The sequence below is a fragment of the Bacillus sp. SN1 genome, assembly GCF_002796895.1.
Lineage (GTDB): Bacteria > Bacillota > Bacilli > Bacillales > Bacillaceae > Bacillus > Bacillus inaquosorum.
Genome location: NZ_PHIE01000001.1, coordinates 1,374,554 through 1,430,097, shown reverse-complemented (window position 1 = coordinate 1,430,097; position 55,544 = coordinate 1,374,554). Strand labels below are relative to the sequence as shown.

Here is a 55,544-nt window from a genome sequence, read left to right as displayed (position 1 = left end):
TATGGGATAACTGTTACATCATTTTTAGGGCTGGCCATACCAAATTTCTGGTTCGGATTAATTCTTATTATGGTTCTTTCCGTAAATCTCGGCTGGTTTCCTACGGGGGGTGTCAGCACTTTAAACGCTGACTTTAGCATTTTTGACAGGCTCCATCATTTAATTCTGCCTGCATTTGTTTTAGCAACTGCTGATATGGCCGGTATTACTCGATATACACGTTCAAGTATGCTCGATGTATTGAAGCAGGATTATATAAGAACAGCCCGGGCAAAGGGATTTAAAGAAAATAAAGTTATTTTCAAACATGGTTTGAGAAATGGACTTCTGCCTGTTATTACAATTTTCGGATTAATGATTCCATCATTTATTGGTGGTGCTGTCGTGGTTGAACAGATTTTTACTTGGCCTGGATTGGGGAAATTATTTATTGATTCGGCATTCTCTAGAGATTATCCGGTTATTATGGCCATGACTGTTATTTCTGCTGTTTTGGTTGTACTGGGAAACTTGATTGCGGATATTTTGTATGCATTAGTTGATCCGCGAATTGAATATTAAAAGGGGGAGGCACATATGGCACATCCAAACACTGCGGCTCCCTCTAATGAGGTAAAGCTAAAAGAAAATATTAGAAAAAAACCAGAAACAATGACTAGGATCTTTTTTGAGAAGTTTTTCAAAAATAAGCTTGCTGTTATTGGTGGTATCATTTTAACAGTTATCATTTTAATGGCGGTCTTTGCCCCTTTTATTGCGCCTTACTCGCCTGAGAGTCAATCTCTTTTAAATAAATTGAAGCCGCCAAGCCCAAAAAATCTAATGGGGACAGATAAGTTTGGGCGCGATATATTTACAAGGGTGTTATATGGGGCTCGTGTGTCTTTATTGGTCGGCTTTGTCTCAGTAGTTGGTGCAATTACTATAGGCACCGTTGTTGGCGCCTTAGCAGGGTACTTTAAAGGAATAGTAGATGCTGTATTGATGAGGGCTGTCGATGTAGTCTTATCTATTCCGGATATTTTTCTGCTTATTACATTGGTGACAATTTTTCAACCGGGAATGGATAAGTTAATTTTAATTTTTTCTCTGACGGGTTGGACTACAACAGCGAGGCTTGTCAGAGGTGAGTTTCTATCTCTTAGGTCAAGAGAATTTGTATTGGCTGCTAAAACAATAGGTACCAAAAATTACAAAATTATTTTTTCGCATATCTTACCGAATTGTATTGGGCCAATAATTGTCTCCGCTACTTTAAAAGTGGGCAGTGTCATTTTAGCTGAATCAACTTTAAGTTACTTGGGCTTCGGAATCCAGCCGCCAATCGCAAGCTGGGGAAATATGCTTCAGGATGCTCAAAACTTTACATTAATGATTCAAGCATGGTGGTACCCATTATTTCCCGGGCTATTTATTTTAATTACCGTTTTGTGCTTCAACTTTGTCGGTGATGGCCTTCGGGATGCACTGGACCCGAAAAATATTAAATAAAATGAAAACAATATTGGTTACAAAATATAACGAAAACAGAAGAAAAGCAGATCTCTTTTTGTCAGAAAATCTACAAAGAGATCTGCTTTTTGTGATTCTTACATAAACCCAGAGATTCCAGATTTCCTCAATCTCTTTGGAATAATTTCTCTGTCCCTTGCCTATACTGTGGACAACAGTTTTTATAAAAGTGAGGGGTTAGAGATGTTATTTCTTCATGATGTGTGGGTCAATTGGTTTGAAGGGGAAGAAAATGGCTACAATGTATGCCACTTTCACGAATGGCGCAAGGAAGATACGGTTGAGCTTTTGGATCAGGTGCCGCTGTTAAGGGTGCCGTCGGTACTGTTTCATTACATAGAAAACGATCTGTCTGAGCTTCCGAAAGGTTTGCTTGAAGACGTACATCAGAAATCGTACATTCGGAAAAATCACGAGCGGACAAAGCTGGAGTATTGTTTTGTCGTAACAGACGGAATTGGCATTTTGGCTGTCGACACGATCGGCTACACGATCCCTGTCAGAAAAAGCCGTCTGATCCCAAGACAGGAGCAGCTCGTTTATGAAATGGTAAAAGATGTGGAGCCTGAAACATATGAATTTGAGCCAAAGAAGCTGGAATCCTCCAAAGAATATCACATTTTATCATTAGCACCAGAGCACGTCAGAGGACTAACAAGAAAAGAGCGGCAAATCAAGCAGCTGATGTTTATGGCGCTTGACCAATTAAAAGGGCTGAAAAACCGCGCTGAAATCGGCTACTGGTACACAGAGTGGAACCCGCATATGTATGAACAAATCAAACGGATGAGCTTTGAAGAGATTTGGGACATGCTGTATAACGAAACAATTGAAGGCTGGTCGGACAAGCATCTGGCTTTTTGCGAAAATCTGATAAAAGGACAGCCTTTTTTCGAAAAGCTATGGGAAATGGAAAACGAATCGAAGGTAAACTGAAAAAAACCGCTCTTTGCATAGAGCGGTTTTTTTGATCAGCGTCTTTTTCGGCCAAGACCCATGGCGTTCTCCATTTTTTTCAGCATTTTGTTCGCTGTCCGGTTTGCCCGTTCCGCGCCTTCATCAAGAATCTGGTCTAATTCATCAGATTCAACCAGTTCATGATAGCGGTCCTGGATCGGTTTTAATGCGTTAACCACGACTTCTGCCAAATCACCTTTAAACTCGCCGTAGCCTTTCCCTTCGTACTTTGCTTCAAGCTCCTCAATTGTCGTATTGCCGAGGATTGAATAAATCGTAAGAAGGTTGGAAACGCCCGGTTTGTTTTCTTTATCAAATTTTACAATGCCTTCAGAATCTGTTACAGCACTTTTGATTTTCTTTTCAAGGAGCTTCGGTTCATCCAGCAATGTAATATAAGCTTTCTGGTTCGGATCGGATTTGCTCATTTTCTTCAGCGGATCATTCAGAGACATGATGCGTGCGCCGACTTTTGGAATTTTCACTTCCGGAATGGTAAAGATGTCGTTATATTTTTTGTTGAAGCGTTCCGCGAGATTCCGCGTCAGCTCAAGGTGCTGCTTTTGATCCTCGCCGACAGGCACAAGATCCGTTCCATACAGCAGAATATCAGCGGCCATCAGTGGCGGGTACGTTAACAGGCCGGAAACGACAGCTTCATTGCCTTTGGATTTATCCTTAAATTGAGTCATCCGTTCAAGCTCGCCGATATATGCGACACACTGCATCATCCATCCGGCCTGCGCATGCGCGGGAACCTCTGACTGAATAAACAATGTTGCTTTTTCTGGATCAAGTCCGACAGCTAAGTAAAGCGCCGCCAGATTGCGGATATTCTTTCTTAGCTGAAGCCGGTCTTGAGGCACGGTAATCGCATGCTGATCCACGATGCAAAAATAGCTGTTATAATCATGCTGCAGTTCGACAAACTGCTTCATTGCACCGATATAGTTGCCGAGCGTAACGGAGCCGCTTGGCTGAATGCCTGAAAAAATCGTTTGTTTCATAAAAAATCAACCTCATTTCTTAAAACATAATAAAAAAGGCTCATTCTTCCCCTGTAAAAAAGGGACGAATGAACCGTGGTACCACCCTGATTATTCCATTAAAATGGAATCACTCTGACGTTTGTAACGGAGTCTGCTCCGGCTGAGCCTACTTTTCGGGTTCGGTCAGCTGCTCCAAAGTCCATTCCACATTGCCCGTTATCTGCTCCCACCACCGCAGACTCTCTTCAAACGGGTGAAATGTGTACTACTCTTTTTCATAGCACGCTTTTCTTTTGATTGCTTCATTATAAATCAATTATAACCAATTGTCATCATGAAAAAACATTCTTTTTTCCAGTAACATTGTAATGATATAAATACCAGGGAAGCTGTAAAACCCCTAAATGATAACTGCTATCAGCGTGAAAATAGCAAGATATTATATGTAAAAAGCAATATGAGCAAAAAACCCGTAAAATAGTTTTTAATCAATTTATGCTTTAAATGGTAGAAGGATATTATGTTCGTGGAAGAAAAACTAACGAAGTTTAAATATTTTAAATTGATAAAATAATATTGCAATAAATTATTTGTTTCATTATAATGAACTTGTTCACTCTATTGTTACAGCTTTTTTACAAAAATAATCAGAAAAGACGGAACAGAATAAAAGTTATGGAAACTCAGGTTCATTTGTCTGATATTTCTGAGGATTTAGCCGTAAGGAGCTGAAAAAATTATTATTAGGGGGTTTGCGAATTGAAAAAACGTTGGTCGATTGTCACGTTGATGCTCATTTTCACACTTGTGCTGAGCGCTTGCGGCTTTGGCGGCAGCGGGTCAAACGGTGAAGGGAAAAAGGACAGCAAAGGAAAGACGACACTTAACATTAATATTAAAACTGAGCCGTTCTCATTACATCCGGGATTGGCAAATGATTCAGTATCAGGCGGTGTCATCCGTCAGACTTTTGAAGGATTGACACGTATCAATGCAGATGGTGAGCCTGAAGAAGGCGCTGCTTCTAAAATTGAAACGAGCAAAGATGGAAAGACATATACATTTACAATTCGTGACGGTGCAAAATGGTCAAACGGCGACCCTGTAACAGCACAAGACTTTGAATATGCTTGGAAATGGGCGCTTGATCCTAATAACGAATCACAATACGCTTACCAGCTCTACTACATAAAAGGTGCTGAAGCGGCAAATACCGGCAAAGGCAGCCTTGATGATGTGGCAGTAAAAGCTGTAAATGACAAAACGCTAAAGGTTGAATTAAATAACCCGACTCCATATTTCACTGAATTAACTGCGTTCTACACGTATATGCCGATCAACAAGAAAATTGCAGAGAAAAATAAGAAGTGGAACACAAATGCCGGAGATGATTATGTATCAAACGGACCGTTCAAAATGACGGCATGGAAACACAGCGGATCTATCAAACTTGAAAAAAATGACCAGTATTGGGATAAAGACAAAGTCAAACTGAAGAACATTAATATGGTTATGATCAACAATAACAATACTGAACTGAAAAAATTCCAAGCAGGAGAACTTGATTGGGCCGGTATGCCGCTCGGACAGCTTCCTACAGAATCTCTGCCTACCTTGAAAAAAGACGGTTCTTTACATGTTGAGCCGATTGCAGGTGTCTATTGGTACAAATTCAACACTGAGGCTAAGCCGTTAGACAACGTAAATATCCGTAAAGCTTTAACATATTCGCTTGACCGTCAATCGATTGTTAAAAACGTTACACAGGGAGAGCAAATCCCGGCAATGGCTGCGGTGCCGCCGACAATGAAGGGATTTGAAGATAACAAAGAAGGCTACTTCAAAGACAACGATATCAAAACGGCAAAAGAATACCTTGAAAAAGGCCTGAAAGAAATGGGCTTGAGCAAGGCATCTGACCTGCCGAAAATCAAATTGTCTTATAACACGGATGAAGCACATGCGAAAATCGCTCAAGCTGTACAAGAAATGTGGAAGAAAAATTTAGGCGTGAATGTTGAGCTTGATAACTCAGAATGGAATGTATATATTGATAAACTCCACAGCCAAGACTATCAAATTGGCCGTATGGGCTGGCTCGGCGACTTCAATGATCCTATTAACTTCCTTGAATTGTTCCGTGACAAGGACGGAGGAAATAACGATACTGGCTGGGAAAATCCAGAATTCAAAAAGCTTCTGAACCAGTCACAAACTGAAACAGATAAAACAAAACGTGCAGAGCTGCTGAAAAAAGCAGAAGATATTTTCATTGATGAAATGCCAGTTGCCCCAATCTATTTCTATACAGATACTTGGGTACAGGATGAAAACTTAAATGGTGTTATCATGCCAGGTACTGGTGAGGTTTATTTCAGAAACGCATATTTTAAATAAGGCTTCGTCTGAAAATAAAAGACCTCAAGGTATATGGGGAGAAAAACCCCATATACCTTTCTTACTGATGGAGTATAAAAATGTAAAAACCATGGAGGTGTTCCCCCTTGCTAAAATATATCGGAAGACGCTTAGTCTATATGATTATCACACTATTTGTGATTGTAACTGTGACATTCTTCTTAATGCAGGCAGCACCGGGCGGGCCATTTTCAGGTGAGAAAAAGCTTCCGCCTGAAATTGAAGCAAACTTAAATGCGCATTATGGCTTGGACAAGCCGCTGTTTGTACAATATGTCAGTTATTTGAAATCAGTTGCAATGTGGGATTTCGGACCGTCATTTAAATATAAAGGTCAGAGTGTTAACGACCTGATCAGTTCAGGTTTCCCCGTTTCATTCACTCTTGGAGCAGAAGCTATTCTCCTCGCTTTAGCGTTAGGTGTATTGTTTGGGGTCATTGCAGCCCTTTACCATAATAAGTGGCAGGATTATACCGTCGCGATTTTAACGATATTTGGTATTTCAGTTCCGAGCTTTATCATGGCGGCTGTTCTGCAATATGTGTTTTCCATGAAGCTTGGGCTGTTTCCGGTCGCGGGGTGGGAGTCCTGGGCATACACCTTTTTGCCTTCAATCGCACTTGCTTCCATGCCGATGGCGTTCATTGCCAGACTTTCCCGTTCAAGCATGATCGAAGTGTTGAACAGTGATTATATCCGTACAGCGAAAGCGAAAGGGCTGTCTCGCCCAGCGGTTACAGTGCGGCACGCCATTCGAAACGCGCTTTTGCCAGTTGTTACATACATGGGCCCGATGGCCGCGCAGGTCTTAACGGGGAGCTTCATTATAGAAACCATTTTTGGGATCCCAGGGCTTGGTGCACACTTCGTAAACAGTATTACAAACCGTGATTATACAGTCATTATGGGTGTAACGGTGTTCTTTAGTGTCATCCTGCTATTGTGTGTATTAATTGTAGACGTGTTATACGGCATTATTGATCCAAGAATCAAGCTTTCCAAAGCAAAGAAAGGAGCCTAGGCCATGCAGAACATTCCAAAAAACATGTTTGAACCAGCCGCAGCGAATGCCGGCGATGCAGAAAAAATAAGTAAAAAGAGTCTTTCCCTCTGGAAAGATGCGATGCTTCGCTTCCGCAGCAATAAGCTTGCAATGGTCGGGCTTATCATTATCGTGCTCATTATCCTTATGGCGATTTTTGCGCCGATGTTCTCAAGGTATGATTATTCAACTACTAATCTCTTAAATGCGGATAAGCCGCCTTCAAAAGATCATTGGTTCGGCACAGATGATCTTGGACGGGACATTTTCGTCCGTACATGGGTAGGAGCTCGAATCTCAATCTTTATCGGTGTTGCAGCCGCTGTTCTTGATTTGCTGATCGGCGTCATTTGGGGAAGTATTTCAGGATTCCGCGGAGGCAGAACCGATGAAATTATGATGCGTATCGCTGATATCCTTTGGGCAGTTCCTTCATTATTAATGGTTATCTTACTGATGGTTGTTCTTCCGAAAGGGCTATTTACAATTATTATTGCTATGACGATTACGGGCTGGATTAATATGGCCAGAATTGTACGCGGACAAGTGTTGCAGCTGAAGAATCAGGAGTATGTGCTTGCTTCACAGACACTTGGTGCAAAAACATCCCGTCTTCTGTTTAAACATATCGTGCCAAACGCAATGGGTTCTATTTTGGTCACGATGACATTGACAGTTCCTACTGCGATTTTCACAGAAGCCTTTTTAAGCTATTTGGGACTTGGTGTTCCGGCTCCGCTGGCAAGCTGGGGAACGATGGCTTCTGACGGACTGCCTGCATTGACCTATTATCCGTGGCGTTTATTCTTCCCTGCCGGTTTCATCTGCATTACGATGTTTGGCTTTAACGTGGTCGGCGACGGATTAAGAGACGCATTGGATCCTAAGTTACGTAAATAAGGGAGTGATACGGGTGACACGCCTATTAGAAGTAAAAGATTTAGCGATATCATTTAAAACATATGGCGGAGAGGTTCAGGCGATCCGCGGAGTGAATTTCCATCTGAATAAAGGAGAGACGCTGGCCATCGTCGGAGAATCAGGTTCCGGAAAAAGTGTGACCTCTCAAGCGATCATGAAGCTGATTCCAATGCCTCCGGGTTATTTTAAGCGCGGTGAGATCTTGTTTGACGGCAAGGATCTGGTGCCGCTATCTGAAAAAGAGATGCAAAATGTCCGGGGGAAAGAGATCGGGATGATATTCCAGGATCCGATGACCTCTTTAAATCCGACGATGAAGGTCGGTAAACAAATTACGGAAGTGCTTTTTAAACACGAGAAGATCTCAAAAGAAGCGGCGAAAAAACGCGCCGTTGAGCTGCTGGATTTAGTCGGAATCCCGATGCCGGAAAAACGGGTCAATCAATTTCCGCATGAGTTTTCGGGCGGGATGAGACAGCGAGTTGTCATTGCCATGGCGCTTGCGGCGAATCCGAAGCTACTGATCGCCGATGAGCCGACGACTGCTCTTGATGTAACGATCCAAGCACAAATTCTGGAATTGATGAAGGATTTACAAAAGAAAATTGACACGTCAATCATCTTTATCACACACGATCTTGGTGTTGTGGCTAACGTTGCTGACCGGGTCGCTGTCATGTACGCGGGACAAATTGTAGAAACCGGTACGGTAGACGAAATCTTCTACGATCCGAGACATCCGTATACTTGGGGGCTGCTTGCATCCATGCCGACACTGGAAAGTTCGGGAGAGGAAGAGCTGACTGCAATTCCGGGCACGCCGCCTGATTTGACAAACCCGCCAAAAGGAGATGCTTTTGCCCTGCGGAGCTCTTACGCGATGAAAATCGATTTTGAACAGGAGCCGCCAATGTTTAAGGTATCCGATACTCATTATGTCAAATCGTGGCTGCTTCATCCTGACGCGCCAAAGGTAGAGCCGCCTGAAGCGGTAAAAGCGAAAATGCGGAAACTGGCAAATACGTATGAAAAACCTGTCTTAGTGAGAGAAGGTGAATGAATTGACTGAGAAACTATTAGAAATCAAACATTTAAAACAGCACTTTGTCACGCCGAGAGGAACGGTTAAGGCTGTAGACGATTTGTCATTTGATATCTATAAAGGTGAAACATTAGGGCTGGTTGGTGAATCTGGCTGCGGTAAATCGACAACAGGCCGAAGCATTATTAGGCTGTACGAAGCAACCGATGGTGAGGTGCTGTTCAACGGCGAAAATGTGCATGGGAAAAAATCACGGAAAAAGCTGCTGGAATTCAACCGCAAAATGCAGATGATTTTCCAAGACCCGTATGCATCTTTGAATCCGAGAATGACAGTTGCTGATATTATTGCTGAAGGCCTTGATATTCATAAGCTGGCGAAAACGAAAAAAGAGCGGATGCAGCGTGTCCACGAGCTCTTGGAAACAGTCGGTTTAAACAAGGAACACGCAAACCGCTATCCGCATGAATTTTCCGGCGGCCAGCGTCAAAGAATCGGGATTGCCAGAGCTCTTGCCGTTGATCCGGAATTCATTATTGCGGATGAACCGATTTCGGCTTTGGATGTATCCATCCAGGCGCAGGTCGTGAATTTAATGAAAGAACTGCAAAAAGAAAAAGGGCTCACTTACCTGTTTATTGCCCACGATTTATCGATGGTCAAATACATCAGCGACCGCATCGGAGTCATGTATTTCGGGAAACTGGTTGAGCTTGCGCCTGCAGATGAGCTTTATGAAAACCCGCTTCACCCATATACAAAGTCATTGCTTTCAGCGATCCCGCTTCCTGATCCGGACTATGAGAGAAATCGTGTCCGCCAGAAATACGATCCGTCCGTCCATCAATTAAAAGATGGTGAAACGATGGAATTCCGTGAAGTGAAACCGGGACATTTTGTAATGTGTACGGAAGCAGAATTTAAAGCTTACTCATGATTCATCAATCCTTCAAGATAAATGTCTTGAAGGATTTTTTTGCGCCTACATAGAAAGTGAGAATGATAACATTTACAAGTAGAGGAAAAAGCGGAGGCGAAATACGATTCAATTTCTGCATAACAAAAATGTTTTTGCACTGCTGCTGTCTCAATCTCTTCAATCTTTAGCAGGAGTCCTTGTCACAATCGTTTTAATGGTCCGGGTCTATCAAATGACAGACTCTGTCTTTTTGGCGGGTCTTGTTTTATCGTTCATGTCGTTTGCGAGTATAGCGGCAAGCTTTTGCATCTCTCCGGTGCTTCGCAATCTTGGTTTTAAAAAGGTGCTTGCGTTCGCAAATCTGCTGAGGGCGGTCTTTACAATACTAATGGCATACAGCGTCAGTCATCACGGACAGGTTTTCTTTTGGATAACGCTGCTGTTTGTCTTCTGTTTTTCCTTTGCGGGCGCCTTTTTTCAGCCGGTAAGATTCGCGCTGCTGCCGATTATTGTTCCAAAAGAGCAATATGTGAAAGCGAACGGTGTGATCTCCCTCTCGAATCAATTGTTTTTAACAGCAGGCTGGGGCCTAGGCGGCCTTCTGACGTATGCCGTACCGTTTGAACTCGTTGTAGATGCAGCCATTTGCCTGTTTGTTCTTTCGGGGGTTTCCATCAGTTTGCTCCATATAAATGAAGAAGAGACTGATGGAAAAGCTGAAACAGCATCTGCCAGGAGTATATGGAAGGATTTAATGATCATCCCGGTTGTAAGAGACATTACTGTAATGGACATGATAGAAGCTTTGGCGGGTTCAGTTTGGTCGTCTGCTATTCTTCTCGCATTCACTGCGGCTGTTTTGCATGAAACAGAGGTGTGGTGGGGAATGTTTAACGCTTCTTATTTTATAGGTGCAATTGCCGGCAGTGTGATTGCCATTCGTTTTTCTGCTTTTTTTGAGCAGAACATGGGCTATGCGATTATGTTCAGCTCGCTTGTGATGTCGGCGCTGACCCTTTTGTTTTCATTTTCTCCAATTCCGTTTTTATGCGCTCTGGCTTGTGCTGCAATGGGGCCTTTTTATCAGGTGCGTGATATTTGCCAGGAAACCGTGCTGCAGGAGGCCATTCCGGAACAGAAGCGTATCGGGATCATGGCTGCCAAAAATGCGATTTTGACTCCTTGGTCTGGCATCACCTACTCCATCATGGGGCTCGTGGCTGATGCGGCTGGTGCGAAAATGGCTTTTATCACGGCTGGAGTATTGTATGGCATGACGTTTCTTATTGCACTGGCACAGCCCCGCTTGCTTCATTACAAGCGGGAAAGCCGCGCTCAATGAGAGCTTTTTGCATACGCTTCAAAATGAACGAAGCATCTGGCTCCGGTTTTTGCTGAAAAAAAATGAAACCATGGCGGAAGTTCGTACGTCTTTATAGATGTAAAGCTGTTTAAACAAGAAGAAATGGGGTATATCTAAAAGTATGAAGACAATGAACTCATAAGGAGCAAATCAATGAACTGGTACGAAAAGCTTAGCGAGTACTTTCCAATTGAAGAAATGAAATCAAAAGCGCATATGGAAGCTCTTCTGAAAGAGCGGAGCGATATTTATCATAAAGACGAAGGCAAACATCATATACTAATGTTTGCGGAATTCGATTCTTTTATCTTTGTTGATTATCTGTATGTGTCTAAGGATGCAAGAGGGCAGGGGCTTGGCGGCAAATTGATCGCAAAGCTCAAAAAGAAAAATAAGCCGATCTTGCTCGAGGTGGAGCCTGTGGATGAAGATGATGCTGATACAGAAAAACGCCTGAGGTTTTATCAAAGAGAGCATTTCAAGCATGCTCAGTCAATTGGGTACCGGCGCCGGTCATTGGCTACGAATGAAGTAAACAAGATGGAGATTCTGTACTGGTCACCGAAAACAGAATCAGAAGAAGAAATTCTTGAAGCCATGAAACAGACATATGAAAACATTCATACTTATAAAGATGAGAAATGGTACGGGGAATCGTACGAAAAAACAGATGAGGTCTTGAAACTCATAGATGAAGAAAAACAAAAAAACATTTTCGATCAGTTAAGCTAATTGAGAATCAGAACATATCATTCAAATTAAAAATTTGCTGGATTGACACATTTTTTTCTTAGGATACTGTTCACACTTACTTTTTTATAGTATAATACCTATAAAGATTCCTTTTTTAGAGTAATTTCAATTTAAGAATAAAATAGATGTTCATCCTACTAATTAGAGGAGTGAAGATGAATGGTTACATTATACACATCACCAAGCTGTACTTCATGCAGAAAAGCGAGAGCGTGGCTCGAGGAGCACGATATTCCATTTGAAGAAAGAAACATTTTCTCTGAACCTTTATCTATTGATGAAATAAAACAAATTCTTCGAATGACTGAGGACGGAACAGATGAAATCATCTCAACCCGTTCAAAAGTATTCCAAAAACTGAATGTGAACGTTGAATCTATGCCGCTGCAAGATTTGTACCACTTGATCAACGAGCACCCAGGTTTGCTTCGCCGTCCGATCATCATCGACGAAAAACGTTTGCAGGTTGGATACAACGAAGACGAAATCAGACGTTTCCTGCCAAGAAAAGTCCGCTCTTTCCAATTAAGAGAAGCACAGCGTTTGGCAAACTAATAGATCGTATCATCAAAAGAAGGCTGAGTCATCAGCCTTCTTTTATTTTTCAACCTGCTGATAATAAATACTCGCAAGGATGACAAACGCGACCGTTAAAATGGGGAGGAGCGTTTCGACTACGCCGTGCTGCGCCATAAAAAAAGACAGCTTTTTGTCCCTGACAATCATTTCTCCGCCGGTATAAGCAAGCAGCCCGCTTCCCGCGTAAATCAGGAGGGGGATTTTCTCAAGTGCAATGTGGATGAGTTTGCTGCCCCAAATAATAACCGGCACCGATACACACAAACCTATGATAACAAGAGAAAACTCACCGTGTGACGCTCCCGCAACCGCTATAACGTTATCCAGCGACATAAAGAGATCTGCAAGCACAATCGTTCGTATCGCTCTCCACAGGGAGGTGCTGCTTTTGATGTGCTGCGTGTCTTTTTTTTCAATCAGCAGCTGATAGCCTAAATACAGCAGGAAAATTCCGCCGGCGCATTGCAAGAAAGGAATGTTCAAAAGATATACGGCTGCGCTTGTTAATCCGATTCTCATGGCAACGGCGATAAATGTTCCGATAATAATGGCTTGCTGTCTTTGCTTGTCCGGCAAATTTCTGCTGGCCATAGCAATGACGATCGCATTATCTCCGCCAAGGATCAGATCGATTCCAACAATGACAAGCAGAGAAATCAGATAGTCATGCTCCATGAATCGGCACCTCGCTTTCGTTCCATCGCTTGTACTACTACTATATGAGACAGGTCGTATTTTATGATATCAGCCGCAGATCTGCCGTTTTTTAGGCAAAGGTGCATTTTTATTTCTTTTGTGACTGTTTTATCATAAAATAGAAATACAAAGGAATTCACACTGGCCTTGCTTCAAGGTTAAGATGTGGACGGAATGGGTAAAGTGTAGTAAAGTACAATTAATCGGGAGCTTAGATGTCCCTTCAACATCTTATATAGAAGGGAAGGTTGGCAAATGGAAATTGAAAGAATTAACGAGCATACAGTAAAATTTTATATGTCTTACGGAGATATTGAAGATCGCGGTTTTGACAGAGAAGAAATTTGGTATAACCGTGAGCGCAGTGAAGAACTGTTCTGGGAAGTCATGGATGAAGTTCATGAGGAAGAGGAATTCGCTGTGGAAGGCCCTCTTTGGATCCAAGTTCAGGCTCTGGACAAAGGATTAGAAATCATCGTCACAAAAGCCCAGCTTTCCAAAGACGGACAAAAGCTCGAACTGCCGATTCCTGAGGATAAAAAGCAAGAACCAGCATCTGAGGATCTTGACGCCTTGCTGGATGATTTCCAGAAAGAAGAGCAAGCCGTCAATCAGGAAGAAAAGGAGCAAAAGCTTCAATTTGTCTTGCGGTTTGGCGATTTTGAGGATGTTATTTCTCTATCTAAATTGAACGTTAACGGAAGCAAAACGACTTTATATTCGTTTGAGAACCGATATTATTTATATGTAGATTTTTGCAATATGACTGATGAAGAGGTTGAAAATCAGCTAAGCATCCTGTTGGAGTACGCAAATGAATCCTCAATCAGCATACACCGTCTTGAAGAGTACGGCAAGCTGATTATTTCAGAGCATGCTCTAGAAACGATAAAAAAACACTTTGCATCATAGCAAAGCCGATTTCTTTCCGGAAATCGGTTTTTTTTATGCGCTGAAATGCCATTTTTGAGAACTGAAATCAACATCATACATCCAGGCGAAAAATACAGCCAACAGGAGTTGATCATCTTTTCCAGAAAGTATACCTCATCTGGAAAGGAGAGATGACAAGTGTTTAGTGCTGTGACTAAAGACGGCCAAATGGTTCACCTTCTAGGCGCTCAGCGAAGCCGGAAATTAAAGCAGAGACGATTCTTCTGTCCGGCGTGCGGGGGAGAGCTTGATGTGAAGCTCGGACTTCAAAAAGCGCCGCATTTCGCCCATAAACAGAACAAGTCCTGCTCGATAGACATAGAACCGGAAAGCGCCTATCACTTAGAAGGAAAAAGACAGCTGTATGTATGGCTGAAAACGCAACAGACATCTCCACTATTAGAACCGTATATCAAGAAAATCAATCAAAGACCCGACATCATGGCAAAGATCAAGAAACACATGCTTGCTGTTGAGTATCAATGTGCCAATCTTGCTCCCGATGTCTTTCAAAAGCGGACAGAGGGCTTCAAACAAGAAGGAATCATCCCGCAGTGGATTGTGGGAAACAGCCGCTTAAAACGAACTGCTCCATCCTTTTATCAGCTTTCTGCTTTCCATTGGCAGTTTATCAATGCGAGCCCATACAGGGAACTGATCTGTTATTGCCCGGAAACGCGTTCTTTCCGCCGGCTCAGCCATATCATCCCGTTTTACACAAACCATTCTTATTCCTCCGTTCAAACGATCCCTATCCATCGGGCAGGTGTAAAAGATCTTTTTTTCACTGAACCGATGCCCTCATTTCAATACTCCGGCTGGACAAAAGCGATTCATCGTTTTCGCCATAAACCCCACCGGTTCATCTCCAAGGAAACAAATCGCCTCAGGCTGCTGTTTTATGAAAAGCGGCAGACGCCTCTTTCTTTTCTTCCGACTGAAGTGTTTGTTCCTGTTATAAAAGGGGCTGTTTTTCATAGTCCGGTTTTTGTGTGGCAGGGGTTTCTATATCTGTTTATTACGGATCTTGGATATAAAGGCGCGCCAATTCGCTTTTCCGCCGTTTTACAGCAGTGCAAACTGCATATTTATAAAAAGAACATTTCGCTCAGATACGAATGCAGCGAAGATTGTCTTTCAGAAGCGGTGAAACAGTACATTGATTTTTTGTGCAAGAAGGGATTTTTAAGGGAGACTCAGAAAGAAATATATGTGCTGAATCAGCCTAAAGAGGGTATACGCTCAATACAGGATCTCATGGAAAGAGACCGCAGCTGTTTTATAGAATGAGTTTGTCTCATTTGGCTCACCCTAAGACAAAGGTGGTGGGCTGGCTGTGAGAGGCACAAAAGGAAAGGTTTTTCGTGTTTTTACTGCCTTTTTGGCATTCGTTCTCTTCATTACTGCATATGATTTGACAAAAGGCAGTGAAAAACCGGAAGATATTCACAACACAAGTTTATTGAGAAACAGCGGTTTTTTCAATTGGCTTGAATCAAAGAAAACGAGGGGGATCACCATGGCTGAGGAAAAAAAAGTAAATCAACTGCCTGACAGAAGTGAGGTAAAGGCAGAAGACACATGGAGACTTGAGGATATTTTTCCTAATGATGAGGCCTGGAATAAAGAATTTCAAGCTGTAAAAGAATTAATTCCTAATTTATCTAAGTATAAAGGAAAGCTGGCAGATTCAGCCGATTATTTGTACGAGGCTCTTACGTATCAAGATAAAGTGATGGAGCGGCTGGGCAGGCTTTACACATATGCGCATATGCGCTCTGACCAAGATACCGGGAACTCCTTTTATCAGGGGCTGAATGACAAGGCGGGAAACCTGTATACACAGGCCGCAAGCGCGACAGCTTATTTGGTTCCTGAAATTTTATCCATAGAAGAAGACAAACTGCAGCAGTTTATTCTTGAAAAAGAAGAACTGAAACTGTACTCCCATGCGATTGAGGAGATTACAAAAGAACGCCCGCACGTGCTGAGTGAGAAGGAAGAGGCACTGCTTGCTGAAGCTTCTGAAGTGCTGGGTTCATCTTCCAATACGTTCAGCGTGTTAAATAATGCCGAAATTACATTCCCTTCCATAAAAGATGAAGAGGGAAATGAAAAACAGATCACTCACGGGAACTTTATTAATTTCTTAGAAAGTGAAAACCGTGAAGTCCGCAAAAATGCCTTTGATGCAGTATATAAAACATACGGTCAATATAAAAACACAATGGCCACTACTCTAAGCGGCACAGTGAAAAAGGACAACTTCTATGCGAGAGTGAAAAAATACAAGTCAGCGCGTGAAGCTGCGCTTTCTAACAACAGTATTCCTGAGGAAGTATACGATAACCTCGTCAAAACGATTAATAAGCATTTGCCGCTTCTGCACCGCTACATCGCGCTGAGAAAGAAAGTGCTTGAACTTGATGAAGTGCATATCTATGATCTGTATACACCGCTTGTAAAGGATGCGGGGATGAAGGTCACGTACGAGGAAGCCAAAGATTACATGCTGAAAGGTCTTGCACCTTTAGGGGAAGAGTACGCCTCCATCTTAAAAGAAGGGCTGGAAAACCGATGGGTCGACGTTTACGAAAATAAAGGCAAACGCAATGGCGCTTATTCATCAGGATCTTACGGCACGAATCCGTATATTTTGATGAACTGGCATGATAACGTCAATAATCTCTTTACGCTCGTGCATGAGTTTGGACATTCCGTACACAGCTACTATACGAGAAAGCACCAGCCATATCCATACGGAAATTACAGCATCTTTGTCGCGGAAGTTGCGTCAACGACTAACGAAGCGCTCCTTGGCGAATACTTGCTGAACAATTTAGAGGATGAAAAACAGCGTTTGTATATTCTCAACCATATGCTTGAAGGCTTCAGAGGAACAGTTTTCAGACAAACGATGTTTGCTGAATTTGAACATCTGATCCATACAAAGGCGCAAGAAGGGGAGCCGCTTACACCTGAGCTTCTGACAAATGTCTATTACGATCTGAATAAAAAGTATTTCGGAGACGGCATGGTCATTGATAAGGAAATCGGCCTTGAATGGTCGCGGATTCCACACTTCTATTACAATTACTATGTGTATCAGTATGCGACAGGGTACAGCGCTGCCCAAGCATTAAGCAGCCAGATTTTGAAAGAAGGAAAGCCGGCGGTTGACCGTTATATTGACTTCCTGAAAGCGGGAAGCTCACAATATCCGATTGATGTCCTGAAAAAAGCGGGCGTTGATATGACGTCTCCAGAGCCGATCGAAGCTGCGTGCAAAATGTTTGAAGAAAAACTGGATGAAATGGAAGAGCTGCTGATAAAAGTCAAGCAGTCTTAAAAAAAGAAAGCCTGTGCAGAAATGATGCACAGGCTTTTTTAAAACCCTTTAAAGGTTTTCCGGTGGTTCAGGCGGTAGAGGGTAAACAAAATAGACAGAAACAGCAGAGGAGAGGTAATATAAAGCGGCAGCATATGCATCATGCCTAATACATTCAAAAAGAAAAAAACGGCAATGCACACAATTGAAATCACAGTATACATCGTGACGGTCCCCCTCGTCCTTTTTCCTTATTAGGATATGAATGAATGTACTTCGTTATGTTTTGTGACAAAAATATGAACATTAAGCATATAGGTTGTCAAAAGTCGACACCTTTTGTTATCATAAGGATGTGAAATTGATCACAAACAAACATTACCCCTTTGTTTGACCGTGAAAAATTTCTCCCATCCCCTTTGTTGTCGTTAAGACATATGAAACCGCGCTTATCCCGGCGCGGTTTCTTTAGTGTTACGAACAGAACGTATGTTTGATATCGGCACAAAAAAACAGCCTCAAGCATTTACACGCCTGCGGCTATTTTTCACATGATTGATATTCATCAGAATAAGTGCTGAGAGACTTCCAAAACATTCCGTGTTTGGCTTCCACTTTGGCAACCTTTTTAGCAAACGCCAATTTCTTCATTTCTTTTTCTACCTCTTCTAGGCTCAGGTCGTATACAAGAGCAATTTCCTTCGAGGCAACGAAGCGGAAATATTCAATAAAACATTCCAGAGGCGGTGTTTCCGACGGCTTCGGCTCGTCGCCCAGCATCTCAAATAAGATTTCTTCATATACATCATATGAATAGCTGCCGGGTACTTTAAGTCCTTCGTCCTCATGCTGTGTATTGAAAAACGTCAGCGTCGGGTTGACGGAAACATCCATTTCAGCGGCAATTTTCATGTCGCATTGAAGCGCCTTGACCGCGCTTTGAGAATGCAGATCTTTTTTGAATTCTTCAAGATCAAGACTCGTTTTTTCCGCAATTTCCAAAAGCACGTTTTCATCCGTAATATTTTTCTTTGAAACAAACAGGCTCTCCTGCATATTCCTGAGAAATTGCATGCCTGCTTTTCTTCCTTGCAGTTCGGCTGCTTTAAAAGCGAGAGCAGCCATATAAGGCGATGAAAGCGGCTGATCTTGCTCGAGCCAGACATTGCCGTCACACGACATGCCGGAGCGGCTCGCGATCTTTTCCCATGCCTCTGCAAGAAGATGCTTTTTCCGTTTCTTATTTAACGCGGTAAGGCTTGCGGAAGCTATGAGGCGCAAGGTGAAAAAGCGTCCGTATCTGATTTTCAGCTTTTTGATGACGGGCTCTAAGGACCAGCATTCAGGGCATAAAGGGTCTACAAACATGTAAATTTCAAGCGGTTTTTTTGGATGGCCGTGGCAATGGGCGAAGTATAGCTCATGCTGATAGTTTGTCAAGATGATCGATCCTCCGCTTCCGTTTGATTCACCATATGCCTTGCTGTCAATTCCAGCCGGCCAAACAAAAACTCACGAATATCGCCCTCCAGCCCTACATGGTCCATTGCGTCGTTCATACAGCTGAGCCACGCATCGGCTCTCTCGTTTGTAATTGGAAAGGGAAGATGCCTTGCTCTGAGCATGGGGTGACCGTGTTCCTCCGTATAAAGCGGAGGACCGCCTAAATACTGAGTCAGAAATTGCTTCTGTTTCCTGGCGGTTTCTGTTAAATCGCTCGGAAAAATCGGCTTCAGCAAAGGATGAGACGCGACACGCTCATAAAAAGTATCAACAAGTTGCGATAGAAGTTCCTCTCCAATCGCTTCATAAGGTGCGTTAAACGATTGTCCCATGTTGACTACTCCTTTAAATATGGCTAATAGGAATCATAAATCCTATTGCAAAAAGTAATTTTCTGTATTTCATCATTTCATCTATGATTTATTTTAGCAACAAGGCATCATTTCTACAAACAAACTGCCTTTTATGCGTTTGATCACAAGTTTCGGCTGACAGCCGGGGTTTGTATTTCATATCATATCACATAAAAATCAGGAATGCGTAAGATTTCACTTCGCAAAAAAACCAGAGGGCAAGAGCCGCTCTGGTTACGCGTAATAAGCTGAGGTTATTTTTTTTACATAGTTTTGTGTTTCTTGGAAAGGAGGAATGCCTCCATATCGGTCAACATTTCCCGGTCCGGCGTTGTAAGCCGCTAATGCCATAGACACATTGCCGCCGTATTTATCCAGCATTTGTTTTAAATATTTCGTTCCGCCCTCCACATTTTGCTGCGGATCCAGCGGATTAGAAACGCCAAGTGAGCTTGCGGTTGACGGCATCAGCTGCATTAAGCCCATTGCACCTGCTCCGCTTACGGCTTTTGCATTAAAGCCTGATTCCTGCTTGATGACGGCACGGATTAGTTTTTCATCGACGCCATATTTATCAGCGGCTTTTTTAATCGCGCTGTCAATGGAGAAGTCTCCTGAACTGATCTGTTTTGCTTCTTGTTTGTTAGAAGCTGAATCTATAACAGCTGTTTCGGTGCTGTCTGCCGCTTTTGTGATATAACCTGAATTGCTGTTTGTATATGAGTTAAGCCCATAAGCTGAAAGCAGTGACGGCGCTGTAGAATAAGCGCTGTTCAGAAGGCTGAGCGGGCTTGACGATGTAGCAGATGCTGTTGGTTGCTGCTGAGATGTCAGGCCGTTTGTATATTGGCTGAGCATAGAGCTGAAGCTTGAGAGCGGGCTTTCCGCATTCTGAGTGCCCGTGCTGCTTGCATTCGATATGGACTGTAAAGCCTGAAGCTGAAGTAAAGCTGCCCAATTCGTTACATTCACGATGTCATTCCACCTTATATAGACTTTCGTTTTTCTTCATAAAAACGCAGAATTTTATTTTTGGTTTCGCGCTGAGGAATGCTGAATTTCTGAAGCAGCTTCTCAAAGGCTTGTTGGCCCTCATGCCAGTCTGCCGCTTCAAATTCGATTTCATAGTCCTCTTTATTTAAATATCGGCTGTGGTCTAAAACTATTAAGCCTTTTTCTGTTTCTTTTTCCGCGCGGTTTGTAGCTAAAGATCCAAAATATTGAATAGCGTCTGAATCGATCTGAAGCTTGTGCAGCTGGTCCTTCACGGGGCCTTCGGGAACTGTAAAGCCGGCAAGGTCTGATACCTCTGAAAGCCGCTGGTGCGTTTCCAGCAGCCCCACTTCTGCCGGTTCTTTTAACGTCAGGACATACTCACCGTTCTTTCTGCGAATTCGAAGCGCAGCGTGTTTTTGTTTCAGCGCAAAGCTGTCTGTGTCAAAGTAGTGATTCTTTTGATCTGTAAAATCTTTTTCTGTCAGCTGGAGTGCCGTTGTTAATTTTTCAAATTCATGTTTGGTCAGCATGTTTTTAAATTCTATTTCAATTTCTTGGCTCATGTTGCTCTTCCTTTCCGCCCTGAAAATCTTATTTTTACTATTATCTCTTGAGATGTTAGGTTTATCAATATCGAGCTTGATATGGTAAAATGAATCTGTACTTTGTTTAAAAAGGAGAGCATTATGCAAAACAGAATCGAAATTTTGAACGCAACATTATCGGATGATCAGCTTCGTCTTGCCTGTGAGACAGAAGGAAACGAAGCGAAACGCAAGCCGTCAGGTCAAATGCTTGTTGATTCTGACCACTTTGCTTTTGTATACATACTTGAATTAGCTGATTCTTTTGAATATGTCATTATAAAGGAACATGTATGGCCGGAACTGAAGCAGGCCCATGCACAAAGAATTCCGGTCGTTTTAGAGGCAGGCGACGAAACCATTGAACTGGCAGGCCTGCATGAGGAGCTGGAGTATCTCTTAGAAAATATTAAAGATAATGCGAACTACGGAGAAGAAATGGAAGAAAAAGTGAAACGCGTGTTTTTATAGAAACTGGTTCGGAATTGGGGGATGTATGATGGATGACAAACAATGGGAGCGTTTTTTAGTGCCGTACCGCCAGGCTGTCGAAGAATTGAAAGTGAAGCTCAAGGGAGTCCGCACGCTTTATGAATACGAGGATGACCATTCACCGGTTGAGTTTGTGACAGGACGCGTCAAGCCTGTGGCGAGCATACTCGAAAAAGCCAGGCGGAAAGGCATACCGATGCATGAAATTGAAACCATGCAGGATATCGCAGGCCTTAGAATCATGTGCCAATTTGTCGATGACATCCAAATCGTAAAAGAGATGCTGTTTGCCAGAAAAGATTTCACCGTTGTGGATCAGAGGGATTATATTGCGGAACATAAAGAGAGCGGATACCGATCATATCATCTTGTCGTGCTGTATCCTTTACAGACGGTGTCCGGAGAAAAGCATGTTCTCGTAGAAATACAGATCCGTACGCTGGCGATGAATTTTTGGGCGACCATTGAGCATTCATTAAATTATAAATACAGCGGAAACATTCCTGAAAAAGTAAAACTAAGGCTTCAGCGTGCTTCTGAAGCGGCTTCCCGGCTTGATGAAGAGATGTCGGAGATCAGGGGTGAAATACAGGAGGCTCAAGCTGCCTTTTCAAGAAAGAAAAAAGGAAGCGAGCAACAATAGGTAAAGGGGAAGAAAAGCATGAAATTTGCCGTATCATCAAAAGGAGATCAAATTTCTGATACGCTGAAAAGCAAAATACAGGCGTATTTATTGGATTTTGATATGGAACTGGATGAAAATGAACCGGAAATCGTCATTTCAGTCGGAGGCGACGGAACGCTTTTGTATGCTTTTCACAGATACAGCGACCGCTTGGACAAAACAGCGTTTGTCGGCGTTCATACGGGTCATCTGGGGTTTTATGCCGACTGGGTTCCTCATGAAATTGAAAAACTTGTTCTCGCGATTGCGAAAACGCCGTACCATACAGTCGAATATCCGCTTCTCGAAGTGATTGTGACTTATCACGAAAACGAGCGGGAAGAAAGATATTTAGCCTTGAATGAATGTACGATTAAAAGCATAGAAGGAAGTCTTGTGGCTGATGTGGAAATCAAGGGACAGCTCTTTGAAACCTTCCGAGGCGACGGCCTCTGCCTGTCAACGCCATCCGGCAGCACAGCCTACAATAAGGCGCTGGGCGGAGCGATTATTCATCCATCTATCAGAGCGATCCAGCTTGCAGAAATGGCTTCTATTAATAACCGCGTATTCCGGACGGTCGGATCGCCGCTGCTTCTCCCTTCCCATCATGATTGCATGATTAAACCGAGAAACGAAGTTGACTTTCAAGTGACGATTGACCATTTAACCCTTCTTCATAAGGATGTAAAGTCGATCCGCTGCCAGGTTGCATACGAAAATGTGAGGTTTGCGAGATTCCGTCCGTTTCCATTTTGGAAAAGAGTCCAGGATTCGTTTATCGGAAAAGGTGAATAGAAAGAGGACGTATCGTGGAGCATTTTTTTATCAGAAAGAACATCACTTCCGCTGAAGACGGGATGACTGTAAAAGAATATGCCGGTGAACTGGGAATTTCGAAACGTCTGCTGACTGATATCAAGTTTGGCGGGGGAGACCTGCTTATCAACGGTGAGCATGTGACGGTCAAATACGTTTTGAGAGAAGGGGACCTTCTTGTCGTGAAGTTTCCTGAGGAACAGGTGAGCGAGACGTTATTGGCAGAGCCTGTTCCGCTCGATATCCTGTATGAGGATGAACATGTGCTTGTGATAAACAAGCAGCCGTATGTGTCATCAATTCCTTCGAGAGAGCACCCATCCGGCAGCATTGCGAATGGAATTATCCATCATTATCAAAAAAACGGAGTGCGGGCGACAGTTCATCTTGTCACCCGGCTGGACCGGGATACATCAGGTGTCATGCTTGTTGCTAAGCATCGCTTTGCCCACTCCATTTTATCGTCAGCGCAAAAAAACGGACTTGTGAAACGCCGGTATGCGGCAGTGGTCCACGGGCGGATGACAGGGGAGGGAACAGTCGATGCCCCGATTGGCAGACATCCTGACAGTATTATTGAACGGAGGGTCACTCCAGACGGCCAGAAGGCTGTTACTCATTTTTATGTCACACGCGCAACTGACGATATTACCTCGGTGACATTGCAGCTTGAGACTGGACGTACCCATCAAATTCGTGTTCATATGAGCTACCTAGGGCACCCGCTGTGCGGCGATACACTGTATGGCGGAACGAGACAGAAAATTGGCCGGCAGGCCCTGCACAGCGAGCATCTTTCGTTTATCCATCCGCTGACGCAGGAGAACATGACGTTCCATGCTGCACTGCCTCAAGATATGAAAGAACTGACAAAATCCTAAAACGGTTTACGTTTTAGGATTTTGTCATCTTTTCAGCATGATTGAAAACCCTTGAAGTCTAGGAAGGACGAGCATTGGAGCAGACTTTCACAGGATGTGATGACGGCGGTGTTTAGGCAGGACGCCTGAGAATTTAGCCGCCGTTCCATCTCCGTATTGAGCGCCAACGCGCAGGACTGACAACGAATGCGAGGGTTTGTCGACACGCTAAAAGGAGAGAATCAATGATTCTCTCCTTTTATATAGGGCGAAATCTTGATTCGTCATAAGGCAGGGAGCTTGGAACAGAGACGGTCTCTATTTCTGGAAAGCGAAAGCCTGTCAGTTTATTTCCGAACACGCAGCCTGTATCGATGTTGATGGTGCGATTGATTTTCCGAGGCTCCTTCACAGGTGTATGGCCGTATACCACCCAAGCCTTTCCGTTATAGGATGCCGCCCAATCACGTCTGACGGGTCTGCCGTCTGGATACGTTTCACCCGTCACATCGCCGTAAAGCACAAAGTCTTTCACTCTGCGGGTATTTTTGCCGATATCGTCAGCCTTTATTCCAGCATGGGCGACAACTAATTCTCCGTTATGTAAGATGTCGTAAAGCGGCGCTGTTTCGTACAGCTTCATAAACTGTTCGCTGACTGCTTTTCTTTCTTCTTTAGAAAGTTCTTCAAGCTCCGCCGCTGTTGTTTCGAGACCATGCATTACTTTCACCGGATTTCCTTTTAAGTAGCGGTACAGTTTATTGCAATGATTTCCCGGGACATAACGCACAGCGCCTTTTTCGTAAGCGCCGGCTACAAAGCGGATCACCTCTATCGATTTGGGCCCTCTGTCAGTCAAATCTCCGGCAAAAACAAGCACCCTGCCTTCCTCGTGGATAGGTACTCCATTTTTAATTGTATAGCCAAGCTTTTGGATTAATTCAGTCATTTCGTCATAGCAGCCATGAATATCGCTGATTATATCGTAAGCCATGCGGTATCCTCCTTGCCGATTGTTTTATTTATTATGAAGCAAAGTGCTGTGAGTCATCACAAGCTTTTATGTGCAAATTATAGAAGAATCATTTTCTAAACAGGATTAAGACCTTATTACTTTATTTTTTGTCTTGACCCTTGTTAAAATCGCGTTATGTTTTTTAAAAATGAGGTTCTGTTCTTTGATTGAGAACTGGCATAACCCTGATCTAAAAAGGAGGTTCTGATTATGGCGCATACATCTGTCGCATCTTTAGTTGTTGTACTTATCGTTGCATTTTTGACACCCATCCTTTTGCATCGATTTAAACTTAGCATCCCGGTTGTTGTTGCTGAAATCATTATGGGGCTGATTATTGGAAAAAGCGGTCTTAATTTAGTTGTGGAGGGTGATACATGGCTCCAGACGCTCTCTATGCTAGGATTTATCTTTTTAATGTTTTTAAGCGGGCTTGAAATTGATTTTTCATCGTTTGAGAAAGGAAAGAAAAAGCAGCTCCTGCCAAACGGAAAGGAAGCGCCTAATACGTTTGCTGCGGCATCTATAATTTTTGCCGGTATTTTTATTTTATCATTGCTGCTGTCCTATGGGTTCGTTTTGGCAGGATTTATCCAAAATGCTTTTTTAATGACGCTTATTATTTCAACGATTTCGTTGGGCGTTGTCGTTCCAACGTTGAAAGAAGAACGGATCATGAATTCAAATATCGGGCAGATTATTTTGCTCGTTGCTGTTATTGCTGATTTGGCCACGATGATTCTTCTTGCTGTTTTTTCTTCTTTATACGGAGAGGACAGCGGAAACATGTGGCTCCTGATGATCCTGTTCGCAGCCGGAGTGGTGCTTTACTTTTTCGGCCGGGTCTTTAAACATCGCTCTTTTGTTCAGACCATGTCAAAAGGGACGATCCAGATCGGAACGCGTGCCATTTTTACGTTAATTATCGTACTCGTTGCCCTGTCTGAATCACTAGGAGCAGAAAATATTCTCGGCGCTTTCTTAGCGGGGGTTCTTGTTTCCCTTCTTTCACCAAACAAAGAACTTGTTCAGCAGCTGGATTCATTCGGTTACGGGTTCTTAATACCGATTTTCTTTGTGATGGTCGGCGTGAAGCTGGATATTTGGACTCTTTTCCAAGATCGAACCATTTTAATCATGATTCCGCTCCTGCTGTTGGCGCTGTTAATAAGCAAAATCATTCCTGTCATGTACTTGAAGAAGTGGTATGATAATCGAACAGTTTTGGCGTCTGGTTTCCTGCTGACATCAACCCTTTCGCTCGTGATTGCCGCTGCGACAATCGGCCAGCAGCTTCACGTGATCAGCGCAAATATGTCAGGAGCGCTGATTTTAGTAGCAGTTATTGCCAGTATTTTTACGCCGATCTGTTTTAAAAAATTGTACAAACGGGAGGAGCAGCCGGAGGAGAAAAAGACGATTGCGTTTATCGGCGCAAACCAAATGACTCTGCCTGTTACACTTGAATTGCCGGAGAACGAGTATGACGTGCGTGTTGTGCACGTCTACCAAGAGAATGCAGAGGAAAAGCTGTCAGAATCAGTGTTTACGGTTGAAACGATTTCTGATTATGAGCCTGAAACCCTAGACTCACTCGGTATTTTTGATGCGGATATTCTTGTTGTCGCGACAGGGAATGAAGACATGAATGCCGACATTGCATTACTTGCAAAAGAAAAAGGCACAGAAAGAGTCATTGCCAGCGTCGGATCACCCGAGAATGAAGCGGCTTTGAAGGAGCAGGGAATCAGCATCTTTTCTATTTTGTTGTCGACAAAAACGCTGCTTCGCGCGCTGATAGAAGCGCCTGGCGTCATGAAGCTGCTCACGAACCAGGAGTCTTCGCTGTATCAAATTAATATGGAAAACAGCAAATACGACGGTGTCATTTTGCGGGAATTCCCTTTAACAGGCGACGTCATCTTTGTCAGGATTTTCAGAGGTGTGGACAGCATCGTCCCTCACGGGGATACAAGGCTGAAACTGGGAGACCGCTTAATTGTCACCGGATCTCGGGCGTACGTAACGGATCTTAAGAAAACATTGGAAGGTTAAACCTTGACCAAATAGGGATTCGTGTTAATATAGAGGTGCAGAACAATTCAATATGTATTCGTATAACCACTAGGGGTGTCCTTCATAAGGGCTGAGATAAAAGTGTGACTTTTAGACCCTCATAACTTGAACAGGTTCAGACCTGCGTAGGGAAGTGGAGCGGTATTTGTGTTATTTTACTATGCCAATTCCAAACCACTTTTCCTTGCGGGAAAGTGGTTTTTTTATTTTTCAGACAGGGGGAATGACGTGTGAAGTTTTCAGAAGAATGCCGCAGTGCAGCCGCAGAATGGTGGGAGGGGAGCTTTGTCCATCCGTTCGTTCAGGGAATCGGTGACGGAACGCTTCCTATTGATCGTTTTAAATACTACGTGCTTCAGGATTCATATTATTTAACGCATTTTGCGAAGGTGCAATCGTTCGGCGCCGCTTATGCGAAGGATCTTTATACAACGGGACGGATGGCAAGCCACGCCCAAGGTACATATGAGGCGGAAATGGCGCTTCATCGCGAATTTGCGGAGCTGTTGGAAATCAGTGAAGAAGAGCGTAAGGCGTTTACCCCGTCTCCTACGGCGTACTCTTATACATCCCATATGTACCGTTCGGTTTTGAGCGGGAATTTTGCTGAGATATTAGCGGCCCTGCTGCCATGCTACTGGCTGTATTACGAGGTTGGCGAGAAATTGCTGACATGTGATCCGGGGCATCCGATTTATCAGAAGTGGATCAGCACATACGGCGGTGACTGGTTCAAACAGCAGGTTGAAGAGCAAATCAATCGATTTGATGAGCTGGCGGAAAACAGCACGGAGGAAGTGCGTGCCAAAATGAAAGAGAATTTTGTTATTTCCAGCTTCTATGAATATCAATTTTGGGGAATGGCCTATCGAAAAGAAGGCTGGTCCGACCGCGGCATAAAAGAGGTGGAGGAATTTGGAGCTTCACGCCATAACTGATGACTGCAAGCCGGTTCAAGAGTTAGCAAGAGCAATTATAGCTATTCAGAATGAAGTTGATTATATTCACATTCGGGAACGGTCAAAATCGGCGGCCGACATTTTGAAACTGCTCGGGCTTATGTCCGAAGGCGGTGTTGAGAAGAGAAAACTGGTCATGAACGGGCGGGTGGATATTGCGCTTTTTTCTACGATTCATCGCGTGCAGCTGCCGAGCAGCAGCTTTTCGCCGAAGCAGGTCAGAGCCAGATTTCCTCACCTTCATATCGGACGGTCCGTGCATTCACTGGAGGAAGCGGTTCAAGCAGAAAAGGAAGACGCAGACTACGTGTTGTTCGGCCATGTGTTTGAAACAGATTGCAAAAAGGGTCTTGAAGGCAGAGGTGTGTCTTTGCTGTCAGATATTAAACAGCGGATTTCCATCCCGGTTATTGCCATCGGCGGAATGACGCCAGACAAATTAAAAGACGTAAAACAAGCAGGAGCAGATGGCATCGCTGTCATGTCGGGAATTTTTTCTTCCGCTGATCCTTTGGAAGCTGCCAGACGATATTCCCGCAAGCTAAAGGAGATGCGCTATGAAAAGGCATTATGATGCAGTTGTCATTGGAGGCGGAATTATCGGTTCCGCGATTGCTTATCATTTGGCAAAGGAAAACAAAAGCACCGCATTGTTTGAAAGCGGAACAATGGGCAGCAGAACGACAAGTGCCGCTGCCGGAATGCTGGGCGCCCATGCTGAGTGCGAGGAACGTGACGCATTTTTTGACTTCGCCATGCACAGCCAGCGTCTGTATAAAGACCTTGGTGAGGAGCTTTATACATTATCCGGAATTGATATCAGGCAGCATAACGGTGGTATGTTTAAGCTTGCGTTTTCTGAAGAAGACGTGCTGCGGCTGAGGAAGATGGATGACTTGGATTCAGTCAGCTGGCATACAAAAGAAGAGGTGTTAGAAACAGAACCGTATACGTCTGGTGACATTTTCGGGGCATCCTTGATTCAGGATGATGTACATGTTGAGCCTTATTTTGTTTGCAAGGCATATGCGAAAGCAGCGAAAGCGCTTGGTGCGGAAATTTTTGAACATACTCCTGTCCTGCATGTTAAACGTGACGGTGAAGCTCTGTCCATCGAGACGCCGAGTGGTAACGTATGGGCGGATCATGTCGCGGTTGCCAGCGGAGTGTGGAGCGGAATGTTTTTTAAACAGCTTGGGCTGAATCATTCATTTTTCCCTGTAAAAGGGGAATGCCTGTCTGTTTGGAATGATGATATACCGCTGACAAAAACTCTTTACCATGACCATTGCTATATCGTACCGAGAAAAAGCGGCAGACTGGTTGTCGGCGCGACGATGAAGCCGGGTGACTGGAGTGAAACACCGGATCTTGGCGGCCTGGAATCTGTTATGAAAAAAGCAAAAACGATGATGCCGGCTATTCAGAATATGAAGGTGGATCGTTTTTGGGCGGGACTGCGGCCGGGAACAAAGGATGGGAAACCGTACATCGGCAGACACCCTGAGGACAGCCGTATTTTATTTGCGGCGGGCCATTTCAGAAATGGGATTCTGCTTGCTCCTGCAACGGGCGCTTTGATTGGTGATCTCATCATGAATAAAGAGGTCAATCAAGACTGGCTGCACGCATTCCGAATTGATCGCAAGGAGGCGGTACAGATATGATGCTACAGCTGAACGGTAAAGACGTGAAGTGGGAAAAAGACGCAGGTACAATTCAAGACCTGCTGGCGTCTTATCAGCTTGAAAATAAAATTGTTATCGTTGAAAGAAATAAAGAAATTATCGGCAAAGAACATTATCACGAGGTAGAGCTTTGTGATCGTGATGTCATTGAAATTGTCCATTTTGTAGGAGGCGGATGAGCATGTTAACAATTGGCGGGAAATCATTTCAATCAAGATTGCTGCTGGGCACGGGGAAATACCCATCGTTTGAAATCCAAAAGGAAGCGGTGGCTGTTTCCGAGTCTGATATTTTAACATTTGCTGTGCGGAGAATGAACATCTTTGAAGCGTCTCAGCCTAATTTTCTGGAACAGCTTGATTTATCCAAATATACGCTTCTGCCGAATACAGCAGGCGCCAGCACCGCTGAAGAAGCGGTCCGGATTGCAAGGCTGGCAAAAGCGTCAGGTCTTTGTGACATGATTAAAGTCGAAGTCATTGGATGCAGCCGTTCCTTGCTGCCTGATCCTGTTGAGACATTAAAAGCGTCTGAACAGCTTCTAGAAGAAGGCTTTATTGTGCTCCCGTACACGTCAGATGATGTTGTGCTGGCAAGAAAACTCGAAGAGCTCGGTGTTCATGCTATCATGCCGGGTGCATCACCGATCGGATCGGGACAAGGAATCTTAAATCCTTTGAATCTGTCATTTATTATTGAACAGGCGAAAGTGCCGGTCATTGTGGATGCCGGAATCGGATCGCCGAAAGACGCGGCATACGCAATGGAGCTTGGTGCGGACGGCGTACTCCTTAATACGGCTGTATCAGGCGCGAATGATCCTGTGAAAATGGCTCGTGCGATGAAGCTCGCGGTGGAAGCAGGACGCCTGTCTTATGAGGCGGGCCGCATTCCGTTAAAGCAATACGGAACGGCAAGCAGTCCGGGAGAAGGTCTTCCTGTATGACGGACAGGTACTCCAGGCAGGAGCTGTTTGCTCCGATCGGCCCAGCCGGCCAGAAGAAACTGAAAGAAGCGCGCGCCGTAATTATCGGCGCCGGCGCGCTTGGAACAGCCAGTGCAGAAATGCTGGTCAGAGCGGGAGTCGGTTCTGTGAAGATTGCCGACAGAGATTACGTTGAATGGAGCAACCTGCAGCGCCAGCAGCTGTATACAGAAGATGATGTTAAAAAAGAAATGCCGAAAGCGGCCGCTGCTGAGCAGCGTCTCCGTTCGATTAACAGCGATGTTGATGTGACGGGCCTTGTCATGGATGTGACAGCGGAAAATATCTTCGAGCTGATTAAGGGCGCTTCGATCATTGTGGATGCGGCCGATAATTTTGAAACCCGCCTGATCGTAAATGATGCTGCGGTAAAAGAAGGGATTCCTTTTCTATACGGTGCCTGTGTAGGGAGCTACGGCCTCACCTTTACCGTAGTGCCGGGATCGACCCCCTGCCTGCATTGCTTGCTCGATACACTTCCGATTGGCGGCGCGACATGTGACACAGCCGGCATCATCAGTCCGGCTGTTTTGCAGGTAGCAGTCTTTCAAGTGACAGACGCGCTGAAGCTGCTGACGGGAGAAGAATGCGAGCCGGTGCTGCGCTCTTTTGACTTGTGGAAAAATGAGCGGTCAGAGGTGCGAGCAGCGGGTCTCAAACATGACACATGCCCAAGCTGCGGCACAAATGATTTTCCGTTTTTGTCATATGAAAACCAAACAAAAGCGGCTGTATTGTGCGGCAGGAACACGGTGCAAATCAGATCATCCTTTACAAAAGAAGCTGATCTTGAAGTGCTTGCCGGTCAGCTGAGACAGGCCGGGCTTGAAGTAGCCGCGAATCCGTATTTAATTTCCTGTCGCTCGGATGATATGAAATTGGTGCTGTTCCGGGACGGCAGAGCGTTGATTCATGGAACGAATGATATTGCCCGGGCAAAATCCATTTATCATAAATGGATCGGGTAATAAAAGGAGTGTAGTGTAATGAGTATATATAAAGCATTGACAATCGCCGGCTCTGATTCAGGCGGCGGCGCAGGGATACAGGCAGATATTAAAACCTTTCAGGAGCTTGATGTTTTCGGTATGTCTGCGATTACGGCGGTAACCGCTCAAAATACGCTTGGTGTGCATGGGGTGTATCCGCTGACTGTAGAGGCGCTGAGACAGCAAATTGATGCTGTTGCCGAGGATTTGAGACCTGAAGCCGTAAAAACGGGAATGCTCTGGAATGCCGAAATGATTGAAGAAGTGGCAAGAAAAATTGACGAGTATGAGTTTAACCGTGTGATTGTTGATCCAGTTATGATCGCAAAGGGCGGTGCATCCCTGCTGCGTGATGAATCAGTTGCAACCTTAAAGGAGCTGCTGATTCCAAGAAGCTACGCGATTACGCCGAATGTTCCGGAAGCAGAAACGCTGACAGGAATGACTATCCGCTCGCTGGATGACCGAAAAAAAGCAGCGGAGCAGCTCGTAAAGATGGGTGCACAGAATGTGATTATCAAAGGTGGGCACCAGCCTGAGGACAATAACATTACTGATCTACTTTTTGATGGGAACTTGTTTATGCAAATCAGCCATCCCTATATTGATACGAAGCATACGCATGGCACAGGATGCACCTTTGCTGCGGCTTTAACAGCCCAAACCGCTAAAGGAGACAGCATCCATCAGGCATTCGAGGTAGCGGCCAACTTTGTCCGCGCAGCGGTGGAAAATACGCTCGGCATCGGATCGGGCCACGGGCCGACAAATCATTTCGCCTTTAGACGAAACAGCTTAAATACAAGCCGATGAGATCACCAGCTGATGGTGATCTCTTGCGCGTTTGCTACGGTATGCGCTTTTCATCTGAACAAGGTTATGATATGATAGGAATTAAGATCAGGTACTAATACTATGTCTTTATTAAATATAGGAGGCTTTATACATATGAATTTTTCACTTGAAGGCCGCAACATTGTTGTGATGGGGGTAGCCAACAAACGCAGTATCGCATGGGGAATTGCGCGCTCTTTACATGAAGCGGGAGCACGTTTGATTTTTACATACGCAGGAGAACGCCTGGAGAAATCTGTTCACGAGCTTGCCGGAACGTTAGAACGCAACGATTCCATCATCCTTCCTTGCGACGTAACAAACGACGCGGAAATCGAAACTTGCTTCGCAAGCATTAAGGAGCAGGTCGGTGTGATCCACGGTATCGCGCATTGTATCGCGTTTGCCAATAAAGAAGAGCTTGTCGGCGAATACTTAAACACAAATCGTGACGGCTTCCTTTTGGCTCATAACATCAGCTCATACTCTCTGACAGCTGTTGTGAAAGCTGCCCGTCCGATGATGACTGAAGGCGGAAGCATTGTCACTCTGACTTACCTTGGCGGAGAGCTTGTTATGCCGAACTACAACGTCATGGGTGTAGCGAAAGCTTCTCTTGATGCAAGTGTGAAATACTTAGCTGCTGACTTAGGAAAAGAAAATATCCGCGTCAACAGCATTTCTGCCGGCCCGATCAGAACATTATCTGCTAAAGGCATCAGCGATTTCAACTCCATCTTAAAAGACATTGAAGAGCGTGCGCCGCTTCGCCGCACGACAACACCTGAAGAAGTGGGCGATACAGCTGCGTTCTTATTCAGCGATATGTCCCGAGGCATTACAGGTGAAAATCTTCACGTTGATTCAGGTTTCCATATCACTGCCCGCTAAGCAGGATCTATGCCAAGCAATCCCGGAACAGGGATTGCTTTTTTATTTCTTCTGATTTTCAGCTTTCTGTCATATAGATAGAATATGACACAATCGGAGGGATGAAGATGTCTAATAAGAAAAGAAACGCGGATAAAAAACCGCTCATGTATATTGTTCAGCCGGATTATGCAGAAACAACAAGGTCATCCATGCAGGAGATTGTCATCAAAAAAAAGGCCAACAAACCCGCGCCGCCAAAAGCAGAGGAAAAGCCGGTTTACGATGAGAAACAGCAGGAGGAAGCTGTGGCAAAGGATGTCCAGCAAGCAGAACAAAAGCCTGCAGCTGAACCAGTGAGTCAGCAAACACAAGAGGTAAGAGAGCCAGAGCACATAAAGAATCAGCAGGAACAGAAAGCAGAGCCGCAGGCCGTTGAAGAAACCGTCGAACACGAGCCTCCGAAAGCAGAAAAAAAGGAAGAGCCTGCACTTGAGGCTCGGAAGCCTGAAAAAGAACCGGAAGCTGTCCATAGTGCCGCTAAAGCGGAGGAAAAAACTCCGCCGGCAAGAAAAGTGAAAAAACCGATGAGCAAGATGTCTATTCATGAAAAAATTGATTTTTTAACAAAGCTGCCGCATAACATGCCGAGAGCGCTCTGTCTGATTGAAGCCAATGGAAGAACGTACAGGGGCGTGATTGTCGGAAGAAGAAATGATTCCGTTCTGCTCCGCACGACTGGAAACGGCGCGCCGACTGAGCTGGCAATCGATGATATTACCTCTCTGCACCCGCTCGGTTTTTAATGAAAATGAAAAAGCTGCCCGGCAGATGTTTCCGGACAGCTTTTTTACATAGAGAAAAGCCTGCAGGCCTGCAAGCTTTTCGGCATTATCATTAATGATGATGGTGCGTGCGATTGATTAATCGAGGATTTAAGCAGTTGATTGCACAGAAGCAGTCTAAGTCCACTTCAATACAGTAGTTCGTTTTTTCAAGTCGGAAGACTTCACACACCGTATCTTTATCGGTGAAGTCCAAAATGTGTTTGTGTTCGTCAAATGCGATTAATAATGACAGTGTTGCGCAGCTTCCATGCACTCTTTCGACCCTGAAAAATACAGTATTAAAGCAAGGGCCGTTATCGAGTTCGCCGACATTTCCGAAGGCGACTAATGGCGTTGATTTTGATGTAAATATTGCAAAAGGCACTGTGTCGCCTAACGAATGGCTTACAGATAAAAGCTTAGAGTGGCAGCCGGTCGGGCAGTCCTCTTCAACAGCGTTTTGCAGTTCTTCAATATTTTCTACAGCTTCACGCACGCAGCTTGATGTTTTCTGGCTCATATTATCCCTCCTGCCTTATAAATTTGAGACTGGCGAAATGATGGAGAGTCAGCTGCCTCACGCTGGAAGCAGCTGAATGATTTGCACCTGTAATAGAGTTTGGAAGGGGATTCCTCTTTACAAGTGTTTATCCATTGTGATGATGCTTTTTATCTTTATGAGGTGATGTTCTGTCAACTAACTCTGGTGACAGGCATTGAATCGCACAGAAGCATCCGAGATCGACTTCAATGCAGAAATCTGTTTTTTCTAGCCCGAAGAAATCCGGGTCGCAAGGGTGGCAAACACTTAAGGTATCGCCTTTGACATCGACCGGGCGTAAAATAGAAAGTGTTGCACAGCAATCGCATAATTTTTCGACGCGGAAGAAAATGGATTCAAAGCATTGCATATCATCCACAAATCCCCCCACGTTTCCGAATGTGGAGAACAATCCGCCTTTTTTATCAAAAACGAGAAACGGAATTGTGTCTTTTCCAGCAATCGTAGGGTTTAAAAGGTTGGTATAGCAGCCAGTCGGACACTGTTCTTCAACTGCCTCCTGCTCTGCTAAAATCTTTTCCACTGCATCGCATACACAGTTCTCATGCCGGCCATGGGTTTTTCCGCAGCTCATTGATTTCAGCTCCTTCTTTATAGGGTATTTGACTTTAGTCCTTAACAACATATGTACCCGTGCCCCACTTGGTGTGGGTGAACGTCTATATATTCATCATATGCTTGGAAAATAAGAAAAAGCAGAGCGTTTTAGCTCTGCTTTTAGATTCTAGAGGATAAGAGTGATAGCTAGGACGGCGATAAGAACGTTTGTTGCTGTAGAGATAAGGGTTGCGATATCGGCATCTACTGTTGTGACGTTTACGCCGCGGGAGCATTCGATGAGAAGTTTTTGGCGGTTTACTTGTTTGTTGGCTGTAAGCTGTAACAAATCTTGTGCGACTAATTCGGCAATTACGCCGTCTGCAATGGAAGTGAGAGCTACTGTCAGAACAGCTGCATTAAGCGCCGTTACCACTGATGTTACGGCTTGAACGTCTGTAGATGAAACGTTGATGTCACAAGAGTCTCTGATAATAATTGTTTCATCGGAAACTTGTTTGTTGAGGTTTGCCTGTGCGAGATTTTGGTCAATGAAGGCATTGTCGTTGCCAAAAAAACCATTGCCATTACAGCAAACATCGCAATGACATTTTCTTTCTTCTTTTTTATCTTTTTCTTTTTCGTCTAACGGATGGTCACAGTCAGGATCAAGTGCAACCCAAGAGTATGGTCTGCTTTCCATATCTATTCCTCCTTTTCTTTTACTGTTATTAAATGAGCGAGCCTCTTACTTTGACTGAGTCATATATCCTGATGAAGAACCCTATTTTTTATGATTGGCTTGAATTGTTATTGTTTTGCCGTCTTTGTCTGAGCTGTTCAATTAACTGCTCTCTGCGGCTTTGCGGTTTTACGTTCTTTTGCTCGTTCACGGTTGCTTCTTCTTTTTTCTTCTTTTGGTTCTCAACTAATTCCGCTGATTTCGCTTGCAAGTCTTTTATCATATTCAAAAGCATTTCCTTTTCTTCATCTGATACTTTTTTCATTTTGTCTTTCGTGATGCCGTGTTTAGTAAATATATTTTGGACCAGCATTTTCGTCATTGGATCAGCTTCCGGAAGCTTTTCAAGTTCTTCTTTGATTTTATCGTTATCTGACATTTGTTTTCACCTCGGCTTTTAAGTTTGTGAAAAGAAAGGGTTAAAGGACGTCAAGTTCATTGAGAATGCTGTTTAGCACCTGAAGCAAAATTTGTACAAAGGTTATTATTTCGTCGGCAGACAAAGTGATCTTGATATTTCGGCTGTTGATAATTTTAATGATTGTTCTTTTTTTGATTTGGGAGTTATCGAGAATGAGTATTTCGCTTGCTACTGTGTCAGCCAAGTCCTCGTCGGCGATGACGAGCTGTGTCACCAGGATAATCAATGTTGTGACCAAGGCTTGTATAGAAAGGGCAGATGTTATATGTGATGTATCTATTGTGATATTTTCGCAATCAATCACTTCGATCTGCTGTTCGAATTCGCTTGATAATTGCTCAAATATTGCAGGATGCAGGGATTCAACTTTTTCTTCAAATGACATAACCTTCACTCCTTTCTTATCCATACTCTATATAATGCAAATGGGGTGCAGAGCGGAATAATAAAAATAACCAATTTTGCAACGGACAAGATACAATTCATGAAGAATAGGGTTTTGGCATATATGTGAAGGGATCATGATTGGCAAAGGAGTGAACAAGTGGTTATTAATGGGATGACAATTGCTCTTCTTTCGCTTGCGGTCTTTCGGCTCGCCCGCCTGCTGGTGTTTGACACGATTATGGCACCGCTTCGCAGCCTGTTTCATGAAGAGAAGGAGGAAAAGGATGCAGACGGGAACATTGAAACGTATATCGTCATTAAGGGAACAGGTGTCAGGGCGTTTATTGGTGAATTGCTGAGCTGCTACTGGTGCACAGGTGTGTGGTGCGCCGGCTTTTTGATATTGTGTCAGGCTTTCATTCCAGAGGCAGCGCAGTGGCTGATTTTACTGCTGGCGATCGCAGGCCTTGCCGGCATTATAGAAACGCTCGTATCAAAATGGCTGCAAGAATAAGGCATTCCCACCAGCAACTTTTCACTAGCATCAGCATAAAGTAGCATATATGACATAAGGAAAGGAAGGGATCAAAGTGAATCAATTCAATAAACCTTCCCAAAAAACTCCATATACAGATTCATCATATCAAACTAAAAAGATCAAAAAGAAAGGCTGCGGGTGCGGAAATAAAAAGAAAAAGCCTCAATAGCCTGGCAAAGAAACCGGAGACCTCCGGTTTTTTGTTTTTTTAACGGAGCGCCTTGCTCAGCATATATTATGAGTGGGGGGATGGATACCAGTGAATGAGTTTGAAAAATGGATAGAAGGAAGATATGAACCTCACGAACAAAAGCAAAAAGAGCATGAAGACATCTTGAGCAGTATCAGAAAAGACTTGGATGCATTTGATGAAGCCGGTAGGGCGTTTGAAGAGGAGATTGAAGAGCTGGCTGAAAAAACCGAAGCCTTACTCAAAAAGCGCCAGGCTCAGTACGAACAATCATAAATCCGCAATCGCCCTATGCGTTTATCCAAGCCGAATAAAACGGCTCACATAGTGTATAGAGAGTAAAGGAGGTGCTTATCTATGGGCTTTGGATACGGATTCGGAGGAGGCTACGGCGGCGGCTGTTATGGCGGTTATGCTGGCGGTTACGGCGGCGGCTATGGTTCAACATTTGTTCTTTTAGTCGTATTGTTCATTCTCCTTATCATCGTGGGTGCATCTTTTTATAACTTCTAAGGTTTATTGAGGGAAGTACGGGTGATGTCCCGTACTTCCTTGCCTTGTGTTCATTTTTTATTTTTGGAAAAAGCACATTGAACAATGGGTGTTCATACAATACCGTATCACTCCGCCAAAAGGAGGCGTATTATGGATAATCAATTTTTTAAGAACGTCGAAAAGAAAACAGGTGTCAATATGCAGGATGTCATGAATCTTGCCGGCTCCCTTCAAAACGCCAATTTTAAAGACGAAAACACAGTGCGCAGCGTCATTAAGCGCGTAGCGCAGCTGGCAAACAGACGCGTGCCGAAAGAATTAGAAGATAAGATTGTTCATTCCATTACAAGCGGAAAAGAAAAGCTTGATTTTGGTACGATTTCGAAAATGATGGACAATAAATAAGCAGAGGGCCTGGCTGACTCAATGCAGCAGGCCTTTTTTTACTTTATAGAAAAGACCCGGCAGATCACTGCCGGGCTGTTAGTTATGCAAGGGCTGTCTTTGCTGTAAGAGAGGATACAAAAATCTTGAACGGTGGGCCGTTTTGCCGCGCCTGTTTGCGGGACAAGACAAATATAAATGTTGTTTGGCCCGTGTCATGGCTACATATAACAGGCGTCTTTCTTCCTCCAGAGGAGCTTCATCTCCTTTTCTCGCTGTTTCTAATGAGAAATCGTGCGGAATCGAGCCGTCTACTGTGCCTAAGACGTAAACAGTTTTGAATTCAAGGCCTTTTGACCGGTGAATGGTCATTAGCTGAACGCCATTTTCATCCGTTTTGTTTTTCTCAGCGGCCCTCATATGGTCCACGTGGGCGAGAAAGTCAGGTATCGTTTTGAACTTCTTGGCGACGACCTTGATGTCGCGCAGATCATCGGAGCCTTTTTCCAGCTTGTTGCCCTCATTGCCCCGTTTTTTTAAATACTCGGAGAAGCCCATTTTTCCTTCTGCAAAGGTGATCGCTTCCACCGGCTTCATCGTACGGAGGCTTGCGAAAAACGGCACGATCTTCTTAATTTTATTCAGCTGGAAAGGCTTCAGATCAGGAAGTTTGGCCAGCGCTTTAATCATGGAGCAGTCCTCGGTAATCGAGAGTGCCTTCAGCGTGTTCAATGCGGACTGTTTTAAGAACAAGGCGGGCAGCAAGTGCTTAATCGCCTCAGTATCATCCTCGTTTTGGCTGGCGTACAAGTAAGCGAGAATCTGGCGGACAATCCGTCTGCTGTAAAACGATTGGACGCCGCGGTCAGCTGTATACGGAATTGACGAATGATGAAGCCTTTCGTAAATGGCGCGGCCTCCGCTGTTTGTGCGGTAGAGAACTGCAAAGTCTTCAGGGTTTGCCCCGTTTTGAATTTTTTCTTTGATATCGGAAACGACCATTGTGGCTTCTTCCTCTTCGTCATAAGGATAAAACAGCACAGGAGCCTGGATGTCATCACGGGCCGCTTCAAGCGTTTTGGCATACCTGTTTTTGTTCTTTTTCACGACGATATCAGCACTTGAGACGATCGGGTGCGTGGACCTGTAGTTCGCGGTTAAATAGATCGTCTTCGCTCCGGGATAATCCTTTTGAAAATCAAGAATAAAAGACGGATTGCTTCCGCGAAACGCGTAGATGGACTGGTCATCGTCCCCGACACAGCACAGGTTTTGCTCCGGACTGGCCAGCATTTGCATGATTTTATATTGAACCGGGTTAATGTCCTGAAACTCGTCAATTAAGATATACGTAAACCGAGATTGATATTGTTCCAGAAGGTCCGGCCGATCGATAAACAATTCATAGCAGGCGGAAGCCATATCATCAAAATCAAATTGATTCTGTTCTTTTTTCTGGCGCTCATAATGTTCATATAATCGGTAGACTTGTTTTTCCCACTCATCCTGTAAAGGAATGCGTTCATTCGGCACATAAGTGTTTTTCCAGAAACCGATCTGCTGCAGGGCCTGATCAACGGGGAACTCTTTCTCATCTATGCCTTCTTCATAGAGTGCTTTTTTGACATATTGTTCTCGCTGCCACTCCATTTTCAGCAGATGCTCGCCGTTCCATTTAGCAGAATCATAGTGATACAAGATCTTATAAAACAGGCTATGGAATGTTCCGGTGACAAGTCTTCTGACTTTTGCAGCCTGTAATCCGTACTGCTTCGCCATACGCTCTTTCATTTCGGCGACAGCTTTTGTCGTGAAGGTGACAAGCAGCATGTGTTCCGGCGGTATGCCTAAGTGTTCGATCATGTGGGCGGCGCGCGCTGTCAGCACGCGTGTTTTTCCGCTTCCCGCACCTGCAAGCACAAGCAGCGGGCCTTCGGTTTCCGTGACAGCTTTCAGCTGATCTGTGTTCAAGCCGACAGACGGAAAAAGGCTTGTATCAGGTTCTTTTGTTTTTTGTATAAATGGTGTTCCGGGTTTAATGCTTCTCGGCCGCTGCCATTCCGTGACAGCCGGAGACGAGTCAGCAACGATCGCTTTTCCCTTGGGCAAACGAAAGACACCGGATTCCTGATAGTCTTCTTTTTTCTCCTCTTTAGCGGGTTTCGTTTCGCAGGCCTCCTCACATGCCGGAAAATGGCCTGGCAGGCGGTGGATAAATTCAGGCGGATCGGTGATATTAAGCCTTAACAAAACGGATTTTCCGCAATGAGAACAAAATAAATGTCCTTTTATTCCTTCTTCAAAAAGGAATTGATAATGTTCTCTAGAATATGTATGTAAATGTATGGTTCGATCATTCAGTCGGGCGCATTTCAAAAAGGGGTCCTCCCAATCAAAAAAGGTGTTCATTACAGACAAAGAATATCATATCAAAAGAAACGTGTTTCAAAAAGTAAGTTTAAGGGAAAAAAGACAGCAGAAGGGTGGATATCGCATGATATATGCAGGTCAAATTCAGAACCAGCAATACGCTCAATATGCAAATAGAACGATTGGACATAAGCAGGATTATGCCGGAACCGAAAAAATCAGCTATGTCCCGTTTCAGCGGGTATACAAAGAACTGGAAAAGCAGCAGGAGAATCAAACGGCTGCTGAAAGAAAGGTAAACGAGACAAAACGTAAGCGCTCTCTTTATAAGAGATTTCGAGAAAAAGGAATGGGCACGTACATTAACCGATATGTATAAAAAACCGTTCACATCCAGAGAACGGTTTTTTATATGTGGAAAAAATCCGGATCTCAATAGACCCGGATGCTGTTTAATCCTTAATCATTTGTAGGTGGGGAATGCCGGCATCGAGGAATTCTTTTTCAGAAAGCACACAATACCCGTGTTTCTTGTAAAACGGCACAGCCTGTGTTTGTGCGTTTAAAATGAAACCGGAAGCGCCGCCGTTTGAAGCCGCTTTTTCGAGCGCCTTCATAATGATGCCGCCGACACCGGCTGAGCGGTGGCTTTTCAATACACAAATACGCTCTAACTTGCCGTAGCCGTCCTTCATGCGCCATCTTCCGGCGCCGACAGGCTTTTCACCGTCATACACGACGATATGCTCCGACTCATTTTCTAGTTCGTCAATTTCTTCTTCAGCAGGCACGTTTTGTTCTTTGACAAAGACTTCTTCTCTTACATAAAATGCATCTTTCATTTGTTCTTCATTTTTTGCAATAACTGCTTCCAAGTCGATTATTCTCCTCCGCCTAGCAAGAAGGTTTCATACACTGTCCATGATCCGTTTTCCAGCTGATAAAGCAAGTGGAAGCGGTCAACGATTTCTTCATGTGACACTTCCTGCATTTTTAATTGTCCCAGCACATCCGAATGCTCGTCGTCGGAAAGATTTTGCCCGACCGTCACATGCGGAACGAAATTGTATTCCTGTTCACCAGCCAACACACCAGTGTATAACTTTTCATTGAGTGTTTTTAATTCTTCCGTCGGCTCTGCTTTGATGTAAATGACATTATTAACAGGCGCAAATGAGCTGTATTTTGTCATTTTGAGAACGACCGGATAGGACTCCTTCGCGATGTTTCTCAGATGTGATACAAGCTGATCCGCTTTCTCCTCCGCACATTCAAACGATGCTCTCAGTGTCAAATGGGGCGGGATCAGGGAATAGCTCGGGTCATAGCGCTTTCTGTAAGAGTTCGCAAGGTCTTGGAGTTTTTTTGATGGAAATAAAACGATTCCGTATTTCATATTATGTCCCTCCTGAAAATAAAGTATGATAGAGTATCAAAGCATTTTTTTCAGCGCCGGCGTGATGAGCGGCTGCCAGTATGTCCATTTGTGATCTCCGTCAAATGGCTCAAAATAATAATCGGAAAGCTTCTTCTCCAGCAGCTGTTTCAGCTCCTGATTCGGTTCTGTGAAGTCCAGAATGTTTCCGTCTGTTGTGTGGACGTCAGTTTCTTTTGTGCCGATTTGGTGATAAATAGAAAGGTGTTTGATATCGTCTGACTGTTTCACAGCTTCCAATACATGTTTGTCAACATAAGGAGACTGCATGATGATGTTGCCGAACATATTCGGATAATCAAGCGCTGTCATAAGAGATATGGTAGCCCCGAGCGAATCGCCTATCAGCGTGCGTCCGTAGCCGACCTGATAGGTTGGATACTCGTCATCCGCAAATGGAACGAGCTCATGGGCGATAAACCGTTTATACCCCGGAAATTTGGAACCTTCCGGATGATAGGTTTTTCTGCGCTCTTTTACATCCTTATAAGGAACACCGATAATAATGCTCCGGTCTATTTCCCGTTTGGACAGCAATTCCTCGACCTGCCTGCCGATTCTCCCCAGCCTGAAATAATCGTGGCCGTCCTGCGCGATAATGACATGGTATTTATAAAGAGGGGAGTAGTTGGACGGCAGATAAACGAGCAATGTCATTTCTTCGTTAAGCTCTTTTGAAAAGAATTTCTTTTCTTGCACTGTGCCGTTTTTCGGTGCCATAATACATTCCTCCAGGACATCACTAGACTTTCTTGCTGTTTTCCATTATTGTACCATGAATTATTAGAAATTTCTCTCTTTAAACCGTTCGGAACTCGAAGAAAAAAGTGTTGAAATAAACTGCAAATTGCGCTAATATAAAACAATCAGAAAATTGAAATCGATATTTCTTATCGTGAGAGGTGGAGGGACTGGCCCTTAGAAACCTCAGCAACCGGCTTGTTTTGCATATGCAAAACGCCAAGGTGCTAAATCCAGCAAGCGTTTTTTATGCTTGGAAGATAAGAAGAAGCGTTAAACCCCTTCTTCTTATGAAGAAGGGGTTTTTTATTATGAAAAGGGAAGGTGTCAGCTATATGTCACAGCACGTTGAAACGAAATTAGCCCAAATTGGTAACCGAAGCGACGAAGTAACGGGAACAGTGAGTCCTCCTATTTATTTATCAACAGCATACCGCCACAGAGGGATTGGAGAATCAACCGGATTTGATTATGTCCGCACGAAAAATCCGACACGCCAGCTTGTTGAGGACGCGATCGCCAGCTTAGAAAACGGAGCGAGAGGGCTTGCCTTCAGTTCGGGAATGGCAGCCATCCAAACGATTATGGCGCTGTTTAAAAGCGGAGATGAACTGATCGTTTCATCGGACCTATATGGCGGCACGTACCGTCTGTTTGAAAATGAATGGAAAAAATACGGATTGACCTTTCATTATGATGATTTCAGCGATGAGGACTGTTTACGCTCTAAGATTACGCCGAATACAACAGCAGTGTTTGTGGAAACACCGACAAATCCGCTCATGCAGGAGGCGGACATTGAAAGGATCGCCCGGATTACAAAAGAGCACGGTCTTCTGCTGATCGTTGATAATACATTTTATACACCGGTCTTGCAGCGTCCGCTTGAGCTGGGAACTGACATTGTGATTCATAGCGCAACCAAGTATTTAGGCGGGCATAACGACTTGCTTGCGGGACTTGTCGTTGTAAAGGATGAGCAGCTTGGTGAGGAAATGTTTCAACACCAAAATGCGATCGGCGCCGTCCTGCCTCCGTTTGATTCGTGGCTTCTGATGAGAGGAATGAAGACGCTGAGCCTCAGAATGCGCCAGCATCAGGCAAACGCGCAGGAGCTTGCGGCCTTTTTAGAAGAGCAGGATGAAATTGCCGATGTACTGTATCCCGGAAAAGGCGGCATGCTGTCCTTCCGTCTTCAAAAAGAAGAGTGGGTCAACCCATTTTTAAAAGCGCTGAAGACCATTTGTTTTGCAGAAAGCCTCGGCGGGGTGGAGAGCTTTATTACATACCCTGCCACACAGACGCACATGGATATTCCTGAAGAGATCCGCATCGCAAACGGGGTCTGCAATCGTTTGCTGCGTTTTTCGGTCGGAATTGAACATGCGGAAGATTTAAAAGAGGACCTAAAACAGGCGTTATGTCAGGTCAAAGAGGGAGCTGTTTCATTTGAGTAATCACAATTGGACGCTGGAAACCCAGCTCGTGCACAATCCATTTAAAACAGACGGCGCAACAGGGGCGGTCAGTGTACCGATTCAGCACGCATCGACCTTTCACCAATCTTCATTTGAAGAGTTTGGCGCATATGATTACAGCCGCTCAGGCACGCCGACCAGAACGGCTCTTGAAGAAACAATTGCCGCACTGGAAGGGGGAACGAGAGGATTTGCTTTCAGTTCAGGCATGGCTGCGATCTCAACAGCATTTTTACTTCTGTCACAGGGCGATCACGTTCTTGTGACAGAAGATGTATACGGCGGAACCTTCCGCATGGTGACAGAGGTGCTGACCCGGTTTGGCATTGAGCATACATTTGTCGACATGACGGATACAAACGAAGTAGCGCGGAATATCAAGCCGAACACAAAGGTCATTTATATGGAGACACCGTCAAATCCGACACTTGGGATCACTGATATTAAAGCGGTTGTTCAGCTTGCCAAAGAAAACGGCTGTCTGACCTTTCTGGACAATACATTCATGACACCGGCACTGCAGCGTCCGCTTGATCTCGGCGTGGATATTGTACTTCACAGTGCAACAAAATTTCTGAGCGGACACAGCGATGTGCTGTCAGGTCTGGCTGCTGTCAAGGATGAAGAGCTTGGGAAGCAGCTGTATAAGCTGCAAAACTCGTTCGGCGCCGTCCTTGGCGTGCAAGATTGCTGGCTCGTGCTGCGCGGATTAAAAACATTGCAGGTCCGTTTAGAAAAAGCGAGCCAAACAGCGCAGCGTCTTGCGGAATTTTTCCAGAAGCATCCGGCGGTGAAACGCGTGTATTATCCGGGACTGTCTGATCATCCGGGTGCTGAAACCCATAAGAGCCAGTCAACGGGAGCGGGCGCCGTGCTATCTTTTGAGCTTGAAAGCAAAGAGGCCGTTAAGAAATTAGTAGAGAATGTATCACTTCCGGTCTTCGCTGTCAGCCTTGGTGCAGTGGAATCGATTTTGTCCTATCCGGCTACGATGTCTCACGCGGCAATGCCTAAGGAAGAACGTGAAAAACGAGGCATCACAGACGGCCTTCTCCGTCTTAGTGTGGGTGTCGAACATGCAGATGATTTAGAACGTGATTTCAAACAAGCGCTGAAAGAAATTGCGCCAGTGGCGGTCCGTTAAAAAAGAAGCCGGCGATAGCCCGGCTTCTTTTGTTATTCATCATCAGGATTCAGAATCGCGAGAACTTGATGATCCTCCCAAACGCCATTGATTTTTACATTTTTTCGGGCAATGCCCTCTTTATGAAATCCGGCTTTTTCCAATACGCGCATGGACCCGAGGTTACGGGGCATCACACCGGCTTCAATGCGATGCAGTTTCAATTCGTGGAACGCATAATCAACAATCAATCTGACCGCCTCTGTCATGAGTCCCTTTCCATTGTGGGATTTGTCTAAAAAATACCCGATGAACGCAGTTTGCAGCGCCCCGCGGATGATTTGAAAGAGCGAAACCGTCCCGATTAATGTATCGTCCGAGACTGTAAAAATGCCAAAATAATATTCTTCATCTTTCTCCAGTCTTTGCTGGTACTCGGTTATTCGTTTTCTTTGCCCCTCAATCGTATAATAATCGTCTGCGCGAATCATGGAAAACTGTTCGAAAAAATCTTGGTTTTCGCTTTGCAGCCGCAGATTTTCTTCCGCATCCTTTACTTCTAAAGGTCTTACATAAATGGTATTTCCTTTTAACATACATTGATCTCTCCGTTCTCATGTCGGCATTCCTCTTACATTATTCTCAGGAAACTGCAAATATCCTTTTTATAAAAAGGAAGAAAACCAATTTCCCATAAAGGTGCCGACATAGTTACCAATTAAGTAGCCAAGCGTACCGACAAGCATGATCGGGGCGACAAGCTCCCGCCATCCCTTGGCAATTGCCATCGCAGCCGCGGTCGTTGGCCCTCCGACAGTAGCGTTGACGGCGAGCAGAATTTCTTCAAGCCGCACGCGGAACAATTTTCCGACGGCTAAGGAAACCGCTAAATTGCTGATCGCAATGATAAAGACAAATAAGAGAATAAGAGGCGCATTGGTGACGATTAAGCGCAGATCTGCAGGAATGCCGATCACCACAAAAAATAAATAAATCAAAAAGGTTCCAAGCTCCTGAGATCCATTGAGCCTTTCAAAAAAACGCGGGAAAAGAAAAATGATAAGAACCGTTAAAGACGTAAGCATCAGGTACTGATCGCCAAGCGTTCCGGTCAAAAGAGGATGAGAAAAAATGTTTTTAAAATAGCCGGAAATCTTCACACTAACCGCAACAAGCGCAAAAGCAGCGCCAGCATTAAAAGCGATATCCTTTAAGGAAATGTCCTTCCGTTTCCAATAGCTTTCTGCACTGTTTCTGCTGTTTCCATCGGCTTTCACTTTCTCTTCAAACGGCATGGCATAGTGCCGCTGAAACCATTTAAGTGCAGGAATGCTGATTAATATAAAAAACAAAAGCGCCATCATAAAATTATCAGCCACAACGGTAGCCGACACATATTCCCCCGGTGTCTCAAATTTTGCCGCCATCGCCGCAAAATTGATCCCGCCGCCGATATAAGAGGCGCTGATCATCCCGCCGATTTTATCTAAATAAGGAATATGCTGTTTGAGTAGAAAAAAAGCAAGGATGCTGCCGAGCACAGTTCCAGCGGAGCTAATCAGAAATATAAACAGCAAACGCCTGCTTTCCTTAAAAATCTGCCGCACATTGATCTGAAACAGCAAAAGGGGTATCGCCAGCGGCACCACATAAGACCATACGGTATCGTATACAGGCGATTCAACAGGAAGCACCCCTATATTTGTAAACACCATTGCACCTGCCAGCGCGATAATAGCGCCAGACACAGCGGACGCCCACTTAAAGCGCTGCTCCAGCCCGATGCTCACTGCCGCCCACACCGCAATAAACCCCCATAATACCCAAACATCATCAGAAGAAATCAAAGAATGCAAAACCCCATCACCCCTATTGTTAGAAAATTAAGACATATTATAATAGCCGATGAACAGAACAGCAAGTCCAAAAAAAAGTTTTTCTGAAAAAGCAGTTGACGAATAGAGGAGCAGGTTATATAATAGAACTTGTCAGAAAGACAACAACATACCCAGCAACACATACATATCATGATTCCGTAGCTCAGCTGGGAGAGCGCTACCTTGACAGGGTAGAGGTCGCTGGTTCGAGCCCAGTCGGAATCATACACGGCGGTTAGAGGCGTTATATCAACGTTTCTAGCCGTTTTTTATTGCGTTGACTTAGTCGATGACTTAGGCGTATTAAGGCGCAGGGTAGCGGTCCTACCAACGACAAGGTAGCGGTTTTTATTTCGGTGACTTAACCGAATGGAGGCGGTACTATGTCCGCAAATAGAACAGGAAAACGCGTTAAAAAGGAACGTACGTTACGAAAGACAACGAGCAATCTCGATGTGCTTTTCGTCCAGTTTCGCGCAATCAAGAAATCGGAGGGACGGGCGGAATCTACCCTCGGCCAATACGAGGATAATTACGGCTTTTTTCTCGAATTTCTAGACCGAAAGGGAATCGCGCGATCCATTCACGAAATGAACCGGGATGTAATTCGGAAGTATATCGTCTATATGCAAGACGAATGGGTTAAGTTCGAGGACCATTACTTTAAGAAGGACGAGCATATGACGAAAGGACTTGCGCCTGGTACGATCAATACACGACTGAAAACATTGCGCGTTTTCTTTAAGACGCTATATGACGAAGGACTTATCGAACATAATCCGATGCTGGGCATTAAAAACGTCAGAGAGCCCGAAGAGGAAATCGTGATCTTAGACGAGGACGAGCTTCGGATGTTATTTGCTGCACCGAATCAACGCGAGTATGCCGACTTTAGGGACTACGTTTTAATGAACGTTCTATTGGACGGTATGATGCGGATTTCTGAAGCGCTCGGACTTAAGCAGGAAAACTTCGACTTTGCAGCGCGCACTCTGTATATCCCGGCTACTATTGCGAAGAACAGGCGAGCTCGTACGGTTCCTATCGAGTTTGGCACAGCGAAAATGCTAAACGAATTAATAGTAGAAAACCGCGTGGATTTCGAGAGTGATTATATTTTTCTCGCAAACTATGGTGAACGTTTAACTCGTGATCACTTCCGAAAACGTCTCGTTGAATATGCAAAAGAGGTCGATATAAAGAAACGGGTGCATCCGCATTTATTCAGACATACAGCGGCTACTATGTACTTGGAGAGCGGTGGAGATATGCGCCATTTACAAATGTTATTGGGGCATAGTGATTTACGAATGGTGCAAAGGTATACGCACCTGTCCGGAAGCTCATTGACGGCCCAACACGAAAAATATTCCGCAATAAATAAGGTGCGTGGAAAACTAAATAAGCAGCGTAAAATAAATAGAAAGTGACTCGGCTTAACGGCCGGGTTATTTTTTTTGTCCATTTTTGCCGGTACTTATTTGGCGTGCATATTATCGGTTGTAAAAAAAGTCTCACTTCGGATGTCGCAAAATTGACGGCAGCCTACCCATTGTATAAATGACGGAAGAAATAAAAAAATGATTATGTTATTAGGAGTGTATTAAGTGGGTACTCAGAAGGTGCAAGAAAAAGCTCTTGAGTTATTAGATGAGCTTATCGATGCGGGAATAGATATAACGAGTCTGAGAAAAGAACTTATCGAACACACAGAATTTAAATATGGATCGGTGAAAAATTGCTTGAGTAGAGGTTTCGGTAGTATAAAAAACGCTTTAAAAGCATATGGGCTTTATGATCCAATTGGTACTCCTGCTCGACTGGAATTAGAAAGGTGTATTTATATTTCAGATGATTACCGCGTTGTTGAAAATAGACACAAATCTTATGAATTGAAAGAACTATACAATATATCTGATATCCAATTTAAAAAACATATACTAGGTATTAAAAGTGATTTAGAGAAGGAGGCGTTAGAGGAGTATATTAAAGAAACATTCCCTGAAGGACTAAGTAGGGGATACATCAGAGACCGTGGATTGTGGCACATAGAATCATACATGAGAAAATACTTTTCAGGTAGTGCTAGGAAACTATGCGAAGAGTGGGGGCTTTCTTACGAGATATTTAATTACTCCTCTCGATCCGCACACCCGCATTGTTGTTTTTATCTAAATAAAGGGTTTGAATTTGAAAGATTGGTCAGCAAGGCTTTAGACTGTCTACACCCAAATGCGGTGGAAAAACAGAAAATTGTAGGAGACTGCAGACCTGACTTTGTAATAGGAGATGTGTGGTTGGATGCTAAATTAAGTAAAGGAACTGTTTATGGTCCAGGCGTCAAAACTATTGATAAATATCTAGAACATACAGGAAACCTAACTGTTATTTACGCAAGAGATGACGAAAGAATTAACGAAACTGGTGGAGTTAAATTTTTATCTGCCCGTCAGCTAATAGTAGAGTTAAGAAAAAACGGACATTATGAAGTTGCGGTAGAAATGGAAGAATTTTTAATTGATTTAGATAACCAGATTAATATTTTGAGTAAGGGGGATGGTGCCGCATGACAAACGAACACCAACGGCTCGTATCCGTCGAATCTCAATCGGAATACAACATCACGTCCGGAAAGTCTGAAACGCGTATCTTCGTTAAGATGTACGTCGATGCCGTCAAGAAAGGGCTTATCGCGGACATCGGGGCGGAGCGCTGGCAGACCCTTTGCGTACTGTCATCGTTCATGAACGCTAACGGCGAATGTTATCCGACGCAGGACCAAATAGCCGGCGCACTGAACCTCAGCCGAGAATCCGCAAATAGGCGAATCAAGGCGCTGTGTGATTACCGTTGGCAAGGACGGCCATTAGTCGTTAAGCAAAGGGCACGCGACGAAAAGACGCAGCGATGGGATAACGCGCGATATACGATTATGCCAATTAGTCAGCTCGCTATATTCGATGGAGATACGGAGGAGCTTACGTAGCCATGTGACGCCTATCCACATACGGCTGATCCACATATGGCTCGACGTCACACTAACTAGAACCATCTTTTAACTAGAGCCATTAATAACTAGATAAATAATAGCGCTCAATTAAAAACCTTTCGCGCAGATACTTATTAATTAATAGAATCTTATCGCGATAAAGAATATCTGCAAGAGTGAGTGAAAGCGAACGATTGCTAGGTCTTATTAATAAACGAAAGGATGTGCGGTATGTTTACGCCATATGAGCTCGCCCTGATCTACGAAGCTTTGATCGAATTAAAACCGGATGCTCATGATCTTATCGGTAAAGTTTACCGACTTATCCTTATTAATTAGCGGAGGTGATCGCGTTGAATATGAACGAAAGGCTTCGTAGGAAGGCGGCCGAAAAAGGTCCGGAATCAGCTCGTAAACGCTACGATAAGCTATTGCGGATACGTAAGTTGGCTGACGACGAAAAACGAAAAGCTAACGAAAGGAGTAACGATAACCATGACGATTAACATTCCGGTATCACCCGATTACAAACTTACGTCAGACGAACGCAATATCATCGTAAAGGAGCGCTACTTCAGCGATCCAACGAAAGCACCGAACTGGGCGAAGCGACTCGCCGAAAATCCGGACGCCGACCCAACGCCGCAGGAAAAGTGGCGCGAGGTGGCGTATCACTCGACGATCGAACGTGCGCTTATGGACGTAATGAATCGGCGGCTGAGGTCTTCGGATGCGCAATCGCTGGCGGAATTATCACGATTAATACGGGAATTTCGCGGCGAATTAGCGGCGTTACTGACGGTCGAGGGCAATCGGTAGGGTAAGCGGTAAAACGCGAAAATACACGGAGTGGAGGCGGCGAAAACATGACCGAAGAAGTTAAACGATTGCGTTGCGCTGTGGCGGATTTGATTGGCGAGAACGAGCGGTTGAAAGAAGATCGGAAGAAGTTAGCCGGGCTGTTTGCGCGATCACTTACTTTAAACATATCGCTAATGGACGACTCAATGCCGGAGTGGCGTTACTTTGCGAAAGAAACACTCGATGATTTAAAGGAGGCGCTAAAAATGAAGCCGACAATCACGAAGGAACAGGCGGAAGTTATTCAGATATTTATGGATGGCGGCAAGGAGAAATCCGACTTACTACGAATTCACGCAAAGGATCGATGGATCGAAGAGTTTTCGTGTCTAAATCAACTCGACATCATGACGCTAGCAGCCGCATTGGTCAACGGATACGAAGTCGAAGAGACACCGGAAGAGAGGGTACGGCAGTATTACGAAGGAGTACGAAATTCGCGAGACGAAAGATATTTAGCGGGTGATATCGAAGGGAAACGATTTCATGCCGGAGCATTAGTCGGAATAAGCAACACGCTGGGGCTTCTCGGAATCGAAATCGAAGGAGTGAACGCTTGATGACAACGTATGAATCAAAACCGGTCGCCAAGTGGAACACGCGAGATTTCCAGGCGTACCTCAAAGCGGAGCACGAACGGCTATACGGCGTCCCTTATGTTCCGATGCCTGTTCGCGATCCATGGAAGGCGGAGGCCGGATTGATCGGACGCTGGGTCGGTACAAAACGTAAGCCGGGCGAATATGGGCCGGAAGTTACGAAACGTTTTATCGACCTATGTTTCGCGGAGTACAAACCGTCATTAGAATGGCCGGGCGTCAGTTTCGGTTGGATGCGAAAGTGGATGGGGCGGAACTTGCAGCGAGCTGTTAACGAATTTAAGGCCGAACAGAAACGGGCCGAACGCAATGAAGGCGTAGATAATACGTGGTTTTAACGCAAACAAAAACGAGGGGGCTGACGAAATGAAAAACGGAAAAACACGGTATGACCTAGCGGTAGAAAACGCGAGAGAAGCGATCGAGGAATTACGGTTGGTAGCGTATGAACAAGGGTACGAAGATGCTAGACGACAGTTAAACGCGAAGGACCCGGCTGTAAGCGCCCAAGCCCGCCGTGATGAAATCGTTGAGCAGGCGAAGGCGGACGTTGAGAAACTGGCGAATGGATATGGTTACTACTATGCTTATGGACGAAATAGGAAAGCGGAATTTATCGTTAATGGCGAGAAAAGAACCGTGGTCACGATTTTAAGGCGGATAGCGGATGGTCAAATCGTAGCAAAAGGAATCGCCAAAGCCGCACCGACCGACTGCTTCAACGTTCATATCGGCAAAGCAATTGCGCTAAGACGTGCGCTAGGCTTGGCGGTGCCAGACGAATACTTGAACGCTCCGCAGCCGATTGAGGTTCGTGTGGGAGACGTGATTATGCCCAGCGTCCTGAAGAAAAATACACCGCGTATAGTAGTCGCTACAGATGCGGAAGTAGATGCGAAAGCTAATGCATGTTGTATAGATTCGATAATGGTGAGAAATACCGCAAGAATCATAGACGATTCACGCGAAGAGGTGGGCGAATGATTTACGATCCAGCGAAGATAAACACCGATCTTGATTTCGTGGAAGGAATGCTACGTGTCGTAAAGGGTTCAGACTATACCGTGTATCTTATCGTAGATAGCAGTACCGGAAAGATTCACGTAATAAACGTTATTGAGAACTAACGAAAGGAGGTCCGCGAATATGACTAACGAAAATAATTGCGTACTTGCTAACGGATGCAAAGCGGCGGGCACCGGCGCCTGCACGCAACACTGTCCGTATTTCATCGCAATGCACGGAGTAAGCGGCAACGGCGGACGGTCAGCGGCGGCAGGGCTTCCGCGTGAGTATCGGCTCGTAACGCTACAGAATTCGCCGGCGCGCGGTGACCAACCGGAGGCTTATAAAGCGGCTTATGCTTACGCGTCTACATTTAACCGCCAATTCGATCAGCAAACCGGTTCGATAGCGGCAGCCGACCGCATTAAGTCGCTGTATCTCGTAAGTGAATCGCCTGGCACCGGCAAGACGACGACAGCGGCGGCGCTCCTTAACGAATGGCTGCGGGTTCACTACAGCGGCTCGTTGCGACGGGGCTTAACGCCTTTACAGCGGCCGGCGTATTTTCTCGACGTGAATGCGTGGCAGAACGACTATAACGAATTCAACCGTCCACGTGTTCCGGAGTCAGTCGCGGAGCCGGCGGCGGCCCGTTATTATCGTGCGTTAGAAGCGGCTAAGGCGGCGCCATTTGCGGTGCTAGACGATATAGGGGTTCGGGATGCAACGGACGGCTTTCGCGGCGATTTGCACGCAGTAATTAACGCGAGAGTAACGAATCAGCTACCGACAATATACACGAGTAACGTTGCGCTTGGATCGCTGGCGACCGTGTTCGGAGAAAAGCGCTTGGCCGACCGTATTGGCGACCTGTGCCGCGAGATTGAATTCGTAGGTGAATCGAAAAGGGGGATGCGTAGATGAAGCCGAAATTCGCTATCGGAGATATCGTCGCAGTAGACGGATACAAAGATCGGATCTTCTACGTAGATTGCTGGCGCGAAGTAACACAGCACGAAGAATACGGCGCTTTTGATTACATCGAGTACGACCTGACCGACGCGATTAACGGCGAATGGCTGGAAGCCGATAGCGATGACCTGCGTTTGGTCTGTCGGAAGTCGGCGTCGGAAGATTTCTTGATGACGTATGACATGACGAACTATCCGGAGCCGACTAGCACGGCGTTTCATTTTGCGGACTATTTTCCGAAATTGCCAAGCGTAGAAAGTGTCGCGGAGTTAGGAAAAGGACTCGAAAAGGTGGCGAGTGATATGACGAAAAAGAAAGCGAAGGAAGAGGCGAAGAAAATCGACGGACTACTGGACGAATATAACGATTACATGCGTCTGTACGCGACGTTTGGGGATGCGGAATATAAAACGAAGGCTGACGGTGTGATGACGAAATTGAGACGGGAGGCGGGCGAATGAAGCGTAGAATTAGATACGTTTATACGGATGAAGAGTGGGCTAAACAGGTACGCATAGAAAACGTGATCTTCTTCGTCCTATCCCCGATATACTTATCACTAATCGCGATTTACTATATCGGGGAAGGCGCTTTATATACGGCGGAGGGGATTGCGTTAGGAGTAAGAGCATTAGTTAAACGGATTTTCTTTCGTAAAAACCGGAAGGAGGCGCGCCCATGAACTACGGAACTTTACTAATATCGAAAGCCATCGAAGCGAACGATCCGAACGCTCTATTACGCTTCAACATCGCTGAAAACGACCTACCAACGCAAGGCGAACGCAAAGCCTTCCGGTATGTCATGCAATACGCCGAGCAGCACCGAGGCCAGGCGCCGACTGCCGAAATGGTTACGAATGAAGTGCCGGACTTCCAGCCGGACTTTAATATCGAAGCAAGCTGGGATTACCTCGCGAAGAACCTTAAGGAACAGGCGGCTGAGCGCGATTTTATCGAGCTTGTTAGCGGTCGGATTGATCCGGAAACGCAGAAGCAGGTAAAAGAGCCGCTACTCGAAAAACGATTTATTGAAGCGCAAAAAAGCGGCGATATGGGAAGTTTCTTCGAGTGGTTGACGGAGCAGGCCGAAAGTCTTAAAATGAGAACAAACGTTCGAAATTCGGTTGGGACGGACATCAAGCGCGACATCGATAAATTCAAAGCCGAATACGAAAACCGCAAGGCCGGCGAGTCTTTCCGGATCTGGCGTAGCAAGTTCGACTTCATTAATCGGGCTATGGGCGGCTATGTTTCATCGAACGTTTACGTTATTTACGGAAAGTCTGGGCGCGGTAAATCGGCCATTGCGCTGGAAGAAGTCGTTAACTGTGCGATGCAGGGCGCAAACGTTCTTATTTGGTCGATGGAGATGGGCTGGTACGAAGTCCTAGTGCGCTTATACGTTTCAATTTCCGGAAGCCTGGGCGTTACGACTGCGACTCTTAATGGGGTTAATATGGAGGCCGGCTTCAATTCGCGCGATGTACGTCAGGGTAAACTAAACGAAGAATTCGAAGTGGGCTTTATGGAATTCCTTGGACAGCTTAACGATATACTGCCGGGCAACATTACGGTACGCGGCGTGGATGACGAAGACTTTGGCTCACGTACATTGCGCGACCTTAAGTCGGACATTATCGAAACGAAAGCCGACGTCGTGCTCGTAGATCCCTTTTATTATTTAGACTACGAAGCCAATACGTCAAAGACGGCGGGCGGAGACGCGGCTAATACTTCGCAAAAACTGCGCCGTTTAGCCGGCCATACAAAGGCGACTATCTTTGCACTTACCCAGGCGGACGAGGAAGACGAAAAGGCGGGCGAAGATGGCGAACGAGAACTTAATTTGCCGCAACGTAAAGGCGTCAA

65 protein-coding genes, 1 tRNA gene, 1 pseudogene, 2 riboswitches and 1 other annotated feature (2 of these 70 running past the window's edge) are annotated in these 55,544 nt (G+C 44.8%); of the genes and pseudogenes, 48 read left to right on the top strand and 19 right to left on the bottom strand.

The window, feature by feature from the left end; translation table 11 throughout:
- The 3 genes from CVV77_RS07250 to CVV77_RS07240 all read left to right on the top strand — a co-directional run.
- Positions 1-561, top strand: the 3' portion of a protein-coding gene (locus CVV77_RS07250) for an ABC transporter permease (protein ID WP_014113363.1). It extends 390 nt beyond the left edge of the window; 561 of the gene's 951 nt are visible here — the last part of the coding sequence; its start codon lies beyond the left edge, outside the window; its stop codon occupies positions 559-561.
- Positions 562-576: 15 nt separating this feature from the next.
- Positions 577-1,491 (top strand): oligopeptide ABC transporter permease, encoded by a 915-nt coding sequence (gene opp4C / locus CVV77_RS07245; protein WP_019258053.1) that lies wholly within the window; start codon positions 577-579, stop codon positions 1,489-1,491.
- Between the two features lie 204 nt (positions 1,492-1,695).
- Positions 1,696-2,448 carry a YjbA family protein gene (locus CVV77_RS07240; protein ID WP_003239298.1) on the top strand — a complete coding sequence of 251 codons (753 nt, stop codon included), beginning with the start codon at positions 1,696-1,698 and terminating at the stop codon, positions 2,446-2,448.
- Positions 2,449-2,483: 35 nt separating this feature from the next.
- Here CVV77_RS07240 and trpS read toward each other — a convergent pair whose 3' ends face one another.
- On the bottom strand, positions 2,484-3,476 hold the full coding sequence (gene trpS, locus CVV77_RS07235) for a tryptophan--tRNA ligase (protein WP_100274985.1): 993 nt from the start codon (positions 3,474-3,476) through the stop codon (positions 2,484-2,486).
- A gap of 57 nt (positions 3,477-3,533) precedes the next feature.
- Positions 3,534-3,746: a binding site (T-box leader), on the bottom strand.
- Between the two features lie 471 nt (positions 3,747-4,217).
- Here trpS and oppA point away from each other — a divergent pair.
- The 8 genes from oppA to spx all read left to right on the top strand — a co-directional run bounded on the left by oppA (position 4,218) and on the right by spx (position 12,472).
- Positions 4,218-5,855 carry an oligopeptide ABC transporter substrate-binding protein OppA gene (oppA, locus tag CVV77_RS07225; protein WP_088111150.1) on the top strand — a complete coding sequence of 546 codons (1,638 nt, stop codon included), beginning with the start codon at positions 4,218-4,220 and terminating at the stop codon, positions 5,853-5,855.
- 107 nt (positions 5,856-5,962) lie between these two features.
- Positions 5,963-6,898, top strand: a complete 936-nt coding sequence (gene oppB / locus CVV77_RS07220) for an oligopeptide ABC transporter permease OppB (protein ID WP_003239289.1) — start codon at positions 5,963-5,965, stop codon at positions 6,896-6,898.
- Between the two features lie 3 nt (positions 6,899-6,901).
- Positions 6,902-7,819 (top strand): oligopeptide ABC transporter permease OppC, encoded by a 918-nt coding sequence (gene oppC / locus CVV77_RS07215; protein WP_003232954.1) that lies wholly within the window; start codon positions 6,902-6,904, stop codon positions 7,817-7,819.
- A 4-nt stretch (positions 7,820-7,823) separates the two neighbouring features.
- Positions 7,824-8,900, top strand: a complete 1,077-nt coding sequence (oppD, locus tag CVV77_RS07210; RefSeq protein WP_080010765.1) for an oligopeptide ABC transporter ATP-binding protein OppD — start codon at positions 7,824-7,826, stop codon at positions 8,898-8,900.
- Between the two features lies 1 nt (position 8,901).
- Complete coding sequence (gene oppF, locus CVV77_RS07205) at positions 8,902-9,819, top strand: oligopeptide ABC transporter ATP-binding protein OppF (RefSeq protein WP_019258058.1); 918 nt, start codon at positions 8,902-8,904, stop codon at positions 9,817-9,819.
- A gap of 106 nt (positions 9,820-9,925) precedes the next feature.
- The gene (locus CVV77_RS07200; protein WP_100274984.1) at positions 9,926-11,143 is read left to right on the top strand and encodes an MFS transporter; all 1,218 of its coding nucleotides are present in this window, start codon (positions 9,926-9,928) and stop codon (positions 11,141-11,143) included.
- A 174-nt stretch (positions 11,144-11,317) separates the two neighbouring features.
- The gene (locus CVV77_RS07195; RefSeq protein WP_003239283.1) at positions 11,318-11,896 is read left to right on the top strand and encodes a GNAT family N-acetyltransferase; all 579 of its coding nucleotides are present in this window, start codon (positions 11,318-11,320) and stop codon (positions 11,894-11,896) included.
- A gap of 180 nt (positions 11,897-12,076) precedes the next feature.
- Complete coding sequence (spx, locus tag CVV77_RS07190; RefSeq protein ID WP_019258059.1) at positions 12,077-12,472, top strand: transcriptional regulator Spx; 396 nt, start codon at positions 12,077-12,079, stop codon at positions 12,470-12,472.
- Between the two features lie 42 nt (positions 12,473-12,514).
- On the opposite strand, the gene CVV77_RS07185 is transcribed toward spx, so the two are convergent.
- Positions 12,515-13,171, bottom strand: a complete 657-nt coding sequence (locus CVV77_RS07185; RefSeq protein ID WP_088111148.1) for a TerC family protein — start codon at positions 13,169-13,171, stop codon at positions 12,515-12,517.
- Between the two features lie 184 nt (positions 13,172-13,355).
- On the opposite strand from CVV77_RS07185, the gene CVV77_RS21995 reads away from it, so the two are divergent.
- The 4 genes from CVV77_RS21995 to pepF all read left to right on the top strand — a co-directional run bounded on the left by CVV77_RS21995 (position 13,356) and on the right by pepF (position 17,474).
- Entirely contained in the window at positions 13,356-13,481 is a 126-nt protein-coding gene (locus CVV77_RS21995) for a hypothetical protein (RefSeq protein ID WP_119913679.1), read from the top strand.
- Positions 13,448-14,104, top strand: a complete 657-nt coding sequence (mecA, locus tag CVV77_RS07180; RefSeq protein ID WP_003239278.1) for an adaptor protein MecA — start codon at positions 13,448-13,450, stop codon at positions 14,102-14,104. The genes CVV77_RS21995 and mecA overlap by 34 nt, the downstream gene beginning before the upstream one ends.
- A gap of 189 nt (positions 14,105-14,293) precedes the next feature.
- The gene (locus CVV77_RS07175; protein ID WP_250622071.1) at positions 14,294-15,415 is read left to right on the top strand and encodes a competence protein CoiA family protein; all 1,122 of its coding nucleotides are present in this window, start codon (positions 14,294-14,296) and stop codon (positions 15,413-15,415) included.
- A gap of 229 nt (positions 15,416-15,644) precedes the next feature.
- Positions 15,645-17,474 carry an oligoendopeptidase F gene (gene pepF, locus CVV77_RS07170; RefSeq protein ID WP_181280835.1) on the top strand — a complete coding sequence of 610 codons (1,830 nt, stop codon included), beginning with the start codon at positions 15,645-15,647 and terminating at the stop codon, positions 17,472-17,474.
- A gap of 38 nt (positions 17,475-17,512) precedes the next feature.
- Here pepF and CVV77_RS07165 read toward each other — a convergent pair whose 3' ends face one another.
- The 5 genes and pseudogenes from CVV77_RS07165 to CVV77_RS07140 form a co-directional block, all read right to left on the bottom strand.
- Positions 17,513-17,677, bottom strand: a complete 165-nt coding sequence (locus tag CVV77_RS07165; protein WP_003239273.1) for a hypothetical protein — start codon at positions 17,675-17,677, stop codon at positions 17,513-17,515.
- A gap of 316 nt (positions 17,678-17,993) precedes the next feature.
- The gene (spxH, locus tag CVV77_RS07155; protein WP_003239271.1) at positions 17,994-18,893 is read right to left on the bottom strand and encodes a protease adaptor protein SpxH; all 900 of its coding nucleotides are present in this window, start codon (positions 18,891-18,893) and stop codon (positions 17,994-17,996) included.
- Complete coding sequence (locus tag CVV77_RS07150; protein WP_003239269.1) at positions 18,890-19,288, bottom strand: globin domain-containing protein; 399 nt, start codon at positions 19,286-19,288, stop codon at positions 18,890-18,892. The genes spxH and CVV77_RS07150 overlap by 4 nt, the downstream gene beginning before the upstream one ends.
- A gap of 264 nt (positions 19,289-19,552) precedes the next feature.
- Positions 19,553-19,900, bottom strand: a pseudogene (gene cwlQ, locus CVV77_RS22650) (bifunctional muramidase/murein lytic transglycosylase); the annotation flags it as partial.
- Positions 19,901-20,295: 395 nt separating this feature from the next.
- Positions 20,296-20,868 (bottom strand): CYTH domain-containing protein, encoded by a 573-nt coding sequence (locus CVV77_RS07140; protein WP_088111144.1) that lies wholly within the window; start codon positions 20,866-20,868, stop codon positions 20,296-20,298.
- A gap of 123 nt (positions 20,869-20,991) precedes the next feature.
- On the opposite strand from CVV77_RS07140, the gene CVV77_RS07135 reads away from it, so the two are divergent.
- The 4 genes from CVV77_RS07135 to CVV77_RS07120 are packed head-to-tail and all read left to right on the top strand — an operon-like array spanning position 20,992 to position 23,745.
- Positions 20,992-21,360 carry a UPF0738 family protein gene (locus tag CVV77_RS07135; RefSeq protein ID WP_019258065.1) on the top strand — a complete coding sequence of 123 codons (369 nt, stop codon included), beginning with the start codon at positions 20,992-20,994 and terminating at the stop codon, positions 21,358-21,360.
- A 28-nt stretch (positions 21,361-21,388) separates the two neighbouring features.
- Complete coding sequence (gene yjbM, locus CVV77_RS07130; protein WP_019258066.1) at positions 21,389-22,024, top strand: GTP diphosphokinase; 636 nt, start codon at positions 21,389-21,391, stop codon at positions 22,022-22,024.
- Between the two features lie 18 nt (positions 22,025-22,042).
- Positions 22,043-22,843: an NAD kinase gene (locus tag CVV77_RS07125; RefSeq protein ID WP_100274981.1), complete on the top strand. Its 801-nt coding sequence runs from the start codon at positions 22,043-22,045 to the stop codon at positions 22,841-22,843.
- A gap of 14 nt (positions 22,844-22,857) precedes the next feature.
- Positions 22,858-23,745, top strand: coding sequence for an RluA family pseudouridine synthase (locus tag CVV77_RS07120; protein ID WP_181280827.1), 888 nt, complete (start codon positions 22,858-22,860; stop codon positions 23,743-23,745).
- Between the two features lie 238 nt (positions 23,746-23,983).
- Here CVV77_RS07120 and prpE read toward each other — a convergent pair whose 3' ends face one another.
- Positions 23,984-24,718 (bottom strand): bis(5'-nucleosyl)-tetraphosphatase PrpE, encoded by a 735-nt coding sequence (prpE, locus tag CVV77_RS07110; RefSeq protein WP_100274980.1) that lies wholly within the window; start codon positions 24,716-24,718, stop codon positions 23,984-23,986.
- Between the two features lie 231 nt (positions 24,719-24,949).
- On the opposite strand from prpE, the gene CVV77_RS07105 reads away from it, so the two are divergent.
- The 10 genes from CVV77_RS07105 to cotO all read left to right on the top strand — a co-directional run bounded on the left by CVV77_RS07105 (position 24,950) and on the right by cotO (position 33,946).
- The gene (locus CVV77_RS07105; RefSeq protein ID WP_003239258.1) at positions 24,950-26,794 is read left to right on the top strand and encodes a monovalent cation:proton antiporter family protein; all 1,845 of its coding nucleotides are present in this window, start codon (positions 24,950-24,952) and stop codon (positions 26,792-26,794) included.
- A gap of 61 nt (positions 26,795-26,855) precedes the next feature.
- A riboswitch (TPP riboswitch) is annotated at positions 26,856-26,964 on the top strand.
- An 81-nt stretch (positions 26,965-27,045) separates the two neighbouring features.
- The gene (gene tenA, locus CVV77_RS07100) at positions 27,046-27,753 is read left to right on the top strand and encodes a thiaminase II (protein WP_100274979.1); all 708 of its coding nucleotides are present in this window, start codon (positions 27,046-27,048) and stop codon (positions 27,751-27,753) included.
- Positions 27,731-28,348 carry a thiazole tautomerase TenI gene (tenI, locus tag CVV77_RS07095; RefSeq protein WP_019258153.1) on the top strand — a complete coding sequence of 206 codons (618 nt, stop codon included), beginning with the start codon at positions 27,731-27,733 and terminating at the stop codon, positions 28,346-28,348. The genes tenA and tenI overlap by 23 nt, the downstream gene beginning before the upstream one ends.
- On the top strand, positions 28,332-29,441 hold the full coding sequence (gene thiO / locus CVV77_RS07090; protein ID WP_100274978.1) for a glycine oxidase ThiO: 1,110 nt from the start codon (positions 28,332-28,334) through the stop codon (positions 29,439-29,441). Before tenI ends, thiO begins: the two co-directional genes overlap by 17 nt.
- Positions 29,441-29,641 carry a sulfur carrier protein ThiS gene (thiS, locus tag CVV77_RS07085; RefSeq protein ID WP_100275156.1) on the top strand — a complete coding sequence of 67 codons (201 nt, stop codon included), beginning with the start codon at positions 29,441-29,443 and terminating at the stop codon, positions 29,639-29,641. Before thiO ends, thiS begins: the two co-directional genes overlap by 1 nt.
- A complete protein-coding gene (gene thiG / locus CVV77_RS07080; RefSeq protein WP_072566102.1) occupies positions 29,638-30,408 on the top strand; it encodes a thiazole synthase in 771 nt (256 codons plus the stop codon). The genes thiS and thiG overlap by 4 nt, the downstream gene beginning before the upstream one ends.
- Positions 30,405-31,415, top strand: a complete 1,011-nt coding sequence (gene thiF, locus CVV77_RS07075; protein ID WP_100274977.1) for a thiazole biosynthesis adenylyltransferase ThiF — start codon at positions 30,405-30,407, stop codon at positions 31,413-31,415. Before thiG ends, thiF begins: the two co-directional genes overlap by 4 nt.
- Positions 31,416-31,433: 18 nt before the next feature.
- Positions 31,434-32,249, top strand: a complete 816-nt coding sequence (thiD, locus tag CVV77_RS07070; RefSeq protein ID WP_100274976.1) for a bifunctional hydroxymethylpyrimidine kinase/phosphomethylpyrimidine kinase — start codon at positions 31,434-31,436, stop codon at positions 32,247-32,249.
- Between the two features lie 135 nt (positions 32,250-32,384).
- Positions 32,385-33,161, top strand: a complete 777-nt coding sequence (gene fabI / locus CVV77_RS07065) for an enoyl-ACP reductase FabI (protein ID WP_003224643.1) — start codon at positions 32,385-32,387, stop codon at positions 33,159-33,161.
- Positions 33,162-33,262: 101 nt separating this feature from the next.
- The gene (cotO, locus tag CVV77_RS07060; protein ID WP_080010775.1) at positions 33,263-33,946 is read left to right on the top strand and encodes a spore coat protein CotO; all 684 of its coding nucleotides are present in this window, start codon (positions 33,263-33,265) and stop codon (positions 33,944-33,946) included.
- A gap of 91 nt (positions 33,947-34,037) precedes the next feature.
- Here cotO and cotZ read toward each other — a convergent pair whose 3' ends face one another.
- The 5 genes from cotZ to cotV all read right to left on the bottom strand — a co-directional run bounded on the left by cotZ (position 34,038) and on the right by cotV (position 36,614).
- Positions 34,038-34,487 (bottom strand): spore coat protein CotZ, encoded by a 450-nt coding sequence (cotZ, locus tag CVV77_RS07055; protein WP_003239244.1) that lies wholly within the window; start codon positions 34,485-34,487, stop codon positions 34,038-34,040.
- 127 nt (positions 34,488-34,614) lie between these two features.
- A complete protein-coding gene (cotY, locus tag CVV77_RS07050) occupies positions 34,615-35,103 on the bottom strand; it encodes a spore coat protein CotY (protein ID WP_003239243.1) in 489 nt (162 codons plus the stop codon).
- A 150-nt stretch (positions 35,104-35,253) separates the two neighbouring features.
- Positions 35,254-35,769: a spore coat protein CotX gene (gene cotX, locus CVV77_RS07045; RefSeq protein WP_019258074.1), complete on the bottom strand. Its 516-nt coding sequence runs from the start codon at positions 35,767-35,769 to the stop codon at positions 35,254-35,256.
- Positions 35,770-35,857: 88 nt separating this feature from the next.
- Positions 35,858-36,187 carry a hypothetical protein gene (locus tag CVV77_RS07040; RefSeq protein ID WP_019258075.1) on the bottom strand — a complete coding sequence of 110 codons (330 nt, stop codon included), beginning with the start codon at positions 36,185-36,187 and terminating at the stop codon, positions 35,858-35,860.
- A gap of 40 nt (positions 36,188-36,227) precedes the next feature.
- Complete coding sequence (cotV, locus tag CVV77_RS07035; RefSeq protein WP_003239240.1) at positions 36,228-36,614, bottom strand: spore coat protein CotV; 387 nt, start codon at positions 36,612-36,614, stop codon at positions 36,228-36,230.
- Positions 36,615-36,773: 159 nt separating this feature from the next.
- On the opposite strand from cotV, the gene yjcA reads away from it, so the two are divergent.
- The 4 genes from yjcA to spoVIF all read left to right on the top strand — a co-directional run bounded on the left by yjcA (position 36,774) and on the right by spoVIF (position 38,244).
- Positions 36,774-37,130 (top strand): sporulation protein YjcA, encoded by a 357-nt coding sequence (gene yjcA, locus CVV77_RS07030; protein ID WP_003239239.1) that lies wholly within the window; start codon positions 36,774-36,776, stop codon positions 37,128-37,130.
- Positions 37,131-37,413: 283 nt separating this feature from the next.
- Positions 37,414-37,620, top strand: a complete 207-nt coding sequence (locus tag CVV77_RS07025; RefSeq protein ID WP_003239236.1) for a hypothetical protein — start codon at positions 37,414-37,416, stop codon at positions 37,618-37,620.
- Positions 37,621-37,701: 81 nt separating this feature from the next.
- Positions 37,702-37,857, top strand: coding sequence for a sporulation protein YjcZ (yjcZ, locus tag CVV77_RS07020; protein ID WP_003239234.1), 156 nt, complete (start codon positions 37,702-37,704; stop codon positions 37,855-37,857).
- A 132-nt stretch (positions 37,858-37,989) separates the two neighbouring features.
- Positions 37,990-38,244: a sporulation-specific transcription regulator SpoVIF gene (spoVIF, locus tag CVV77_RS07015; RefSeq protein ID WP_003239233.1), complete on the top strand. Its 255-nt coding sequence runs from the start codon at positions 37,990-37,992 to the stop codon at positions 38,242-38,244.
- A gap of 78 nt (positions 38,245-38,322) precedes the next feature.
- Here the strand turns inward: spoVIF and CVV77_RS07010 are convergent, their stop codons facing one another.
- Entirely contained in the window at positions 38,323-40,599 is a 2,277-nt protein-coding gene (locus CVV77_RS07010; RefSeq protein ID WP_142397304.1) for an ATP-dependent helicase, read from the bottom strand.
- A 118-nt stretch (positions 40,600-40,717) separates the two neighbouring features.
- Between CVV77_RS07010 and CVV77_RS07005 the strand changes: the two genes are divergently transcribed.
- Positions 40,718-40,972, top strand: coding sequence for a hypothetical protein (locus CVV77_RS07005; protein WP_100275155.1), 255 nt, complete (start codon positions 40,718-40,720; stop codon positions 40,970-40,972).
- A gap of 73 nt (positions 40,973-41,045) precedes the next feature.
- Here CVV77_RS07005 and CVV77_RS07000 read toward each other — a convergent pair whose 3' ends face one another.
- Genes CVV77_RS07000 through CVV77_RS06990 form a run of 3 tightly spaced genes read right to left on the bottom strand, consistent with a single transcriptional unit; the run spans position 41,046 to position 42,748 of the window.
- Positions 41,046-41,468, bottom strand: a complete 423-nt coding sequence (locus CVV77_RS07000; protein ID WP_100274975.1) for a GNAT family N-acetyltransferase — start codon at positions 41,466-41,468, stop codon at positions 41,046-41,048.
- A 5-nt stretch (positions 41,469-41,473) separates the two neighbouring features.
- The gene (locus CVV77_RS06995; protein ID WP_100274974.1) at positions 41,474-41,989 is read right to left on the bottom strand and encodes a YjcG family protein; all 516 of its coding nucleotides are present in this window, start codon (positions 41,987-41,989) and stop codon (positions 41,474-41,476) included.
- A 36-nt stretch (positions 41,990-42,025) separates the two neighbouring features.
- Positions 42,026-42,748: an esterase family protein gene (locus CVV77_RS06990; protein ID WP_019258079.1), complete on the bottom strand. Its 723-nt coding sequence runs from the start codon at positions 42,746-42,748 to the stop codon at positions 42,026-42,028.
- A gap of 167 nt (positions 42,749-42,915) precedes the next feature.
- Positions 42,916-43,036, top strand: a riboswitch (SAM riboswitch).
- Between the two features lie 68 nt (positions 43,037-43,104).
- Here CVV77_RS06990 and metI point away from each other — a divergent pair.
- Positions 43,105-44,226 (top strand): cystathionine gamma-synthase/O-acetylhomoserine thiolyase, encoded by a 1,122-nt coding sequence (metI, locus tag CVV77_RS06985; protein ID WP_100275153.1) that lies wholly within the window; start codon positions 43,105-43,107, stop codon positions 44,224-44,226.
- Entirely contained in the window at positions 44,219-45,391 is a 1,173-nt protein-coding gene (metC, locus tag CVV77_RS06980) for a cystathionine beta-lyase (RefSeq protein WP_100274973.1), read from the top strand. The genes metI and metC overlap by 8 nt, the downstream gene beginning before the upstream one ends.
- 32 nt (positions 45,392-45,423) lie before the next feature.
- On the opposite strand, the gene CVV77_RS06975 is transcribed toward metC, so the two are convergent.
- Positions 45,424-45,966, bottom strand: coding sequence for a GNAT family N-acetyltransferase (locus CVV77_RS06975; protein WP_003239217.1), 543 nt, complete (start codon positions 45,964-45,966; stop codon positions 45,424-45,426).
- A gap of 69 nt (positions 45,967-46,035) precedes the next feature.
- Positions 46,036-47,226, bottom strand: a complete 1,191-nt coding sequence (locus CVV77_RS06970; protein WP_003239215.1) for a DUF819 family protein — start codon at positions 47,224-47,226, stop codon at positions 46,036-46,038.
- Between the two features lie 173 nt (positions 47,227-47,399).
- Here CVV77_RS06970 and CVV77_RS06965 point away from each other — a divergent pair.
- The 12 genes from CVV77_RS06965 to CVV77_RS06910 form a co-directional block, all read left to right on the top strand.
- Positions 47,400-47,472, top strand: a tRNA-Val gene (locus tag CVV77_RS06965).
- 158 nt (positions 47,473-47,630) lie between these two features.
- Entirely contained in the window at positions 47,631-48,677 is a 1,047-nt protein-coding gene (locus CVV77_RS06960) for a tyrosine-type recombinase/integrase (RefSeq protein WP_100274972.1), read from the top strand.
- Between the two features lie 177 nt (positions 48,678-48,854).
- Positions 48,855-49,817 carry a hypothetical protein gene (locus CVV77_RS06955; protein ID WP_100274971.1) on the top strand — a complete coding sequence of 321 codons (963 nt, stop codon included), beginning with the start codon at positions 48,855-48,857 and terminating at the stop codon, positions 49,815-49,817.
- Positions 49,814-50,233, top strand: a complete 420-nt coding sequence (locus CVV77_RS06950; RefSeq protein ID WP_100274970.1) for a helix-turn-helix domain-containing protein — start codon at positions 49,814-49,816, stop codon at positions 50,231-50,233. Before CVV77_RS06955 ends, CVV77_RS06950 begins: the two co-directional genes overlap by 4 nt.
- Positions 50,234-50,731: 498 nt before the next feature.
- Positions 50,732-51,055: a hypothetical protein gene (locus CVV77_RS06945; RefSeq protein ID WP_100274969.1), complete on the top strand. Its 324-nt coding sequence runs from the start codon at positions 50,732-50,734 to the stop codon at positions 51,053-51,055.
- 47 nt (positions 51,056-51,102) lie between these two features.
- On the top strand, positions 51,103-51,657 hold the full coding sequence (locus CVV77_RS22345; protein WP_250622060.1) for a hypothetical protein: 555 nt from the start codon (positions 51,103-51,105) through the stop codon (positions 51,655-51,657).
- Positions 51,657-52,034, top strand: a complete 378-nt coding sequence (locus CVV77_RS06935) for a hypothetical protein (protein WP_100274968.1) — start codon at positions 51,657-51,659, stop codon at positions 52,032-52,034. The genes CVV77_RS22345 and CVV77_RS06935 overlap by 1 nt, the downstream gene beginning before the upstream one ends.
- Positions 52,035-52,062: 28 nt before the next feature.
- Entirely contained in the window at positions 52,063-52,680 is a 618-nt protein-coding gene (locus tag CVV77_RS22145; RefSeq protein ID WP_181280828.1) for a hypothetical protein, read from the top strand.
- A gap of 162 nt (positions 52,681-52,842) precedes the next feature.
- Positions 52,843-53,625, top strand: a complete 783-nt coding sequence (locus CVV77_RS06925) for a P-loop NTPase family protein (RefSeq protein ID WP_100274967.1) — start codon at positions 52,843-52,845, stop codon at positions 53,623-53,625.
- Positions 53,622-54,134: a hypothetical protein gene (locus CVV77_RS06920; protein WP_100274966.1), complete on the top strand. Its 513-nt coding sequence runs from the start codon at positions 53,622-53,624 to the stop codon at positions 54,132-54,134. The genes CVV77_RS06925 and CVV77_RS06920 overlap by 4 nt, the downstream gene beginning before the upstream one ends.
- A complete protein-coding gene (locus tag CVV77_RS06915) occupies positions 54,131-54,355 on the top strand; it encodes a hypothetical protein (protein ID WP_100274965.1) in 225 nt (74 codons plus the stop codon). Before CVV77_RS06920 ends, CVV77_RS06915 begins: the two co-directional genes overlap by 4 nt.
- Positions 54,352-55,544 carry the 5' portion of a DnaB-like helicase C-terminal domain-containing protein gene (locus CVV77_RS06910; protein WP_100274964.1) on the top strand. The gene runs 202 nt beyond the window's last position, so the window shows 1,193 of its 1,395 coding nt (coding positions 1-1,193); it begins with the start codon at positions 54,352-54,354; the stop codon falls past the right edge of the window. Before CVV77_RS06915 ends, CVV77_RS06910 begins: the two co-directional genes overlap by 4 nt.

What these genes read in the sequence shown, in the direction of transcription:
- opp4C (WP_019258053.1), top strand. Translation starts at nt 577, where the DNA reads ATGGCACATCCAAACACTGCGGCTCCCTCTAATGAGGTAAAGCTAAAA.
- CVV77_RS07240 (WP_003239298.1), top strand. Translation starts at nt 1,696, where the DNA reads ATGTTATTTCTTCATGATGTGTGGGTCAATTGGTTTGAAGGGGAAGAA.
- trpS (WP_100274985.1), bottom strand. Translation starts at nt 3,476, where the DNA reads ATGAAACAAACGATTTTTTCAGGCATTCAGCCAAGCGGCTCCGTTACG.
- oppC (WP_003232954.1), top strand. Translation starts at nt 6,902, where the DNA reads ATGCAGAACATTCCAAAAAACATGTTTGAACCAGCCGCAGCGAATGCC.
- CVV77_RS07195 (WP_003239283.1), top strand. Translation starts at nt 11,318, where the DNA reads ATGAACTGGTACGAAAAGCTTAGCGAGTACTTTCCAATTGAAGAAATG.
- spx (WP_019258059.1), top strand. Translation starts at nt 12,077, where the DNA reads ATGGTTACATTATACACATCACCAAGCTGTACTTCATGCAGAAAAGCG.
- CVV77_RS07185 (WP_088111148.1), bottom strand. Translation starts at nt 13,171, where the DNA reads ATGGAGCATGACTATCTGATTTCTCTGCTTGTCATTGTTGGAATCGAT.
- CVV77_RS21995 (WP_119913679.1), top strand. Translation starts at nt 13,356, where the DNA reads ATGTGGACGGAATGGGTAAAGTGTAGTAAAGTACAATTAATCGGGAGC.
- mecA (WP_003239278.1), top strand. Translation starts at nt 13,448, where the DNA reads ATGGAAATTGAAAGAATTAACGAGCATACAGTAAAATTTTATATGTCT.
- CVV77_RS07175 (WP_250622071.1), top strand. Translation starts at nt 14,294, where the DNA reads ATGGTTCACCTTCTAGGCGCTCAGCGAAGCCGGAAATTAAAGCAGAGA.
- pepF (WP_181280835.1), top strand. Translation starts at nt 15,645, where the DNA reads ATGGCTGAGGAAAAAAAAGTAAATCAACTGCCTGACAGAAGTGAGGTA.
- CVV77_RS07165 (WP_003239273.1), bottom strand. Translation starts at nt 17,677, where the DNA reads ATGTATACTGTGATTTCAATTGTGTGCATTGCCGTTTTTTTCTTTTTG.
- CVV77_RS07150 (WP_003239269.1), bottom strand. Translation starts at nt 19,288, where the DNA reads ATGGGACAATCGTTTAACGCACCTTATGAAGCGATTGGAGAGGAACTT.
- CVV77_RS07140 (WP_088111144.1), bottom strand. Translation starts at nt 20,868, where the DNA reads ATGAGCCAAGAAATTGAAATAGAATTTAAAAACATGCTGACCAAACAT.
- CVV77_RS07135 (WP_019258065.1), top strand. Translation starts at nt 20,992, where the DNA reads ATGCAAAACAGAATCGAAATTTTGAACGCAACATTATCGGATGATCAG.
- yjbM (WP_019258066.1), top strand. Translation starts at nt 21,389, where the DNA reads ATGGATGACAAACAATGGGAGCGTTTTTTAGTGCCGTACCGCCAGGCT.
- CVV77_RS07125 (WP_100274981.1), top strand. Translation starts at nt 22,043, where the DNA reads ATGAAATTTGCCGTATCATCAAAAGGAGATCAAATTTCTGATACGCTG.
- prpE (WP_100274980.1), bottom strand. Translation starts at nt 24,718, where the DNA reads ATGGCTTACGATATAATCAGCGATATTCATGGCTGCTATGACGAAATG.
- CVV77_RS07105 (WP_003239258.1), top strand. Translation starts at nt 24,950, where the DNA reads ATGGCGCATACATCTGTCGCATCTTTAGTTGTTGTACTTATCGTTGCA.
- thiO (WP_100274978.1), top strand. Translation starts at nt 28,332, where the DNA reads ATGAAAAGGCATTATGATGCAGTTGTCATTGGAGGCGGAATTATCGGT.
- thiS (WP_100275156.1), top strand. Translation starts at nt 29,441, where the DNA reads ATGCTACAGCTGAACGGTAAAGACGTGAAGTGGGAAAAAGACGCAGGT.
- thiG (WP_072566102.1), top strand. Translation starts at nt 29,638, where the DNA reads ATGAGCATGTTAACAATTGGCGGGAAATCATTTCAATCAAGATTGCTG.
- thiF (WP_100274977.1), top strand. Translation starts at nt 30,405, where the DNA reads ATGACGGACAGGTACTCCAGGCAGGAGCTGTTTGCTCCGATCGGCCCA.
- thiD (WP_100274976.1), top strand. Translation starts at nt 31,434, where the DNA reads ATGAGTATATATAAAGCATTGACAATCGCCGGCTCTGATTCAGGCGGC.
- fabI (WP_003224643.1), top strand. Translation starts at nt 32,385, where the DNA reads ATGAATTTTTCACTTGAAGGCCGCAACATTGTTGTGATGGGGGTAGCC.
- cotO (WP_080010775.1), top strand. Translation starts at nt 33,263, where the DNA reads ATGAAGATGTCTAATAAGAAAAGAAACGCGGATAAAAAACCGCTCATG.
- cotZ (WP_003239244.1), bottom strand. Translation starts at nt 34,487, where the DNA reads ATGAGCCAGAAAACATCAAGCTGCGTGCGTGAAGCTGTAGAAAATATT.
- cotY (WP_003239243.1), bottom strand. Translation starts at nt 35,103, where the DNA reads ATGAGCTGCGGAAAAACCCATGGCCGGCATGAGAACTGTGTATGCGAT.
- cotX (WP_019258074.1), bottom strand. Translation starts at nt 35,769, where the DNA reads ATGGAAAGCAGACCATACTCTTGGGTTGCACTTGATCCTGACTGTGAC.
- CVV77_RS07040 (WP_019258075.1), bottom strand. Translation starts at nt 36,187, where the DNA reads ATGTCAGATAACGATAAAATCAAAGAAGAACTTGAAAAGCTTCCGGAA.
- cotV (WP_003239240.1), bottom strand. Translation starts at nt 36,614, where the DNA reads ATGTCATTTGAAGAAAAAGTTGAATCCCTGCATCCTGCAATATTTGAG.
- yjcZ (WP_003239234.1), top strand. Translation starts at nt 37,702, where the DNA reads ATGGGCTTTGGATACGGATTCGGAGGAGGCTACGGCGGCGGCTGTTAT.
- spoVIF (WP_003239233.1), top strand. Translation starts at nt 37,990, where the DNA reads ATGGATAATCAATTTTTTAAGAACGTCGAAAAGAAAACAGGTGTCAAT.
- CVV77_RS07005 (WP_100275155.1), top strand. Translation starts at nt 40,718, where the DNA reads ATGATATATGCAGGTCAAATTCAGAACCAGCAATACGCTCAATATGCA.
- CVV77_RS06995 (WP_100274974.1), bottom strand. Translation starts at nt 41,989, where the DNA reads ATGAAATACGGAATCGTTTTATTTCCATCAAAAAAACTCCAAGACCTT.
- CVV77_RS06990 (WP_019258079.1), bottom strand. Translation starts at nt 42,748, where the DNA reads ATGGCACCGAAAAACGGCACAGTGCAAGAAAAGAAATTCTTTTCAAAA.
- metI (WP_100275153.1), top strand. Translation starts at nt 43,105, where the DNA reads ATGTCACAGCACGTTGAAACGAAATTAGCCCAAATTGGTAACCGAAGC.
- CVV77_RS06975 (WP_003239217.1), bottom strand. Translation starts at nt 45,966, where the DNA reads ATGTTAAAAGGAAATACCATTTATGTAAGACCTTTAGAAGTAAAGGAT.
- CVV77_RS06960 (WP_100274972.1), top strand. Translation starts at nt 47,631, where the DNA reads ATGTCCGCAAATAGAACAGGAAAACGCGTTAAAAAGGAACGTACGTTA.
- CVV77_RS06950 (WP_100274970.1), top strand. Translation starts at nt 49,814, where the DNA reads ATGACAAACGAACACCAACGGCTCGTATCCGTCGAATCTCAATCGGAA.
- CVV77_RS06945 (WP_100274969.1), top strand. Translation starts at nt 50,732, where the DNA reads ATGACGATTAACATTCCGGTATCACCCGATTACAAACTTACGTCAGAC.
- CVV77_RS22345 (WP_250622060.1), top strand. Translation starts at nt 51,103, where the DNA reads ATGACCGAAGAAGTTAAACGATTGCGTTGCGCTGTGGCGGATTTGATT.
- CVV77_RS06935 (WP_100274968.1), top strand. Translation starts at nt 51,657, where the DNA reads ATGACAACGTATGAATCAAAACCGGTCGCCAAGTGGAACACGCGAGAT.
- CVV77_RS22145 (WP_181280828.1), top strand. Translation starts at nt 52,063, where the DNA reads ATGAAAAACGGAAAAACACGGTATGACCTAGCGGTAGAAAACGCGAGA.
- CVV77_RS06925 (WP_100274967.1), top strand. Translation starts at nt 52,843, where the DNA reads ATGACTAACGAAAATAATTGCGTACTTGCTAACGGATGCAAAGCGGCG.
- CVV77_RS06920 (WP_100274966.1), top strand. Translation starts at nt 53,622, where the DNA reads ATGAAGCCGAAATTCGCTATCGGAGATATCGTCGCAGTAGACGGATAC.
- CVV77_RS06915 (WP_100274965.1), top strand. Translation starts at nt 54,131, where the DNA reads ATGAAGCGTAGAATTAGATACGTTTATACGGATGAAGAGTGGGCTAAA.